At 68.2% G+C, this 56872-nt stretch carries 55 protein-coding genes (1 of these 55 running past the window's edge); 35 read left to right on the top strand and 20 right to left on the bottom strand.

The features are described 5' to 3' along the window. Positions 1 to 3 precede the first annotated feature (3 nt). From glgB to NJ1_RS31790, 3 genes are all read right to left on the bottom strand, one after another. Positions 4 to 2160 carry a 1,4-alpha-glucan branching protein GlgB gene (glgB, locus tag NJ1_RS31805; protein WP_084479067.1) on the bottom strand — a complete coding sequence of 719 codons (2157 nt, stop codon included), beginning with the start codon at positions 2158 to 2160 and terminating at the stop codon, positions 4 to 6. Between the two features lie 187 nt (positions 2161 to 2347). After that, a complete protein-coding gene (locus NJ1_RS31795; protein WP_067701845.1) occupies positions 2348 to 4348 on the bottom strand; it encodes an alpha-1,4-glucan--maltose-1-phosphate maltosyltransferase in 2001 nt (666 codons plus the stop codon). A 42-nt stretch (positions 4349 to 4390) separates the two neighbouring features. After that, positions 4391 to 5041, bottom strand: a complete 651-nt coding sequence (locus NJ1_RS31790) for a PaaI family thioesterase (protein ID WP_067701842.1) — start codon at positions 5039 to 5041, stop codon at positions 4391 to 4393. Positions 5042 to 5097: 56 nt separating this feature from the next. Here NJ1_RS31790 and NJ1_RS31785 point away from each other — a divergent pair, with 56 nt between their 5' ends. Together NJ1_RS31785 and glgP are read left to right on the top strand one after the other, a co-directional pair. Beyond that, positions 5098 to 5283: a hypothetical protein gene (locus NJ1_RS31785; protein WP_067701839.1), complete on the top strand. Its 186-nt coding sequence runs from the start codon at positions 5098 to 5100 to the stop codon at positions 5281 to 5283. Positions 5284 to 5503: 220 nt separating this feature from the next. Then, positions 5504 to 8071 (top strand): alpha-glucan family phosphorylase, encoded by a 2568-nt coding sequence (gene glgP, locus NJ1_RS31780; RefSeq protein ID WP_067701836.1) that lies wholly within the window; start codon positions 5504 to 5506, stop codon positions 8069 to 8071. A gap of 5 nt (positions 8072 to 8076) precedes the next feature. Here the strand turns inward: glgP and NJ1_RS31775 are convergent, their stop codons facing one another. Both NJ1_RS31775 and NJ1_RS31770 read right to left on the bottom strand, forming a co-directional pair. Then, positions 8077 to 8394, bottom strand: a complete 318-nt coding sequence (locus tag NJ1_RS31775; RefSeq protein WP_067701831.1) for a hypothetical protein — start codon at positions 8392 to 8394, stop codon at positions 8077 to 8079. A 53-nt stretch (positions 8395 to 8447) separates the two neighbouring features. Further along, complete coding sequence (locus NJ1_RS31770; RefSeq protein WP_067701828.1) at positions 8448 to 10502, bottom strand: AMP-binding protein; 2055 nt, start codon at positions 10500 to 10502, stop codon at positions 8448 to 8450. 270 nt (positions 10503 to 10772) lie between these two features. Here NJ1_RS31770 and NJ1_RS31765 point away from each other — a divergent pair, with 270 nt between their 5' ends. Further along, positions 10773 to 12134 carry an NCS2 family permease gene (locus NJ1_RS31765; RefSeq protein ID WP_067701825.1) on the top strand — a complete coding sequence of 454 codons (1362 nt, stop codon included), beginning with the start codon at positions 10773 to 10775 and terminating at the stop codon, positions 12132 to 12134. 229 nt (positions 12135 to 12363) lie between these two features. Here NJ1_RS31765 and NJ1_RS31760 read toward each other — a convergent pair whose 3' ends face one another. The 3 genes from NJ1_RS31760 to NJ1_RS31750 form a co-directional block, all read right to left on the bottom strand. Then, complete coding sequence (locus tag NJ1_RS31760; RefSeq protein ID WP_067701822.1) at positions 12364 to 14427, bottom strand: ATP-dependent DNA helicase; 2064 nt, start codon at positions 14425 to 14427, stop codon at positions 12364 to 12366. A gap of 186 nt (positions 14428 to 14613) precedes the next feature. After that, positions 14614 to 15183, bottom strand: a complete 570-nt coding sequence (locus tag NJ1_RS31755) for an isochorismatase family protein (protein ID WP_067701819.1) — start codon at positions 15181 to 15183, stop codon at positions 14614 to 14616. 130 nt (positions 15184 to 15313) lie between these two features. After that, positions 15314 to 16624 (bottom strand): nicotinate phosphoribosyltransferase, encoded by a 1311-nt coding sequence (locus NJ1_RS31750; RefSeq protein WP_067701817.1) that lies wholly within the window; start codon positions 16622 to 16624, stop codon positions 15314 to 15316. Between the two features lie 188 nt (positions 16625 to 16812). Between NJ1_RS31750 and clpS the strand changes: the two genes are divergently transcribed. The 10 genes from clpS (at position 16813) to rdgB (ending at position 24170) form a co-directional block, all read left to right on the top strand. Continuing rightward, on the top strand, positions 16813 to 17121 hold the full coding sequence (clpS, locus tag NJ1_RS31745) for an ATP-dependent Clp protease adapter ClpS (protein WP_245717672.1): 309 nt from the start codon (positions 16813 to 16815) through the stop codon (positions 17119 to 17121). Between the two features lie 22 nt (positions 17122 to 17143). After that, positions 17144 to 17713: an oxidative stress transcriptional regulator AosR gene (gene aosR / locus NJ1_RS31740; RefSeq protein WP_067701811.1), complete on the top strand. Its 570-nt coding sequence runs from the start codon at positions 17144 to 17146 to the stop codon at positions 17711 to 17713. 66 nt (positions 17714 to 17779) lie between these two features. After that, positions 17780 to 18841, top strand: a complete 1062-nt coding sequence (locus tag NJ1_RS31735) for a P1 family peptidase (RefSeq protein WP_067701807.1) — start codon at positions 17780 to 17782, stop codon at positions 18839 to 18841. Positions 18842 to 18944: 103 nt separating this feature from the next. After that, positions 18945 to 19355 carry a M67 family metallopeptidase gene (locus tag NJ1_RS31730; protein WP_067701804.1) on the top strand — a complete coding sequence of 137 codons (411 nt, stop codon included), beginning with the start codon at positions 18945 to 18947 and terminating at the stop codon, positions 19353 to 19355. Between the two features lie 21 nt (positions 19356 to 19376). Further along, entirely contained in the window at positions 19377 to 19673 is a 297-nt protein-coding gene (locus NJ1_RS31725; RefSeq protein WP_067701800.1) for a MoaD/ThiS family protein, read from the top strand. A gap of 4 nt (positions 19674 to 19677) precedes the next feature. Beyond that, complete coding sequence (locus NJ1_RS31720; protein ID WP_067701796.1) at positions 19678 to 20640, top strand: PLP-dependent cysteine synthase family protein; 963 nt, start codon at positions 19678 to 19680, stop codon at positions 20638 to 20640. Positions 20641 to 20818: 178 nt separating this feature from the next. Continuing rightward, on the top strand, positions 20819 to 21523 hold the full coding sequence (locus NJ1_RS31715; protein WP_084479066.1) for a rhomboid family intramembrane serine protease: 705 nt from the start codon (positions 20819 to 20821) through the stop codon (positions 21521 to 21523). Positions 21524 to 21597: 74 nt separating this feature from the next. Continuing rightward, positions 21598 to 22362, top strand: coding sequence for a cyclic nucleotide-degrading phosphodiesterase (locus tag NJ1_RS31710; RefSeq protein WP_067701916.1), 765 nt, complete (start codon positions 21598 to 21600; stop codon positions 22360 to 22362). A gap of 432 nt (positions 22363 to 22794) precedes the next feature. After that, positions 22795 to 23565 carry a ribonuclease PH gene (gene rph / locus NJ1_RS31705; protein WP_067701913.1) on the top strand — a complete coding sequence of 257 codons (771 nt, stop codon included), beginning with the start codon at positions 22795 to 22797 and terminating at the stop codon, positions 23563 to 23565. Then, on the top strand, positions 23562 to 24170 hold the full coding sequence (gene rdgB, locus NJ1_RS31700) for an RdgB/HAM1 family non-canonical purine NTP pyrophosphatase (protein ID WP_067701793.1): 609 nt from the start codon (positions 23562 to 23564) through the stop codon (positions 24168 to 24170). The genes rph and rdgB overlap by 4 nt, the downstream gene beginning before the upstream one ends. 69 nt (positions 24171 to 24239) lie before the next feature. On the opposite strand, the gene NJ1_RS31695 is transcribed toward rdgB, so the two are convergent. The 4 genes from NJ1_RS31695 to NJ1_RS31680 all read right to left on the bottom strand — a co-directional run bounded on the left by NJ1_RS31695 (position 24240) and on the right by NJ1_RS31680 (position 27424). Continuing rightward, entirely contained in the window at positions 24240 to 24557 is a 318-nt protein-coding gene (locus tag NJ1_RS31695) for a DUF3817 domain-containing protein (protein WP_245717675.1), read from the bottom strand. Positions 24558 to 24714: 157 nt separating this feature from the next. Next, positions 24715 to 25167: a transcriptional regulator gene (locus NJ1_RS31690; RefSeq protein WP_067701791.1), complete on the bottom strand. Its 453-nt coding sequence runs from the start codon at positions 25165 to 25167 to the stop codon at positions 24715 to 24717. Positions 25168 to 25461: 294 nt separating this feature from the next. Beyond that, the gene (locus NJ1_RS31685) at positions 25462 to 26337 is read right to left on the bottom strand and encodes an oxidoreductase (RefSeq protein ID WP_067701789.1); all 876 of its coding nucleotides are present in this window, start codon (positions 26335 to 26337) and stop codon (positions 25462 to 25464) included. A gap of 115 nt (positions 26338 to 26452) precedes the next feature. Further along, positions 26453 to 27424, bottom strand: a complete 972-nt coding sequence (locus NJ1_RS31680) for a sigma-70 family RNA polymerase sigma factor (protein WP_067701787.1) — start codon at positions 27422 to 27424, stop codon at positions 26453 to 26455. 91 nt (positions 27425 to 27515) lie between these two features. Here NJ1_RS31680 and NJ1_RS31675 point away from each other — a divergent pair, with 91 nt between their 5' ends. Continuing rightward, positions 27516 to 28181, top strand: a complete 666-nt coding sequence (locus NJ1_RS31675; RefSeq protein ID WP_067701906.1) for a TetR/AcrR family transcriptional regulator — start codon at positions 27516 to 27518, stop codon at positions 28179 to 28181. A 96-nt stretch (positions 28182 to 28277) separates the two neighbouring features. After that, positions 28278 to 30317, top strand: coding sequence for an MDR family MFS transporter (locus tag NJ1_RS31670; protein ID WP_067701784.1), 2040 nt, complete (start codon positions 28278 to 28280; stop codon positions 30315 to 30317). A gap of 85 nt (positions 30318 to 30402) precedes the next feature. On the opposite strand, the gene NJ1_RS31665 is transcribed toward NJ1_RS31670, so the two are convergent. The 3 genes from NJ1_RS31665 to NJ1_RS31655 form a co-directional block, all read right to left on the bottom strand. Beyond that, positions 30403 to 31620, bottom strand: a complete 1218-nt coding sequence (locus NJ1_RS31665) for an FAD-dependent monooxygenase (protein WP_067701782.1) — start codon at positions 31618 to 31620, stop codon at positions 30403 to 30405. Between the two features lie 199 nt (positions 31621 to 31819). Beyond that, positions 31820 to 32482: a PadR family transcriptional regulator gene (locus tag NJ1_RS31660; protein WP_067701779.1), complete on the bottom strand. Its 663-nt coding sequence runs from the start codon at positions 32480 to 32482 to the stop codon at positions 31820 to 31822. A 126-nt stretch (positions 32483 to 32608) separates the two neighbouring features. Further along, complete coding sequence (locus NJ1_RS31655) at positions 32609 to 33406, bottom strand: helix-turn-helix domain-containing protein (protein ID WP_067701776.1); 798 nt, start codon at positions 33404 to 33406, stop codon at positions 32609 to 32611. A gap of 182 nt (positions 33407 to 33588) precedes the next feature. Here NJ1_RS31655 and NJ1_RS31650 point away from each other — a divergent pair, with 182 nt between their 5' ends. The 4 genes from NJ1_RS31650 to NJ1_RS31635 all read left to right on the top strand — a co-directional run bounded on the left by NJ1_RS31650 (position 33589) and on the right by NJ1_RS31635 (position 36385). Next, the gene (locus NJ1_RS31650; RefSeq protein ID WP_067701773.1) at positions 33589 to 34605 is read left to right on the top strand and encodes a zinc-dependent alcohol dehydrogenase family protein; all 1017 of its coding nucleotides are present in this window, start codon (positions 33589 to 33591) and stop codon (positions 34603 to 34605) included. 10 nt (positions 34606 to 34615) lie between these two features. Beyond that, positions 34616 to 35224 (top strand): NAD-dependent epimerase/dehydratase family protein, encoded by a 609-nt coding sequence (locus NJ1_RS31645; RefSeq protein WP_067701770.1) that lies wholly within the window; start codon positions 34616 to 34618, stop codon positions 35222 to 35224. Between the two features lie 216 nt (positions 35225 to 35440). Continuing rightward, complete coding sequence (locus tag NJ1_RS40070) at positions 35441 to 35956, top strand: hypothetical protein (RefSeq protein WP_157574398.1); 516 nt, start codon at positions 35441 to 35443, stop codon at positions 35954 to 35956. 33 nt (positions 35957 to 35989) lie between these two features. Next, positions 35990 to 36385 (top strand): hypothetical protein, encoded by a 396-nt coding sequence (locus tag NJ1_RS31635; RefSeq protein WP_067701764.1) that lies wholly within the window; start codon positions 35990 to 35992, stop codon positions 36383 to 36385. On the opposite strand, the gene NJ1_RS31630 is transcribed toward NJ1_RS31635, so the two are convergent. Both NJ1_RS31630 and NJ1_RS31625 read right to left on the bottom strand, forming a co-directional pair. Continuing rightward, positions 36382 to 37125, bottom strand: a complete 744-nt coding sequence (locus tag NJ1_RS31630) for a VIT1/CCC1 transporter family protein (RefSeq protein ID WP_067701761.1) — start codon at positions 37123 to 37125, stop codon at positions 36382 to 36384. The two genes, NJ1_RS31635 and NJ1_RS31630, sit on opposite strands and share 4 nt — an antisense overlap. Before the next feature lie 99 nt (positions 37126 to 37224). Further along, positions 37225 to 37668 carry an SgcJ/EcaC family oxidoreductase gene (locus tag NJ1_RS31625; protein WP_067701758.1) on the bottom strand — a complete coding sequence of 148 codons (444 nt, stop codon included), beginning with the start codon at positions 37666 to 37668 and terminating at the stop codon, positions 37225 to 37227. Between the two features lie 256 nt (positions 37669 to 37924). Here NJ1_RS31625 and NJ1_RS31620 point away from each other — a divergent pair, with 256 nt between their 5' ends. The 12 genes from NJ1_RS31620 to NJ1_RS31565 all read left to right on the top strand — a co-directional run bounded on the left by NJ1_RS31620 (position 37925) and on the right by NJ1_RS31565 (position 49509). Further along, positions 37925 to 38368 carry a MarR family winged helix-turn-helix transcriptional regulator gene (locus NJ1_RS31620; RefSeq protein WP_067701756.1) on the top strand — a complete coding sequence of 148 codons (444 nt, stop codon included), beginning with the start codon at positions 37925 to 37927 and terminating at the stop codon, positions 38366 to 38368. Positions 38369 to 38452: 84 nt separating this feature from the next. Further along, a complete protein-coding gene (locus NJ1_RS31615; RefSeq protein WP_067701754.1) occupies positions 38453 to 39556 on the top strand; it encodes a calcium:cation antiporter in 1104 nt (367 codons plus the stop codon). Between the two features lie 380 nt (positions 39557 to 39936). After that, positions 39937 to 40875 (top strand): ABC transporter permease, encoded by a 939-nt coding sequence (locus NJ1_RS31610; protein ID WP_084479064.1) that lies wholly within the window; start codon positions 39937 to 39939, stop codon positions 40873 to 40875. After that, positions 40875 to 41738, top strand: a complete 864-nt coding sequence (locus NJ1_RS31605; protein ID WP_067701751.1) for an ABC transporter permease — start codon at positions 40875 to 40877, stop codon at positions 41736 to 41738. The genes NJ1_RS31610 and NJ1_RS31605 overlap by 1 nt, the downstream gene beginning before the upstream one ends. Positions 41739 to 41741: 3 nt before the next feature. Continuing rightward, positions 41742 to 42770 (top strand): MlaD family protein, encoded by a 1029-nt coding sequence (locus tag NJ1_RS31600; RefSeq protein WP_067701748.1) that lies wholly within the window; start codon positions 41742 to 41744, stop codon positions 42768 to 42770. Next, positions 42767 to 43765: an MlaD family protein gene (locus tag NJ1_RS31595; RefSeq protein ID WP_067701745.1), complete on the top strand. Its 999-nt coding sequence runs from the start codon at positions 42767 to 42769 to the stop codon at positions 43763 to 43765. The genes NJ1_RS31600 and NJ1_RS31595 overlap by 4 nt, the downstream gene beginning before the upstream one ends. Beyond that, a complete protein-coding gene (locus tag NJ1_RS31590; protein WP_245717671.1) occupies positions 43753 to 44775 on the top strand; it encodes an MlaD family protein in 1023 nt (340 codons plus the stop codon). The genes NJ1_RS31595 and NJ1_RS31590 overlap by 13 nt, the downstream gene beginning before the upstream one ends. Then, the gene (locus tag NJ1_RS31585) at positions 44775 to 45857 is read left to right on the top strand and encodes an MlaD family protein (RefSeq protein ID WP_067701734.1); all 1083 of its coding nucleotides are present in this window, start codon (positions 44775 to 44777) and stop codon (positions 45855 to 45857) included. Before NJ1_RS31590 ends, NJ1_RS31585 begins: the two co-directional genes overlap by 1 nt. Then, entirely contained in the window at positions 45854 to 46978 is a 1125-nt protein-coding gene (locus tag NJ1_RS31580; protein ID WP_084479063.1) for an MlaD family protein, read from the top strand. The genes NJ1_RS31585 and NJ1_RS31580 overlap by 4 nt, the downstream gene beginning before the upstream one ends. After that, the gene (locus tag NJ1_RS31575) at positions 46975 to 47931 is read left to right on the top strand and encodes an MlaD family protein (protein ID WP_067701730.1); all 957 of its coding nucleotides are present in this window, start codon (positions 46975 to 46977) and stop codon (positions 47929 to 47931) included. Before NJ1_RS31580 ends, NJ1_RS31575 begins: the two co-directional genes overlap by 4 nt. Positions 47932 to 47958: 27 nt before the next feature. Further along, complete coding sequence (locus NJ1_RS31570; RefSeq protein ID WP_067701727.1) at positions 47959 to 48630, top strand: hypothetical protein; 672 nt, start codon at positions 47959 to 47961, stop codon at positions 48628 to 48630. 81 nt (positions 48631 to 48711) lie between these two features. Next, positions 48712 to 49509 carry a nuclear transport factor 2 family protein gene (locus NJ1_RS31565; RefSeq protein ID WP_067701724.1) on the top strand — a complete coding sequence of 266 codons (798 nt, stop codon included), beginning with the start codon at positions 48712 to 48714 and terminating at the stop codon, positions 49507 to 49509. Positions 49510 to 49593: 84 nt separating this feature from the next. Here the strand turns inward: NJ1_RS31565 and NJ1_RS40900 are convergent, their stop codons facing one another. Both NJ1_RS40900 and NJ1_RS31555 read right to left on the bottom strand, forming a co-directional pair. Beyond that, a complete protein-coding gene (locus NJ1_RS40900) occupies positions 49594 to 49722 on the bottom strand; it encodes a hypothetical protein (RefSeq protein WP_281202232.1) in 129 nt (42 codons plus the stop codon). 213 nt (positions 49723 to 49935) lie between these two features. Further along, on the bottom strand, positions 49936 to 50952 hold the full coding sequence (locus tag NJ1_RS31555) for an AraC family transcriptional regulator (protein WP_067701720.1): 1017 nt from the start codon (positions 50950 to 50952) through the stop codon (positions 49936 to 49938). Positions 50953 to 51042: 90 nt separating this feature from the next. On the opposite strand from NJ1_RS31555, the gene NJ1_RS31550 reads away from it, so the two are divergent. From NJ1_RS31550 to NJ1_RS31535, 4 genes are all read left to right on the top strand, one after another. Further along, positions 51043 to 52563, top strand: a complete 1521-nt coding sequence (locus tag NJ1_RS31550) for a flavin-containing monooxygenase (protein ID WP_067701710.1) — start codon at positions 51043 to 51045, stop codon at positions 52561 to 52563. Between the two features lie 25 nt (positions 52564 to 52588). Then, positions 52589 to 53281: a hypothetical protein gene (locus NJ1_RS31545; protein WP_067701707.1), complete on the top strand. Its 693-nt coding sequence runs from the start codon at positions 52589 to 52591 to the stop codon at positions 53279 to 53281. Between the two features lie 131 nt (positions 53282 to 53412). Further along, a complete protein-coding gene (locus NJ1_RS39465; protein WP_157574394.1) occupies positions 53413 to 53973 on the top strand; it encodes an Rv3235 family protein in 561 nt (186 codons plus the stop codon). 135 nt (positions 53974 to 54108) lie between these two features. Further along, the gene (locus tag NJ1_RS31535) at positions 54109 to 54453 is read left to right on the top strand and encodes a histone-like nucleoid-structuring protein Lsr2 (RefSeq protein ID WP_067701702.1); all 345 of its coding nucleotides are present in this window, start codon (positions 54109 to 54111) and stop codon (positions 54451 to 54453) included. Positions 54454 to 54536: 83 nt separating this feature from the next. Here the strand turns inward: NJ1_RS31535 and NJ1_RS31530 are convergent, their stop codons facing one another. Beyond that, positions 54537 to 56872 carry the 3' portion of an ATP-binding protein gene (locus NJ1_RS31530; RefSeq protein WP_067701700.1) on the bottom strand. The gene runs 1285 nt beyond the window's last position, so the window shows 2336 of its 3621 coding nt (coding positions 1286-3621); its start codon lies beyond the right edge, outside the window; its stop codon occupies positions 54537 to 54539.

Raw genomic sequence — 56872 nt, 5'->3', positions numbered from 1 at the left:
TCCTCAGGCGCGCGGTGCGAGCCACACCGCGCTGTGCGGCGCGAGGGTGAGTGTGCCCGACACCGCGCGGCCGTGCCAGGACTCGGCATCCACGACGACCTCCGGCGCCCGCGCGATGCCGCTGCCGGCATAGGCCGCGGCGTCGGTGTCCAGCAGCACTTCCCATGCCGCGCAGTCCACTTCGGGCAGGCCGATGCGATAGTCGTCGAGCCGGCGTCCGGAGAAGTTGTGGACGCAGGCCACGACCGACCCGTCGCCGCCGTAGCGCAGGAACGAGAGCACGTTGTTGTCGTTGTCGTCGGCGTCGATCCAGGAGTAGCCGCCGGGGGAGGTGTCCTGGCTCCACAGGGCCGGATGAGCGGTGTACAGGCGGTTGAGCGCGGCGACCAGCGATTGGATCCCGCGATGCAGCGGATTCTCCAGCTCGTGCCAGTCCAGGCCGCGGTCGTGGTCCCATTCGCGGAACTGGCCGAATTCCTGTCCCATGAACAGCAATTGCTTGCCCGGATGCGCCCACATGTACGCGAGCAGCGCGCGCACCCCGGCAGCCTTGGCGAAATCGTCGCCGGGCATGCGGGTCCAGAGCGTGCCCTTGCCGTGCACCACCTCGTCGTGACTGATCGGCAGCACATAGTTCTCGCTCCACGCGTAGGTGAGCGAGAAGGTGATCTCGTTGTGGTGCCAGGAGCGGTGCACCGGATCGTGGCCGAGATAGCCCAGGGTGTCGTGCATCCAGCCCATGTTCCACTTCATGCCGAAGCCGAGGCCGCCGACATCGGTGGAGCGGGTGACGCCCGGCCAGGTGGTGGACTCCTCGGCGATGGTGAGCACGCCGGGGTGATGCTTGTGCACCGTCGCGTTCATCTCCTGCAGGAATGCCACGGCCTCGAGATTCTCGCGGCCGCCGTGGATGTTCGGCTCCCAGTCCGGGCGCGAGTAGTCCAGATAGAGCATGGAGGCGACCGCGTCCACGCGCAGGCCGTCGATGTGGAATTCCTCGATCCAGAACAGTGCGTTCGCGACCAGGAAGTTGCGGACCTCGTACCGGCCGAAGTCGAAAACGTAGGTGCCCCAGTCGAGTTGCTCGCCGCGGCGCGGGTCCGGATGCTCGTAGAGGGGGGTGCCGTCGAATCGGGCCAGGGCCCACTCGTCGCGCGGGAAGTGCGCGGGCACCCAATCCAGGATGACGCCGATGCCCGCCTGGTGCAGGCGGTCCACGAAGGCGCGGAAATCATCGGGGGAACCGAAGCGGGCGGTCGGCGCGTAGTACGAGGTGACCTGATACCCCCACGAGCCGCCGAACGGATGTTCCGCCACCGGGAGCAGCTCCACATGGGTGAAACCCTGGGCGGCAACGTATTCGGCCAGTTCGGTGGCGAGCTCCCGGTAGCCGAGCCCGGGTCGCCACGAACCCAGGTGCACCTCGTAGACACTCGTCGGGGAGCGCGCCGGATCGCGGGACGCGCGCCCGCGCAGCCACTGCTCGTCACCCCAGCGGTATCGGCTCTCGGTCACGATGGACGCTGTGGCGGGCGGGGTTTCGGTCGCGAACGCCATCGGGTCGGCGTGGTCGACGGTGCGTCCGTCCGCGCCGTGCACCCGGTACTTGTACTTGGCCCCCGGGCCGATGCCCGGCAGGAACACCTCCCACACCCCGGATCCGCCGAGTCGCCGCATGGGCGCGGAATTGCCGCTCCACCCGTCGAAGTCGCCGATGACCGAGACGCCGCGCGCGTTCGGGGCCCAGACCGCGAACGAGGTGCCGGTGACCTCGCCGTCCAGGGACGGGTAGCGGCGGCGGCGCGCGCCCAGCACGTCCCAGAGCCGTTCGTGCCGCCCCTCGCCGAGCAGATGCAGGTCGAGTTCGCCGAGGGTGGGCAGGAAGCGGTAGCCGTCCGCGTCGACCACCGTGCGACCGCCCGGGTACGCGGTGACGATCCGGTAGTCCCAGAGGTCCTCGAACGGCACTGTGCCCTCGAAGATCCCGTGCGCCACATGTTCGAGCGGATGATCGGTCTCGCCGATCCGGGCGTGCACGGTGTCCGCGTGCGGGCGCAGGGCCCGGATCACGGTGCCGTCCGGATGTGAATGCGACCCCAGCACCGTGTGCGGATCGGGGTGGGTGCCCGCCGCCAGCAGCAGCAGGTCGCGCGGGTTCACGCGAAGCCTCTGCCGCCGAATCGCGCTGCGCCGGAATCGGTTCGCCGTGAGCCGGTTCGCCGTGAGCCGGTCCGCCCGGAGCCGAATCGCCCGGAGCCGAATCGCCCGGTGGCGCGGGATTCATGCTCGGCCTCGCGCCGTTGGCTGCCCGGCCCCGGATGTCCTGCGCCGCAGCCGGGCTCGCCGGTCACAGGGACCTGCGGTGTGCGAGTTCGGTGCGCGCGGCGGCCGGAACCGGTGGCAGTACCAGGATGTGGGCCACCGCCCGCGCGGGGTCGAGGCGAACGTAATTGGCCTGGCCCCAGTGGTATTCCTCGCCGCTGATCTCGTCGAACACCACCGGCCGGTCGTGCCATTCGCGGCCGATGGCCGGCAGATCCAGGGACACCATGGCGTGCTCGGTGCCGAACGGATTCAGGTTCACCACGACCAGGACCGCATCCCCGGTGGTGGGATCGAACTTCGAGAACGCCAGCACGGAGTCGTTGTCCGTGTGGTGGAAGTGGATGCAGCGCAACTGCTGCAGCGCCGGATGCGCGCGCCGGATCTCGTTGAGCCGGGTCAGCCACGGCTCCAGGGATTCACCCCGCGCGGCGGCCGCGGCGAACTCGCGCGGGCGCAGTTCGTACTTCTCGGAGTCGAGGTACTCCTCGCTGCCCGGCTGCACCGCCTGATGCTCGTAGAGTTCGAAACCGGAGTACACCCCCCAGGTCGGTCCGAGGGTCGCGGCCAGCACGGCCCGGATGGCGAACATGCCGGGGCCGCCGTGCTGCAGGCTCTCGTGCAGGATGTCGGGCGTATTGACGAACAGGTTGGGCCGCGCCTCGTCGGCCTTGGCCGCCAATTCCAGTCCGAACTCGGTGATCTCGTGCTTGTGGGTGCGCCAGGTGAAGTACGTGTAGGACTGGCTGAATCCGCGTCGCGCCAGTCCGTACAGGCGCGCCGGGCGGGTGAAGGATTCGGACAGGAAGATCACGTCCGGGTGCTCGCGGCGTACCTGCGCGATCAGCCACTCCCAGAAGTCGGCCGGTTTGGTGTGCGGATTGTCGACGCGGAAGATGCTGACGCCCAACCCGATCCAGTGCCGCACCACCCGCAGCACCTCGGCGTACAGCCCGTCCGGATCGTTGTCGAAATTGACCGGGTAGATGTCCTGGTACTTCTTGGGCGGATTCTCGGCGAAGGCGATGGTTCCGTCGGGCAGCGTGGTGAACCATTCCGGATGCGCGCTCACCCACGGGTGATCCGGGGCGCACTGCAGCGCCAGATCCAAGGCCACCTCCAGCCCGGATTCGGCAGCCGCCGTGACGAACTCGGTGAAATCGGCCTCGGTGCCGAGATCGGGATGAATGGCGTCGTGGCCGCCCTCGGCCGCGCCGATGGCCCACGGCGAACCCACATCCGAGGGCTCGGCGGTGAGGGAGTTGTTGCGGCCCTTGCGGTTCACCCGGCCGATCGGATGCACGGGCGGCAGATAGACCACGTCGAAGCCCATGGCGGCGATGCGCGGCAGGTCCGCCGCGGCCGTCGCGAAAGTGCCGTGCACGGGATCGCCGTTCGCGTCCCGGCCGCCGGTCGAGCGCGGGAAGAATTCGTACCAGGCGCCGAACAGCGCCCGCTGCCGCTCCACCAGCACGGTGAATTGCGGTCCCTGCGTGACCAATTCGCGCAGCGGGGTCTCGCGCAGGATCTCGCTCACCGCCGCGCCGAAGGCCGGGCCGACCCGGGCGGGCAGCTGAGCGTCGCTGCGCAGCGCCTGCGCGGCGGAATGCAGTGTCTCCCACTGCTTCTTGGGCACCGCCTGCGCGGCGCGCTCGAGCAGCCGCGCCCCGATCTCCAGATCGTTGGCCAGGTCGACGGCGCTCTGCCCGACCGCGAGCTTGACCTCCACCGCGGAGCGCCAGGTGGCGATGGGATCGCCCCAGCCTTCGACGCGATAGGTCCAGGCGCCCGGCTCGCCGGGTGTGAACACGGCGTTGAACACATCCGGCTGATACTCCGGGGTCATGCGAATGCGCTGGGTGCGCGAGGATCCGGGCGCGCGCACCGCGAGCGTCGCCGCCACCCCCTCGTGCCCTTCGCGCCACACCACCGCACGGACGGGAAACACCTCCCCGACCACGGCCTTGAACGGCCGTCCGCCGGCAATCGCGGGGGCGGTGTCATCGATGGCGATGCGGCCGGTCACGGATTCGAACTTACCGGGTGCACTCGCTCTCGCGTGTAAGCGCTACTGCTGGCCCGGCTTCAGGAGCAGGAACAGCCCGTGCGCCTCGGCGCAGAGTCGCTCACCGTCGTGCAGGGTGGCGCGCACGAAGACCTTGCGGCCCTCCTGGCGTTCCACCCAGCCGTGCAGCTGCAATTCGGTGTTCAGCGGCGTGATCGCGCGGTAGTCGCAGTGCAGGAACGCGGTGCGGGTGACGGCCCGGGTGTAGACGGCGGCGGTCATGCCCAGCAGGTCGTCGAAGCCCAGCGCGATGTGCCCGCCGTGTGCCGCGCCGTTTCCGCCGAGATGAAAGGTCCGGAAGGTGATGCGCGCCCGCACACCCTCCCGGTCGGCCTGATCCACCAGGAACGGCGGCAGCGTGATGTTGCCGCGCGAGGGCAGATCGGTCCGATGCCAGGTCGGCGCGGACCACTCGTCCACCACCGCCTCACCCAGCTTGTCGTTCAACCCTTTGAGCGTGTTGATGGCGTCGAGCGCCTGCTCGTCCGACGGATTGGCCAGCCGCACCCGATCCATCAGCGTGCGCATCTGCTCGATCAGCTCCCCGTAGTGAGGCCCCCCGACCGAGGTGTCGCGCGCGAGTTCCTCGATCGGCCGGAACCCGCCCTCATGGTGTTCCTCGGAAGGCAGTGCCTCGACCTGCTGCTCGCTCATAAGAACACGTTATCGGTTGCGGGCGGTGTGCTGCGTTCGGGGCCGCAATCGGGGCCGTGATCTTGCTCGCCGCGCCGCGGCACGATCCGGACTTCGCCCGAGTGTGGCTCGCCCGTGGCGTGTCGTTCGGCCGTTCACTGGACTCGGTCATGCGCGTGCGCACCCACGTGGGCGTGGTCAGCGTGCCGACGCGGTGGCGGCCACCGCTGTCGAACGCACCTGTCAGCGTCGGAACTCGGTGAAGCGGGTCGTTGTGCGGGCGTGCAAGGGCTTGCTGTGCCCCGGAATTGGGGCGTTCGTACGATTTCGGCTGGGGTTTCGCGCCGTGGTATTCGGTGGGCGTTCAGTGAGCGGTCCAGGTGTGGGGTGGGCTTGGGGTGCCGGTGTAACCGCAGGTCAAGTGGTCACTTGCTGGGTTGTGCGGGGGCGGTGGGTGGGGGCGTGCCGTGTAAGGTTCAGCGGGTGAAGGCACTGCGTCGATTCACCGTCCGCGCTCATCTCCCGGAGCGGTTGTCCGCGCTCACCGAGTTGGCGACCAACCTGCGCTGGTCCTGGCACATGCCCACCCAGGACGTGTTCGCCGAGTTGGATCCCGAGCTGTGGGTGCGGGTCGAGCGGGATCCGGTGCGGATGCTGGGCGAGGTGCCGGCCGAGCGGCTGGACGAACTGGCCGAGGACGCGGCGTACACCCGGCGGGTGGACGCGGCGGCCGCCGATCTGAGCGATTATCTGGCCCGTCCGCGCTGGTATCAGAACCAGGCGAGCGGGCCGCGTGGAATCGCGTACTTCTCCATGGAATTCGGCGTCACCGAGGTGCTGCCCAATTATTCGGGCGGGCTGGGCATCCTGGCCGGTGACCATCTCAAGGCCGCCTCGGATCTGGGCCTGCCGCTGATCGGCGTCGGATTGCTGTACCGCTCAGGGTATTTCCGGCAGTCCCTGACCGCCGACGGCTGGCAGGCCGAACGCTATCCGGCGCTGGATCCGCAGGGTCTGCCGCTGCGCCTGCTGACCGACGGCGGCGCCCCGGTGCTCATCCACGTGGCCATGCCCGAGGGCCGGGTGCTGCGGGCCCGGGTGTGGATCGCCCAGGTGGGTCGAATCCCCCTGCTGCTCTTGGATTCCGATATCGCCGACAACGATCCGGAGCTGCGCGCGGTCACCGACCGGCTGTACGGCGGCGATCAGGACCACCGGATCAAACAGGAGATCCTGGCGGGCATCGGCGGCGTGCGGGCGGTACGCGCCTACACCCGCGCGAACGATCTGCCGGACCCGGATGTGTTCCATATGAACGAGGGTCACGCCGGCTTCCTCGGTATCGAGCGCATTCGCGAATTCATGGTCACCGGAATGGATTTCGAGGCGGCGCTGACCGCCGTGCGCGCGGGCACCGTGTTCACCACGCACACACCCGTGCCCGCCGGTATCGATCGATTCGCGGGTGCGCTGGTGCGGCGCTACTTCGGCGGCGCGCACGGGGAACGCGAATCGGTGGTGCTGCCCGGAGTTTCGGTGGATCGCATTCTGGCCATGGGCCGCGAGGCGGATCCGTCGGTGTTCAACATGGCGCACCTGGGACTTCGGCTCGCCCAGCGCTGCAACGGCGTATCGAAATTGCACGGCGAGGTCAGCCGCTCGATGTTCCTGCCGCTGTGGCCGGGTTTCGACGCCGCCGAGGTGCCGATCGGTTCGGTCACCAATGGCGTGCACGCACCCACCTGGGCCGCTCGCGAGTGGATCGACAAGGCCCGCGAACTCATCGGCGACGAGCTGGTGGAGGAGGCGCGCGGCTGGGAGCGGCTCTGCGATGTGGAACTGCGCGAACTGTGGTCCACCCGAAACATCCTGCGCGACATCCTGGTTCAGGAGGTGCGCCGTCGGCTGCGCGCCTCGTGGCTGGAGCGCGGCGCCGCCCCGGCCGAGCTCGGCTGGATCGACGAGGTCTTCGATCCCCGCGTGCTGACGGTCGGTTTCGCCCGCCGCGTGCCCACCTACAAGCGTCTGACCCTGATGCTCCGCGATCCGGAACGCCTGCGCGCCATGCTGCTGGACCCCGATCACCCGGTGCAGCTGGTGGTCGCCGGTAAATCGCATCCGGCGGACGAGGGCGGCAAGGCGCTCATCCAGCAGGTGGTGCGGTTCGCCGACGATCCGGCGGTGCGTCATCGCATCGTCTTCCTGCCCGATTACGACATGTCCATGGCTCGCTACCTGTACTGGGGTTGCGATGTCTGGCTGAACAATCCGCTGCGCCCGCTCGAGGCGTGCGGCACCTCGGGCATGAAATCGGCGCTCAACGGCGGCCTCAATCTCTCCATCCGCGACGGCTGGTGGGACGAGATGTACGACGGGGAGAACGGCTGGGCGATCCCGACCGCCGACGGTGTGCGCGACGAGGACCGCCGCGACGATCTCGAGGCGTCGGCGCTCTACGAACTCCTCGAACGCGCTGTGCTGCCGCGCTTCTACGACCGCGATCACGACGACCTCCCGGTCCGCTGGATGGAGATGGTCCGCCACACCCTGCGGACCCTCGGCCCGAAAGTCCTTGCCTCCCGGCAGGTGCGGGACTACGCGGTGGACTACTACGCCCCCGCCGCGGCCGCCTACGCCGCGGTGTCGCGTGCGGATTTCAAGGGCGCGCGCGACCTGGCCGACTACCGCCGCCGCCTCGAATCCGCCTGGCCCACGGTCAAAGTCCTGCAGGTGGACAGTTCCGGACTCCCCGACACCCCCGTCATCGGCGCACCCCTGTCCCTGCGCGCCCGCATCGACCTCGCCACCCTGGCGCCGTCGGACGTCACCGTCCAGGCCGTCCTGGGCCGAGTCTCACCCACCGACGACCTGACCGACGTGCACACCATTCCGATGACCCACACCGGAACCGACTCCGGCACAGATATTTTCACCGTCGACACCCCCGTCCCGGTCTCCGGCGCCGTCGGCTACACCATCCGTGTCCTGCCCACCCACCCCCTGCTCGCCTCCGAAACCGAACTCGGCCTCATCACCACCCCCAGCCCCTGAACCCGCTACGGCAGGTCCGGCCACGCGATACCCGCGACGCGTGGCTGGGTCCGGACCATCTCGCTCGGCGGGACGGACCCGAGCGGAGCGCTGCCCTGCTCCACCAGTTTCGGGATGTCCCGAGCCGGGAGATGTGATCGCACGCCGCACCTCTCGCATTCCAGGTACCGCTCGGTGTTGATCGGGAAGAGCGGAACGAACAGCAGCGTGAACTTCGTGACGAACTTCCGAAGTCCGTGCGGGCATGTGTATTTGCACGCGCCGCAGAACGCGGTCAGCGTCGTGAGCGTGAACAGACGGCGCTGAAATCCGAAGATGAGCACAGGAAATCCCCCGGGAAGAGCTACAGATCAGAGGCGAGCGTACGCTCGCGCGCTCACACGCCCGGGATCAGTGTGCGCTTGAGGATCTTGCCGGTTGCGTTGCGGGGCAGGGCATCCAGGAAGGTGACGTCGCGGGGGACCGAGAAGCGGCTGACGCGGTGGCGGATGTAGTTGCGGATCATCTCCGAGTCCAGGCCGGAGTCGGGGCGTTTGACCACGAAAGCGGCCAGGCGCTGGCCGAATTCGTGATCGGGAACACCGACCACGGCGACCTCGCTGATCTGCGGGAGATGTGAGAGGGCCTCCTCCACGGCGCGGGGGAAGACGTTCTCGCCACCGGAGATGATCATCTCGTCGTCGCGGCCGGCGACGAAGAGCTTGCCGCTCGCGTCGAGGTAGCCGATATCGCCGGTGTCCAGCATGCCGTCCGCCTCGTCGGGCGGGGTGGCGTCGGTGTATCCGTCGAAGAGCATGTGATTGCCGACGAAGATCCGGCCCGTCGCGCCGACGGGCAGCGGCCGCCGATCGGGGCCCAGGATAGCGATTCTGGTGCCGAGCGGCGGGCGGCCCGCGGTGGTGGGGGAGATGCGCAGATCGGCGGGGTCCGCGATGCTGGCCCAGGACACCTCGGTGGAGCCGTACACGTTGTAGAGGATGTCGCCGAAGGTGTCCAGGAAGCGCAGCACCACCGCTCCGGCGATCGGCGCACCGCAACTGGCGACCACCTTCAGGCTGGACAGGTCATAGCGCGCCCGCACATGGATGGGCAGATCCAGGATGCGGTTCACCATGACCGGCACCACGATCAGCGCGGTCACCTTGTGCTCGGCGATCCGCCGCAGACAGTCCTCGGCGTCGAAGCGGTCCCCGAGCACCACGGTCGCGCGAATGGCGGTCGAGATCTGCAGTGCCGCAAGGCCCCAGGTGTGAAACAGCGGCGAGGGAATGAACATGGTCTCGTGCACCCCGAACGGGATGCGCGAGAGCAACGCGGCCACGGTCCCGAAACCCTTGGGGTGCGGGCGCCGCGCGCCCTTGGGCGTTCCGCTGGTGCCCGAGGTGAGCACGACCAGCCGTCCCGGCTTGGGAGCCTTGCGCGGCAGGGACTGCCGCATGGCGATCAGATCCTCGAGCGTGGTGCGCCCGGGCTGCTGCGAGGAGAGCTCGTCGGTGGTGAACCGCGGGATCTCCGCGGGCAGATACCGCACCAGATGCTCGAATTCACTGTCCACGAACACCGCCGAGAGCGAGTGGCGATAGACCAGCTCCTCGATCTGCCGCGCGGGCAGGCCGGTATTGAGCAGGATCGCGTCCGTGCCGGCCTTGCCCGCGCCGACCATGCACTCGACCATGCCGGTGTTGTTGCGGCACAGCAGCCCCACCGCGCCGCCACCGAAGCCGAGCGCGGCCAGCGCGCCCGCGAGTGCGCCGCTGCGCGCGTGCAACTGCTCGAAGGTGCTGGCGTACCGGTCGTCCACGACCGCCTGCCGATGCGGGGAGTGCGCGGCCGCCGCCGCGTAGCCCCCGGCCAGGCTGAATCCCCATTTGGCCAGGCTGCTCAGCTGTTTGAGGCCCACATCCGGCCGGAAGGTGCGCACCACGCCGGAGGCGACCATCTGCTTGGCCACGCCCGCCTGCAGTTTCACCGGCGAATCCTCACCGTTGACGATCACCGAGGTGGGTGCGCCCTGGATCAATTCGGCCACCCGCCCGAGTGCCGCCTGGGTCCAGGCGATCACCGCGGCGTTGGGCAGGTCGCTCATCATCGGATGCACCAGCCCGGGCTTGAAATAGGTGACCAGCACCCGGGTGCGCTCACCGTCCTCGCGCAGCCGAACCGCCGCGAAACTGCCCGTCCCCGCGCAGTGCACCTCGAAGCTCTCGTGTTCGCGGGCGATTCGCAGCTGCACGGACAGGGTGCGGATCTCGACGCCGTCGCCGCCGATTCGCACGCGCAGCGAGGGATGCTGTTCGACCGTATCGAGTTGTTCGCACGCCCCGATTCCGGGAAAGAGCCGCGGGTAGGTCTGTGGCTCGACGAGCACATCCCAGATCGCTTCGCGGGCGATCGGGAATTCCGCGCTCGCGTCGATGACGTCCGTAACCACGTGTCGCAACTTCTCGATGGCCGGTTCCCCGATATCCCCCGGCGGATTACGTATTTGTAACGTCCCAGACAGTTTCGGTCAAGACCCTTAAATTACCGGCGGGTAATAATGTTAATTGCTCATTGATTGCGCAGGTGGCATCGGCAAACCAAGCGCAAGGCCGGTGCGATTGCTCACGATTCGCCGGGTCGGATTCGGATCCGACGAACGGGACAAGATACCGTTCCCAGGCAGCCGTCTACCCTCCCGCCGACTGGAGACATCACACTCATGAGCTTCGACGTCCTCACGCGCACCAAGGGGCGCGTCGACTCGTACTTCGGCATCAGCGAACACGGTTCGACCGTGCGCCGCGAACTCATGGCCGGAACTATCACCTTCCTGGCCATGTCCTACGTGCTGGCGGTGAACCCCTCGATCCTCGGCGATCACGGCGCGCTCGGGGACAAGGGCATGCCGATGCAGGCGGTCTTCACCGCCACCGCCGTCGCGGCCGTCTTCGGCACGCTGGTCATGGGCATCTGGGCGAAGTATCCGGTCGCGCTGGCTCCCGGCATGGGGCTCAACGCCTTCTTCGCCTACACGGTCGTGCTCAATATGGGCATCCCGTGGCAGCAGGCACTCTCGGGCACGCTGCTGTCCGGCATCATCTTCTTCGTCCTGGCCATCACCAAGGTGCGCGAGAAGATCATCGACGCGATCCCCATGCAGATGAAGCTGGCGGTCGGCGCCGGCATCGGCATGTTCGTGGCCTTCCTCGGCCTCAAGAACGCGGGCGTCGTGGTCGCGAGCGACGCGACCTTCGTGCACCTGGGCGACTTCCACAAGGGCACCACGCTGCTGGCGCTGTTCGGCCTGCTGGTGACGGTCATCTTCCTGGTGCTCGGCTGGCACGGCGCGGTGCTGTACGGCATCCTGTCCACCACCGTGCTGGGCATCGTGACCGGTCTCGTGGAACTGCCGAGTTCGGTGGCGGCGCTGCCGCACGGACTGGATCAGACCTTCGGCCAGGCCATCGTTCATCTGCCGGACGCGTTCACCGGGCAGATGATCATCGTGGTGCTGACCATGCTGTTCGTCGACTTCTTCGATGCCTCGGGCACTCTGATCGGCGTCGCCAATCAGGCCGGGCTGCTGACGAAGGACGGCAAGCTCGATCGCGCCGGGCAGGCCCTGGCCGCCGATTCGGTGGGCACCGCCGCGGGCGCGATCATCGGCACCTCGACCACGACCGCGTATGTCGAATCCACCGCCGGTGTCACCGCGGGCGGGCGCACCGGTCTGACCGCGGTGTCCACCGCCGGGTGGTTCCTGGTCGCCATGTTCTTCTTCCCGCTGTTCTCGGTGGTGGCGGGCGTTCCGGCGGTCACCGCTCCGGCGCTCATCGTGGTCGGCGTGCTGATGTCCCGGGCGCTGGGCGAGATCGACTGGACCCGTTTGGAATACGCGGTTCCGGCCTTCATCACCGTGATCATGATGCCGCTGACCTATTCGATCGCGAACGGAATCGCCATGGGCCTGCTGTTCTATCCCGTGGTCATGGTCGCCAAACGCCGTGCGCGCGAGGTGCATCCGGTCATGTGGGTGCTGATGGCGGTGTTCCTGTCGTATTTCTGGTTCCTGGCCGAGTAGCTTTCCCCGGCGGCCGCCATCGCGCTCGGCGTCATGATCGGCGCGATCGACTCCGGCTGGAGCGGTGGACCGGCCGGGTTCGAGGTAGAGAAGTTTCGGGTCCCCGCGCCGCGTGCAGGGCTTGGCGCGGGGACACTGATACGTCCGATAGGGGAATTGGGGTTTCCATCGGGGTATCGACAGCCAATTTACTTTTGTTCGGAAGTAAGAACCACTCGTGTGACTGTTTTCACACGGGTGTTTTCGTATCCGAAGGATTAGTCGTCAAGCGCGCCAAAGCCTTTGTCACCACCTGTGGATCGGACGTCTCCCAATAGGGCGGCAACGACGCGCGCAGATATCCGCCGTAGCGAGCGGTCGCGAGACGGGAATCTAAAATAGCTATTACGCCGCGATCATCGACACTGCGCAACAAACGACCCGTTCCCTGCGCCAGCAGCAATGCCGCGTGATTGGCGGCCACCGAGAGAAATCCGTTGCCGCCCCGCGATTCCACCGCGCGCTGCCGTGCCACCAGCAGCGGATCATCGGGCCGCGGGAACGGAATCCGGTCCAGGATAACGAGACTCAGCGACGGGCCCGGAACGTCCACGCCCTGCCACAGCGAAAGTGTGCCGAACAGTGAGGTTTCCGGGTCCTGCGCGAACTTGCGCACCAGCGCGCCGGTGGCGTCGTCGCCCTGGCACAGCACCGGGGTGTCCAGGCGCTCGCGCATGATCTCGGTGGCGGCCTTGGCCGCTCGCATGGAGGAGAAAAGTCCGAGCGTGCGACCACCGGCGGCCCGCACCAGACGTTCGATCTCGTCGAGGTACGCGGTGGGCAGTCCGTCGCGGCCCGGCGCGGGAAGATGCTTGGCCACGTACAGGATTCCGGATTTCGCGTGGTCGAACGGCGACCCCACGTCGACCGAATTCCAGCGCAGCGATTTCTCGTCCGACGGAGCCTCCGCGCCGTTGGCCAGCGCCGGATCCACCTTGCTCGCCGACTGCGGCGGCAGGCCCCAGGTGACGGCCAGATTGTCGAACGAGCCGCCGATCTGCAGGGTCGCGGACGCCAGCACGATGGTGGCCGTGCCGAACAGGCGGGTGCGCAGCAGCCCGCCCACCGACAGCGGAGCCATGTGCAGGGTGCGGCGCGCGATCCCGCGCACCTCGTCCTGCGCCAGCCACACCACATCGCGGTGCGCGGCGGGATCGGGCTCCTCGTAGGTGGTGAGCACGCGGACCGCGGCGTCGTGCACGTCCTCGATGGCGGCCAGCGCCTGATTGCGCGCGGCCGCGCCCTCCGGATCCGCCGCCGCGGCTCCGGCGCCCTGCGGAGCCAGGGCGGTGCGGCAGTTCCAGGCGGCGTCGCGGATCAGGGCGAGCACCGAGGAGGCGCCGTCGGGCATGGTGTCCCAGCGGCCGGGCCGCAATTCGTCCAGCAGTCCGTGCCAGGCCTCGGCCGCGTTCTCCAGCCGATCCACCTCGCGCTCGTCGATGAGTTTGGTGCAGCGCTTGGCGGCCGCGCTGATGGCCGCGGTGGACAGTTCGGCGGTGGCCACGCCGGTCACCCGGTCCACCAGCTCGTGGGCCTCGTCGATCACTACGACGTCGTGCTCGGGCAGCACCTGGATGCCGCTGATGGCGTCGATGGCCAGCAACGCGTGATTGGTGACCACCACATCGGCCTGACCGGATTCCGCGCGCGCCTTCTCCGCGAAGCAGTCCTGCCCGAACGCGCAGCGCGATTTGCCCACGCACTCACGGGAACTCACGCTCACCTGCCGCCAGGCGCGATCGGTGACGCCGGGGGTGACCTCGTCCCGGTCGCCGGTCTCGGTCTCGGAGACCCACTCGTTGAGCCGCTGCACCTCGCGCCCGAGCCGGGAGATTGCGAACGCATCGAAGAGTTCAGCCTCGGCGGGCTCCTCCGGAATCGCGCTGTTGATCTTGTTCAGGCACAGATAGTTGTTGCGCCCCTTGAGGATCGCGAACTGCGGCACCCGCCCCAGCGGCTCCTTCAGCGCTTCTGCCAGTCGCGGCAGATCGCGATCCACCAGCTGGCGCTGCAGCGCGATGGTCGCGGTGGACACCACCACGGTCCGCCCGGTGCGCACCGAATGGCGCAGACTCGGCACCAGATAGGCCAGCGACTTGCCCGTGCCGGTCCCGGCCTGCACCGCCAGATGCTCCCCGGTGTCGATGGCGTGCGCGACGGCCGCGGCCATCGTCTGCTGGCCCTTCCGCTCCTTGCCTCCGAGCGCCGTCACCGCGGTGGCCAACAGGTTCGGTACTGGAGGGAGTTCAGGCACGACGGCCAGACTAGTGCGCCCCGCCGACAACCCTCACACAATCCTCCCCGCGCCCGCCCAGCTGGCGGAATTCGGCCGCGTGAGGGACGCACCCGCCGACCGGCTCGGCAGCTCGCTTCCTCGGCTGCGGCGGCCTTGCGGCGGGAAACACACGTCCCCTCGGGCGACGGTCGAGCGGTAGTCGCTCTAGCGCTCGAGACCGCCGGCCAGATCCACGCCCGCGGTGCGCAGCGTGTCCAGGGCGACGCCGACGGTGGCGGGGGAGACCGCGGCGGTGAGCCCGAGCAGGACCCGGGTGTCGAAGCCCTCGGCGCGGGCGTCCAGGGCGGTGGCGCGCACACAGTGATCGGTGGCGATCCCGCAGACGTCGACGGCCTCGATGTTCCGCGCGCGCAACCAGTCCGCGAGGGTGGTGCTGCCGTCGGAGGCGGTGCCCTCGAAGCCGGAGTAGGCGGCGGTGTACGCGCCCTTGGAGAACACCTCCTCGATGGGCTCGGTGTTCAGACCCGGATGGAAGTCCGCGCCCGGCGTGCCGACCCGGCAGTGCGGCGGCCAGCTGTCCACGAAGTCCGGATGTTCGGAGAAGTGCGCGCCCGGGTCGATGTGGAAGTCGCGGGTCGCCACGACCGCCGTATAGTCCGAGACGCCGAGGTACTCGCTGATCCGACCGGCCACCGCCGCGCCTCCGGCCACGGCCAGCGACCCGCCCTCACAGAAATCGTTCTGCACATCGACGACGATCAGGGCTCGACTCATGCGTGGCCTCCCGGTGCCTGCGGATGAACCCCGATGGTTCGGTCCCCGTAGTGCATTGTGCCGTCCGCCGCCGGATCGGACCACGTGGACACCTGCCCACCGGCGATCGCCGCCGCCCGATCGGGGCCGATCAGCTCAGGAAGGTCGTCGGGATCGCGGGTTCTCCGGCGGAGAGCTTCAGCCCCTCCCACGGCAGGCTGATCAGACCGCGCGCCACCAGTTCCCGGCTCTCCTGCAGGGTCGGGCGGTCCGGGAGGATCTCGCCCTTGCGGACCAGGGGCACCTGCAGTTCGCGCACTTCGTGGCCGTTGGACGCGGGGCTCGGTCCGGATTCGGGGTGCACGACCTCCTCGACGAGGGTTCCGGTGCGGCGGACCAGGCGCACCGCCTTCTTGGTGCCACCGCGAGATTCCTTGTGCGAGCTGCGTTTCGCGACGGGTACGCCCTCGACCTCGACCAGCTTGTAGACCATTCCCGCTGTGGGAGCACCGGATCCGGTGACCAGCGAGGTGCCGACCCCGTACACGTCGACCGGTTCCGCGCGCAGGGAGGCGATGGCGTACTCGTCCAGATCGCCGGACACCACGATGCGGGTGCGGGTCGCGCCCAGTGCGTCCAGCTGATCGCGCACCTGCCGCGCCAGCACCCCGAGATCGCCGGAATCGATACGCACACCACCCAATTCGGGTCCGGCCACCTCGATGGCCGTGGCCACGCCGCGCGTGATGTCGAAGGTGTCCACCAGCAGCGTGGTGCTCACCCCGAGCGCGTCCACCTGACTGCGGAAGGCCTCGGCCTCGTGCTCGCCGTCCGCGCCGCTGTGCAGCAGGGTGAACGCGTGCGCGCTGGTGCCCGCGCTCGGCACGCCGAAGCTGCGCGCGGCCTCCAGATTCGAGGTGGCGTCGAGCCCGGCGATGTACGCGGCCCGCGCGGCGGCGGGCGCGGCCAGCTCGTGCGTTCGCCGCGAACCCATTTCGATCATGCGCCGGCCGCCGGCGGCGCTCACCATGCGGGCGGCGGCCGCGGCGATCGCGCTGTCGTGGTTGTAGATCGACAGCGCGAGCGTCTCGAGCAGCACGCATTCGGCGAAGGTGCCGCGCACGGTGAGGATCGGGGAGCCCGGGAAATACAGCTCGCCCTCGCGGTATCCGTCGATGTCTCCACTGAACCGGTAGTCCCGCAACCACTCCAGCGTGCGGGCGTCCAGGAACTTGGCGACCACCGCGAGCTCCGGCTCACCGAAACGGAACCCGGCCAGCGCGTCCAGCAGTCGCCCGGTGCCCGCGACGACGCCGTAGCGCCGGCCGTGCGGCAATCGCCGGGCGAATACCTCGAACGTGCAGCGCCGATGCGCGGACTCGTCGGCCAGCGCGGCCGCGAGCATGGTCAGCTCGTACTGGTCCGTCAGCAACGCGGTGCTGGTAACCCCGTCAGCGATCATCACGATCCCCACTGTAGGCGGACACGCCCGCAGGCGCGGACACGCCGGACAGGGAATCACACCGCGAACCCGCCCGGGGCGAAGCGAAGGGCTGATCGGACGCGTCTGTTGTTTCTTCGGGGTCTGGTCGTACCCTGGACGTTATGGGTCTGTGTAAGGAAGACGCTGTCCGGGTTGCCACTCGTCCGATGGCGGCGGGGACGATGTCGGCGCCACAGGCGACCCCCGAGGCCATCGAGCACACCGAGATCCTGGAGGCCGAGGACCGGCCCTGGGTAACGGTCGTATGGGACGACCCGGTCAACCTCATGCACTACGTCACCTACATCTTCCAGAAGCTCTTCGGCTACAGCAAAGCCAAGGCAACCGAGCTGATGCTCGAGGTGCACAACGACGGCCGGGCCGCGGTGTCCTCCGGTTCGCGCGACAAGATGGAAAATGACGTGCAACGCCTGCACGCGGCCGGCCTGTGGGCGACCATGCAACGTGACAGTTGATCCGGGCGGCTACGGTGAACCCGTGCGGAAGTGGAGCAGGAAGAACTCCCTGGGCGGGCTGAAACTGCGTTCGGAAATGGACGCTCACGAGGCGGAGGTTTTGCGTTCGCTGGTCGGAGCGGTCACCGGACTGCTGACCGACCGCGCGCAATCGGCCCCCGAGGACGATCTCGCCGCCCTCACCGGGCTACAGCTGGGCAACTCCGTCCCGCCCGATGACCCCCGACTGCGCCGACTGCTGCCGGACTTCCATCGCACCGAGCCCGGCTCGCCCGACGCGGAACGCGCCGATCTGAACAGCGCGCTGCGCAGCCTGCACGAGCCGGAGATCATCGAAACCAAGGTCTCGGCGGGGCTGGTCATCCTGGAGACGCTGCCCGCGACCGGCGGCAAGATCACCCTCACCCCCGAACAGGCCGACGCCTGGCTCACCGCCATCAACGACGTCCGTCTCGCCTTGGGCACCGCGTTGGACATCGACGCCGACACACCCGAACAGCTCGACCCCGACGATCCGCGCGCCCCCAGCCTGGACGTCTACCACTGGCTCACCTGGATGCAGGACTCCCTGCTCCAAGCCCTCACCCCCTGAGGCCGTCCCCGCGCGGGGGACCGGGGCGCGGCGACGATCCGAGACGTCGATCGAGAGGCAGCACCTGTGAACACTGTTGCGGGACCACGCAATTCGATCACTGACGTGACGGGCGTGCTGGTCGGGCATCATCACGAGCTGGACGAGAACGCCACCCTCGGAACGGGAGCCGCCACCGGCTGCACCGTGGTGCGGGTGCCGGGCGGTGCGACCGCCTCGGTGGATGTGCGCGGCGGCGGCCCCGGAACCCGCGAAACCGATCTGCTGGACCCGAGGAACACCGTGCGGCAGGTGAACGCGGTGTTGCTGACCGGTGGCAGCGCCTACGGCCTGGCCGCCGCGGACGGCGTGATGCGCTGGCTCGAGGAACATCGCGAGGGCATCCCGATGGATCCCGCGGATCCGTCGCGGGTCGTGCCGATCGTTCCGGGCGCGGTGATCTTCGATCTCCCGGTGGGGGCATGGGACATTCGTCCCGGCGCCGACGCGGGCTTCCTGGCCGCGGACTCGGCGGGCGAGGACTTCGCGCGCGGCACGGCCGGCGCCGGAACGGGCGCTCGCGCCGGATCCATCAAAGGCGGAATCGGTTCGGCCAGTGTGCGATTCACCGACGGCCCGGCAGCGGGCGTCACGGTCGGCGCGCTCATCGTCGCCAATCCGGTCGGATCGGTCTTCGATCCGCGCACCGGCCTGCCGTGGGGCGCGGGCACCGACGGTCCCGAGCACTTCGGCCTGCGTCCGCCCTCGGCCGACCAGCTGGCCGCCGCCAACGCCCTGCCGGTCAAGGGCACGGTCCTGAACACCACCATCGGCGTGGTCGCCACCGACGCGGCCCTGGACCCCTCGGCCTGCCGCCGCCTGGCCACCACCGCCCACGACGGCCTGGCCCGCGCGATCCGCCCGGCGCATTCGCCGCTGGACGGCGACACCCTGTTCGCCCTGGCCACCGGAGCGGTCACCAGAACCCCGGATTTCCCACTGCCCCCGGCCTTTCCGGCCGACCTGCTCATGCTGGACGAGTTGTGCACCGCCGCCGCGGTATGCGTCGAGCGCGCGATCGTGGACGCCATCCTCTCGGCCACCGCGGTCGCGGGCATCCCGTCATACGGTGATCTCTTCGGGGTGTGAAAAGCCACTCCGGGGAATAGGCGAATATTCTCACCTTGTTGACGACAGCGTTTCCGGCCGAGCGCGCCGGACCGCGTCGGGCGGTGCACGGAAGGATGCGATTGTGCTGGTGATCAGGGCAGACCTCGTCGAGGCGATGATCGCGCACGCGCGCGCGGACCATCCGGACGAGGCTTGCGGGGTGCTGGCCGGGCCCGAGGGTTCCGATCGCCCCGAACGGTTCGTCCCGATGGTCAACGCCGAACGCTCGCCCACCTTCTACCGCTTCGACTCCGGCGAACAGCTGAAGGTCTGGCGGGCCATGGACGCGGCCGACGAGGAGCCGGTCGTCGTCTACCACTCGCACACCGCGACCGAGGCGTACCCGAGCCGCACCGATATCTCCTACGCCTCCGAACCCAACGCGCACTACGTGCTGATCTCCACCCGCGATCCCGACGAGCACGAACTGCGCAGCTACCGCATCATCGACGGCGAGGTCACCGAGGAACCCGTCGAGATCATCACCGCCTGAACATCTTTCGAAGGAGTCCCCATGCCGGTCACCGTATCTATCCCGACCATCATGCGTCCGATCACCAAGGACGAGAAACGCGTACAGGCCAGCGGCGCGACGCTGGCCGCGGTCATCGACGACCTCGAGGCGCAGTACCCCGGTCTGAAGGAGCGACTGCTCAAGGACGGCAAGCTCAATCGGTACGTCAACATCTATGTCGACGACGAGGACGTGCGCTTCTCCGGTGGCCTGGACGCCGAGGTCACCGACGGCGGCAGCATCACCATCCTCCCGGCCGTGGCCGGTGGTTCGGTGCACGCCGAGCACTCGCGCTGACCCGGTGGCCCGCTACGAGTCGCTGATCGCGACACTCGGCAACACGCCGCTGGTCGGACTGCGCACGCTGTCCCCGCAGTGGGACGGCGATTCGCACGTGCGCCTGTGGGCGAAACTCGAGGACCGCAACCCGACCGGCTCCATCAAGGACCGTCCCGCGCTGCGCATGATCGAGCAGGCCGAGGCCGACGGCCGGCTCACCCCCGGCTGCACCATCCTCGAGCCCACCAGCGGCAATACCGGCATCTCGCTGGCCATGGCCGCGAAACTCAAGGGCTACGAACTGGTCTGCGTGATGCCCGAGAACACCTCGGTCGAGCGCCGCCAGCTGCTCACCATGTTCGGTGCGCGGATCATCGATTCCCCGGCCGCGGGCGGCTCCAATCAGGCTGTCGCGCTGGCCAAGCAGATAGCCGCCGAGCACCCCGACTGGGTGATGCTCTATCAATACGGCAACCCCGCCAACGCGCTCGCGCACTACGAGAGCACCGGTCCGGAGATCCTGGCGGATCTGCCCGAGATCACCCACTTCGTGGCGGGCCTGGGCACCACCGGCACCCTGATGGGCACCGGCCGCTTCCTGCGCGAGAAGGTGCCCGGTATCGAGATCGTCGCGGCCGAACCGCGCTACGGCGAACTGGTCTACGGCCTGCGCAATATCGACGAGGGCTTCATTCCCGAGCTCTACGACGAGTCGGTGCTCACCTCCCGGTTCTCGGTCGGCCCCTACGACGCCGTGCGCCGCACGCGCGAATTGGTGCTGGAGGAGGGCATTTTCGCGGGCATCTCCACCGGCGCGATCCTGCACGCCGCGCTCGGCGTGGCCAAGAAGGTCCAGAAGGCGGGCCGTTCGGCCGATATCGCCTTCGTGGTGGCCGACGGCGGCTGGAAATACCTCTCCACCGGCGCGTACGACGGCACGCTGGAGGATGCGGAAGAGCGTCTGGACGGCCAACTCTGGGCTTGATGCGCGCGGGTGCACCGGTGCGTGATCCGGTCACCCCATTCGTCGCACGCGTGCTGTGCAAGTGCGATGGGCGCGAGGATCGCGGTCGGTTCGGGCGGGGGTGCGAAGTCCGCGCGCGGCGACCCTCGAGCCGGGCCCGCCGGTACGCTCGGGATCAAGGACCGAGGAGGTGCCTGCCATGAGCGCCGGTAGTAGCGGAGTGGGGTCGTCGTTCGATCCGGATCGGATCGCGCGACTACGCGGGCAGCTGGCGAACCCCGGCGTCGCCTCGAAAGGCGCCGGCGCGGTGAAGCTGCTGTGGCAGCGGGCCGTTGTGATCATTCTCGGGTTTACCGTCCTGTTGTACGGGGTAGAAGGGGTCGATTCGGTCTCCGGTCACCACCTCGATCACGCGGGCGGCGTGATTCCGCGCAAGGCCTACGGGCTGGACGGAATCGTCTTCGCGCCTGTGCTGCACGCCAATTGGGAACACCTGATCGGCAACACGCTCCCGGTGCTGGTGCTCGGTTTGCTCACCCTGCTGACCGGAATCGGCCGAGGTCTGGCGGCCACGGCCATCGTGTGGGTGGTCGGCGGAGTGGGGGTGTGGCTGCTCGGTCCACCCAATTCCGTGCACATCGGGGCCTCGGTGCTGGTGTTCGGCTGGCTCACCTATCTGATCTCGCGCGGCTGGTTCGCGCGCAACGTGGCTCAGATCGCCATCGGCCTGGTCGTGGGCCTGCTGTACGGCTCGATTCTGTGGGGAGTGCTGCCGGGACAGCCCGGAATCTCTTGGCAAGGACATCTTTTCGGGGCGGTGGGTGGGCTGATTGCCGGGTGGGTACTCTCTGGGGATGAACGTCGTCATCGTCGCGGGGCTGACGCCGGCCGACTCGTGTCGTAGGGGTGACGCTGGACGCGGTCGGCTATTTGGGGGATCCCTCCTTGAGTGAGACAGCAGCGTGGCAGCATGGGGGAATGCGCCTCACCGTTATCGGGTGCTCGGGCAGCGTGTCCGGCCCTGATTCCCCAGCGTCGGGGTACCTGCTCACCGGCCCGGATATGACCCCCACCGTCATCGATTTCGGTCCCGGAGTACTGGGTGCGCTGCAGCGCTATCTGGATCCCGGTGAGGTGGACATCTTCCTGACTCACCTGCACGCCGACCATTGCCTGGACCTGCCCGGCCTGCTGGTCTGGCGTCGCTATCACCCCAATCCGCCGACGGGCAAGGCCATCGTGCACGGCCCCACCGACACCTCGCTGCGGATCGGCAACGCCTCCGCGGAGATCGGCGGCCAGACCGACGACTGGTCCGACGTGATCGACATGCGCGTCTGGGAAGCGGGCACGCCGATTCCCTTCGGCACCGGCCACACCGTCGAAGCGCGCCGCATGTTCCATCCGCCGGAGTCCTACGGCCTGCGGATCAACACCGCCGCCGGACGCACCTTCGTCTACACCGGTGACACCGCGGTGTGCGACGAGGTCTTCGAGCTGGCCCGCGGTGCCGATGTGCTGCTGTCCGAAGCCTCCTGGACCCACGATCCCGCCAATCGCCCACCCGGCATCCATCTCTCCGGACACGAAGCCGGACTGATCGCCGCCGAAGCCGGCGTAGGCGAACTACTGCTCACCCACATCCCCCCGTGGACCTCGCGCGAAGACGTCATAGCCGAGGCCAAAGCCGTCTTCAAGGGCCCGGTCCACGCCGTATCCCCAGGCGAAACCTTCGACATCTGACCCCTTCCCCCTCCCCACCCAGAACAACCGATCCCATCCAGACCGGGACACCCCTGTCCCCGTCCCTGTCCCTGTCCCCGATCGGGACAACCGTCCCCGTCCCCGCCTCGATCGGGACAACCGTCCCCGTCCCCGTCTCCGAACGGGACAACTGATCTCGTTCCGATCGGGGCAAATCACTGGATACGTCCAAAATGGATTCGGTACCTGACCGCCACCACGGGTGCACGACAGCCGACGACTCCCAGCTACCCGCTGAGACTCCGAAAAGGCGTGACCGAACGGGACAACTGATCTCGTTCCGTTCGGGGTAACTCACCGGGTACGTCCAAAATGGATTCGGTACCTGACCGCCACTAGGGTGCATGACGGCCGACGGCTCCCAGTCGCCCGCTGAGGCTCCGGAGAGGCGGGACCGTATAGCCTGTGGCCGTGTCTAAACGAGCCGATGGCAGAGCGGATGACGAACTCCGCGAGGTACGGATCACCCGGGGGTTCACCTCGCATCCGGCGGGTTCGGTGCTGGTGGAGTTCGGTGGGACCCGGGTGATGTGCACCGCGAGTGTGACCGAGGGCGTGCCGCCGTGGCGTCGCGATTCCGGATTGGGCTGGCTGACAGCCGAATACGCGATGCTGCCCGCCGCGACGCACACCCGCTCGGGCCGAGAGTCGGTGAAGGGCAGGGTCGGTGGCCGCACCCAGGAGATCTCGCGCCTGATCGGCCGCTCGCTGCGCGCCTGCATCGACCTGGCCGCGATCGGCGAGAACACCATCGCCCTGGACTGCGACGTGCTGCAGGCCGACGGCGGCACCCGCACCGCGGCGATCACCGGCGCGTACGTCGCGCTCTCGGACGCGGTCACCTATCTGGCCGCCGCGGGCCGCCTGGCCGATCCGCAGCCGATCTCCTGCGCCATCGCCGCGGTGAGCGTCGGCGTGGTGGACGGCCGCGTGCGCCTGGACCTTCCGTACGAGGAGGATTCGCGCGCCGAGGTCGACATGAACGTGGTCGCCACCGATACCGGCACGCTGGTCGAGATCCAGGGCACCGGTGAGGGCGCGACCTTCCCGCGCTCCACCCTGGACAAGCTGCTCGACTCCGCCCTCGCGGGCTGCGAGCAGCTCTTCGTAGTGCAGAAACAAGCCCTCGCCCTGCCGTATCCGGGTGTGCTCCCGGAGCCGTCGGAAACGAAGAAGAAATGACCGCTCGACTTCTGGTGGCCAGCCGTAATGCCAAGAAGCTCAACGAGCTTCGCCGCATTCTGGACGAAGCCGGTATCGCCGGCGTCGAGATCGTGGGCCTCAACGACGTCCCACCCTACGAGGAGGCTCCCGAAACCGGGGCCACCTTCGAGGAGAACGCGCTCGCCAAGGCCCGAGACGGCTTCGCTGCCACCGGAATCCCTTGTGTCGCAGACGATTCCGGTATCGCCGTGGATGCGCTCAACGGTATGCCCGGTGTGCTGTCGGCGCGCTGGTCCGGTACGCACGGCAACGACGAGGCCAACAACGCCCTGCTGCTGGCCCAGCTCGGCGACGTCCCGGACGAGCGGCGCGGCGCGAGCTTCGTCTCCACCTGTGCCCTGGTCGCCGACGGTGTCGAGACCGTGGTGCGCGGGGAATGGCCCGGTGTCATCTCCCGGAATCCGGTGGGCGACGGCGGTTTCGGCTACGACCCGCTGTTCGTTCCGGAGGGCGGAACCGTGTCCGCCGCCCAGCTCACCCCGGCCGAGAAGGATGCGGCATCGCATCGGGGTCGCGCCCTGCGGCAGCTGCTGCCCGCCCTGGCGGCGCTCGCGAAGGACTGAAACCCTGACCTACGACCGCGCCCCCGCCGGGATCTCCGGCGGGGGCGCGGTCGAATTCTCGTGGCGTTCTCAGAGGTCGAAGGCGGCCTTCACATCTCGGGTCCGCCAGTGCTCGAACACGAAGGACAGGAACGGAATCGTGCCCGCGAGGCAGGTGAGCAGGGTGGTCACCGGCTTCCAGCGCGCCTTGATGCCGAGGTCGATGGTGAAGACCAGGTACAGCATGTAGAACAGCCCGTGCACCTGGCCGATGTAGAAGAGCCAGTGCGGCGCGGTGCTGCTGTCCTCGAGCAGCAGGTACTTGTAGACCATCTCGCCGGTGAGTACCAGCAGCCAGAGGCCGGTGATCCAGGCCAGGATCCGGTAGCGCGAGAGCGCGCCGCGGATCTTCTCGGGTGCGGCGGCGCCGAGCGGACGGGGTGCGAGGGTGGTCTCACTCGTCGCCGCGCCGTCCTGGCCCAGGGCGGCAGGGGAATCGGCGGAGTTGTCGCGCGTGGTCAACCGGCGTCCTCTCGGTGTCGAAATGTCGGTGTCGGGGTTTCGGTCAGCTCTGGTCGGTGTGCAGACCGGCGGTGCGAACCCGCTCGGCCATATCGGACGCGTGCAGTTCGGCCAGGTATCGGTTGTATTCGGCGGTCTCCGGATCGGCTTGCGGGGCCGTCTTCGGGCGCTCCGGCAGCAGGCCCGCGGGTATCTCGCGCGCGGCGACGGGTTTGGGCCGGGTGGCGCGGACGATATCGGCGCCTCCGCTCACCGGCGCGGACGCGCTCTCCTGCTCGGCCGCGTCGCGCTCTAGCCGGACGAAGCGAACATAGGCCCACACCACGAACCCGGCGAACAGTGGCCACTGCAGGGCATAGCCGAGGTTCTGGTACGTGCCGCCGCCCGATTCGAAGCGACCCCACTGCCAGTAGCCGAGGCCCAGGCAGGCCGCGAATGCCACGACCACGAAAAGGATCAGGGCCGGGCGGCGTTGGGGAGCGGACACGACCTCCACGGTACCCGCCTACTACGAGCTGCGTAGTAGGGGATGGGCAACTGGATGGGCGCGCAGGCCACCGGGTCAGGGCACGGGCCACCGGAGGGTCCGGGGACGGCCCGTCGAGTTCAGGCATGTCGTCCCGGTCCTCGCCGCGACAGCTGCGACGCGGAAGCGCCAGGGCGTGCCGGGTGGGAGAACCCTGGGGCTCGACAGATGACTCGTGCCCGCTCCGGGTGTGGAGCGGGCACGAGGCGTCAGCGGGACCTGTTCACCGCCCGGATCGAGCATGGTGGCGGGTCGAGCCGGATGTCAGAACTTGTAGGTCACTCCGGTGAGCCGCTCGGACTCGTCCCACAGTCGCCGCCACATGTCCTTGTTCTGCGAGAGCTTCGAGGACGGCGACGGTTCGACCGGACCCTGGGATCCGCGCAGCCGGGTCGGGCCCCAGTAGACGGTCGGGTCGGCATCGGGGTCGGTGGCCGCGAAGAGCGAGGAGTGCGCGGCCTGCGCGGGGGAGTGGCCGATCAGCCGGATGAACGGCTTGGAGATCTTGTCCAGCGGAGTCTCGGTGCGCGCGAACAGATCCGTGGCCGAGACACCGGGGTGCACACCGTACGAGCGCTTGGCCGAACCGGCCTCGGTGAGCCGTCGCTGCAGCTCGCGCGCGAACATGAGATTGGACAGCTTGGACTGCGCATAGGCGAGATTGCGCTGATAGCGCCGGTTTTCGTAATTGAGGTCGTCGACCCACAGCTTGGGGGTCTGCTTGTGCGCGATCGAGGCGAGCGTGACCACCCGGTCCTTGATCTTGTCCAGCAGCAGCCCGGTCAGCGCGTAGTGACCCAGATGGTTGACGCCCCACTGGGTTTCGAAGCCGTCCGCGGTACGCGAGAACGGGATGTTCATCAGTCCGGCATTGTTGAGCAGCACATCGAATTCGCCGGTGCTCTCGGCGAACGCGCGGACCGACTCGAGGCTGGCCAGATCGAGCGCGGCGACGCACACATCACCCTCGATGCCGTCGGCGACCTCCTGTGCCTTGGCGGCGTTGCGGCAGGCCATGATCACCGTGGCGCCCTTGCTCGCCAGGACCTTGGTGGTCTGCTCGCCGATTCCGCCGTTGGCTCCGGTGATCACGAAGGTGCGCCCGGACTGATCCGAGATTTCGCTTGGCTTCCATGCCATGTCTGTTGACCTCACAGGTTCGGCGTTCGTGGTGCTTCGTCGCACTCGCTGCCCTGACCTTACTTCAGAGTAAGTTCCGGCGATAGGTGCGCTGTCTCAGCATGTTCTCGCAGGGCTACCCCAGCATGCCCTCGAGTACCCGCGCGCGGGACGGCTGTCGCAATTTCTGCATGGCCTTGGCCTCGATCTGGCGGATTCGCTCCCGGGACACGCCGAACAGCCGCCCGACCTCCTCGAGCGTGCGCGGGTCCGCGCCGTCCAATCCGTAGCGCAGCGCGATCACCTGTGCCTCGCGTTCGGGCAGAGTGCCCAGCGCCAGCACGATCTGTCCGCGCAGTGCCGATTCGGTGACCGTCACCGACGGATCCGGCGCGCTGTCGGCGATGAGCGCGCCCAGTTCGGCATCCTCGCCGACCGGCGTGTGCAGCGAAATCGGTTCGCGCCCATGCCGCATGACGTCGCGCACCTGCGCGACCGGAAGCTCCAACTCGGCGGCCACCTCCTCGGTGGTGACGTCGCGACCCAGGCGCTGGGTCATCGCCCGCTCGGTGCGCACGACCCGGTTCAGCACCTCCACCACGTGCACCGGAATGCGGATGGTGCGGGCCTGATCGGCCAGTGCCCGGCCGATGGACTGCCGGATCCACCAGGTGGCGTAGGTGGAGAACTTCAATCCGCGCCGATGCTCGAATTTCTCCGTCGCGCGGATCAGGCCGAGGGTGCCCTCCTGGATCAGGTCCAGCAGGGACATGCCGGTGGGGGTCGGGTAGTGCTTGGCGATGGACACCACCAGGCGCAGATTCGCCCGCACCATATGGTCTTTGGCCCGGCGTCCGTCGGCGACGGCGCGCTGCAGCGCGCGGCGCTCTGTGTCGTCGAGTTCCGTTGCGTCGAGTTCTGTTGCGTCGAGTTCGTGTGGGGCATCGGGGTTCTCGTCGAGTCGCTGCTGTGCCAGCCGACCCGCCTCCATGCGCTCGCCGATGGCGTACTCGTCGGCTCCTGTGAGCAGTGCGGTGCGCCCGATCTGACGCAGGTAGTCCTTGATCGGATCTTCGCTGATGGTGGTGATGGTGGTGGTGACGGGCATGGTGCGCCCTTCGGCGACGCAGATAAATTTAGATCAGACCTAAAAATATGTCAACAATGAAATTGGGACGAAATTAGATATGCTCATTCCCATGAGCGCACAGACCGCTGACACCAGCATCCGCCCCCAGGGGCTGCGCGAGCGGAAAAAACAGCAGACCAGGCAGAACATCTCGAACACGGCTACACTGCTGTTCCTCGAGCGCGGCTTCGACAATGTGACCATCGCCGAGATCGCCGTCGCGGCCGATGTCGCCAAGATGACGGTCACCAACTACTTTCCTCGCAAAGAGGACCTCGTGCTGGATCTGCACGACGAGTTCACCGGCGGTCTGGCCCGGATCGTGCGCGAGCGCCGGGCGGGTGAATCCGCGCTGGCCGCCCTGCGTGACGCCTATCTCGCCGCTGCCGCGAACCAGGACGCGGTCGTGGGCTTCTCTGGACCCGAGTTCGCTCGCCTGCTCACCGACAGTCCCGCCCTGGTGGGGCGGTTGCGTGAATTCCACGAGGAGCGTGAGCGTTTGCTGGCCGCGCAACTCGCCGCCGAAACCGACTCGGCCGCAGGCGACTTCGCTCCGCGCGTCGCCGCGGCGCTGCTGGGTGGCGTACACCGCGCACTGTTCGAGGAGACGGTCCGCCGCACCGTCGAGGGTGAATCCAACCAGTCCATCTCCGAGGTGTTGACCGGCTATATCAACGAATCCTTCGAGACCCTCGAACCGTCGCTCGGCGACTACGCGGTGCGTGCGGCTCGGTGAGCTGAAGGTCGCCGGGGCGTGCGGCGCCGCCTCGGTCGGCGCGGGGTCGCCGTGTCGTTGCTGGATGTTCGCTGTTGAGCGCCCAATACTGGGCCGATGACCGGTGCCGGCGCAGTAGCCCCCGCCCCCTCCGCGCCCCAGGCGCTGAGCAAGGCGCGGATCAACGTCATCTTCCTCACCGTGGTGCTGGGGATGCTGATGGCGGCGCTGGACTCGACCATCGTGGCGACCGCGCTGCCGACCATCGTCGCGGATCTGGGCGGAGCCGGGCACATGGCCTGGGTCGTCACCTCGTACCTGGTCGCCGAGGCCATCGCGACCGCGCTCGCGGGCAAATTCGGTGATCTGTTCGGCCGCAAACTCATCTTCCAACTCAGCGGCTTCATCTTCATCTGCGGCTCGATGGTCGCCGGACTCGCCAACGGTATGACGCTGCTGATCGCCGCGCGCGCGGTGCAGGGACTCGGCGCGGGCGGCCTGATGGTCACCGCCATGGCCCTGATCGCCGACGTCATCCCCCTGCGCGAACGCGGCAAGTATCAGGGCGGGCTCGGCGCGGTCTTCGGTGTGACCACCGTGATCGGCCCGACCCTCGGCGGCCTGTTCACCGATCACCTGAGCTGGCGCTGGTGCTTCTACGTGAACGTGCCGATCGCGGTCATCATGATCCTGGTCGCGGCGCGCACCATCCCGGTGGTCCGCAACGCGGTCAAGCCGATCGTCGACTACCTCGGCATCGCGCTCATCGCCATCGGCGTCACCTGCCTGATTCTCGGATTGGAATGGGGCGGACAGGAATACGCGTGGGGCTCGGCGGTGATCCTGGGCCTTTTCGCGGCCGCGCTGGTGGCGTTCGCCGGGTTCGTGGCGGTGGAATTCCGTGCCGAGGACCCGATGCTGCCCATGCACCTGTTCCGCAGCAATGTCTTCACCGTCTGCTCGATCCTGAGCTTCATCGTAGGTTTCGCCATGCTCGGCGCGATGACCTATCTGCCCGCCTTCCTGCAGTACGTGATGGGAGTCTCGGCCACCGCCTCGGGAATCCGGACGCTGCCACTGGTGGTCGGCCTGTTCGCCACCTCGATCACCTCGGGCGTGGTGGTCGGGCGGACCGGGCGCTACAAACTGTTCCCCATCGCGGGCACCGCGATCATGGCGCTGGGGCTGTATCTGATGTCGACCATGAACGCCTCCACCAGCGTGTGGGCGCAGTCGCTGTACATGCTCGTGCTCGGCCTCGGCATCGGCCTGGCCATGCAGGTGCTGACCATCGCGGTGCAGAACAGCGTGCCGTATTCGGATCTGGGCACCGCCACCTCCGGAGTGACCTTCTTCCGGACCATCGGCAGCGCGTTCGGCACCACGGTCTTCGGCACGCTGTACACCAATCAGATCGGGCCGAATCTCGGTGCGGCACTGGTGCAGACGAAGGTGCCGCCGGATACGGCGCAGAATCCGGAACTGCTGCGCCGGCTTCCCGCCGAGCAGGCCGGGCCGATCATCGATGCCTATGCCACCTCCATCGACTACGTGTTCCGCTGGGTGGTTCCGGTCGCGGTGCTGGGCTTCGTGATCGCGTGGTTCCTCAAGGAGGTGCCGCTGCGCGACAGCGCCCGCGCGGACGCGTCGAACGTCGGTGACGGCTTCGCGGTGCCGGACTCCTCCGATCGTGCCGTGCAGCTGGAACGTTCGGTCGCCAAGATTCTGCGCAAGCTGCGCGACAATGCCGTCCCGGACTCGGGAATCCTTGCGGCGGCGGGGAGTTCGCTCTCTCGCGACGAAGCCTGGGCGCTGGGCCAGGTCCGCTTCTTCCACCGTCTGCGCGGGTCGGTCACCGCCGCCGACATCGCCCGAACCCACTTCGTGCCGCCGGAAGTGGTCGATCCGGTGTTCGCCAAGGCCGAGCGCGATGGACTGGTGCTGCGCGACGGCGACCGGCTCACCCTCACCGGCAAGGGCACCCGGGAGATCGACCGGGTGCGCACGGCGTGGCGCGGGTGGCTCGAAAACCAGCTCGACGACTGGGATCTCGACGCCCCACAGGACCGCGCCCTGCTCGACCAGGCCCTGGACAATATCGCCACCAAACTCCTGGACGAAGCCGATCGCCCGGACGCGCTGGCCTCCCGCGCGTAGGTCTGCCCGGGGTTCTCGCCCCCTGCGAAATCCGCAGGGAGCGAGAACGTTTCAGGCGAGCATCAGCGAGCTCGGGCGACCGCGTTCAGACATTGACCCCGGCAGGCCGGACCTCGGCGTCGAAGTCGATCCGGAAGCGCTGTTCGTGCCCGAACATCTTCTCCGGCTTCATCGCCTTGAACATGAGCGGCATCATCAGCCCCATGGCCTTGCGGGCGATCGGACCCGCGGCCTTGGTGTTGTTCATCCGTGCCACCCGGGCCGCGACCGCCTCCACCCGGGGGCGGCGCAGCGCCTCGTAGGCGGCGAACGCCGTTGCCGGGTCCGGGATGTCGCGCAGGCACCGGGCCAGTTCGATCGCGCTCTCGATGGCCATGGACGCGCCCTGCCCGGAAGTATTGCTGGGTGCGTGGACGGCATCACCGGTGAGCACCATCCGCCCGCGATACCAGTGCGGCACCGGCGGCATGATGTGCAGCGCGCCCACCACCTGCAATTCCTCCGCGGTGGTGTTGTTCGCCAGTTCGCGGCCTGGTTCGTCGTCGGCGAAGGTATCCCGCAGGGTGCGCAGCCACTCCTGTGCGGGTACCGCGCGCGCTTCGGTCAGCGACAGGTATTGCTCGCTGGGCAGATTCGCGCCCCAGGCGATGCGTCCGTCCGGCATGGACCAGTACAGGTAGTACGCCGCCTTGCCGAAGGCGAAGACCATCGTCCCGGGTGGCAGATCCAGCGAGCACTCGGTGTACGCGCCGAATCCGAGCAGCCGCAGGAAGGTCGGTCCGGGTGCGGCCGGGTCCACCAGCGAGCGCACCGTGGAGCGAATGCCGTCCGCACCGATCAGCACGTCCGCGGTGGCGGTACTGCCGTCCGCGAAGACCGCCGTGACGCTGTCGGAGTTCTCCTCGACACTGACCAGGCGCTTGTTGTATTCGAAGGTCACCCCGGCGGCGACGGCGGCGTCGTGCAGAACCTGGTGCAGGTCGGGCCGGTCGACCAGCCGCAGCGGTTCGACATCGACGAGTCCCGGCAGGTCGAAGCTCTTCTTGCCGACCGACATGCGCTGGTGCGACAGCGGTGTTGCCATCGCGCGCACGGCATCGGCCGCGCCGACGATCTCGAGCGCCGCCATTCCGTTCGGCGCGAGCGCGAGATTGGAGCCGATTCCGTAGGCCGGACCCGGATATGCCTCGTAGACACGGGCTTCGATGCCCGCGCGATGGAGCGCGGCGGCAGTGACGGGGCCCGAGATGCCACCGCCGATGACGATCGCGGTGCGGATGGGTGCCGAGTTCTTCGTCGACATGATGTGTCTCCCTGAATGTTCGAGATGCGAATGAACCCGAACCGGCGCGCGTGGGGAGAACCCAGTTATCCTGTAGTTGCCAAACTCGGTGCCGAGTTCGCCTGCACGGGCGCGGTTCGAGAAGGTGTGTCCGGGCTTCGGCGGTGGTGTTGCAGCACCCCCGCCGGGGCCCGGTTCTGTTCGTGTATCCCCGCTCTGTTCAGTCCCGCGGGGATCGCGGTTCGGTCAGCCCCCCTTCGACCTCGGCGACCACGTCCGCGAGGGACACGCCGTCGCGATGCCAGTTCCGCCAGCCGTCGATATCGGGGAAGCTCCCGTCGGCCAGTGAATCGCGCAGTGCCCGAGCCCAGGTGCGCTCGGCTTCCAGCATGGCCAGCTCGTAGTCGTCCTCGACCATGAACAGGCGCGGCAATGTGCCTGTCAGAGCGGCGATTTGAGCGCGAAATTCGGTGATGTCGTTGTCCAGCGCCACGATTCGCTGTCCGAGGAGTTCGATGACGTCATCGGGCGGCAGCACGGACAGAACGGAGAGTCCGGCACGGAAGGGGCGCTGCTCGGGTTCGGGGCTGGAGATGAGCTCCCGCGTCCAGTCCGAGAGTTCCTCGCGCCCGGCGTCGGTGATCCGGTAGATGGTGCGTTCGGGGCGCGCGCCGTCGCGTTCGCTGCCGACGATCTCCAGGAATCCGTGTTTCGTGAGGTTGTCCACCACGGTGTACAGCGAACCCAGTTTGATGCCCATATCGCGTTCCTTGCCCCAGGACCGCATACGTCCAGCGATCTCGTAGCGATGCATGGGCTGGGTGATGATCGCGGACAGTACGGCCAGGGCCATCAGATTGCCGACCTTGCGTTTGCGGGCCATCGCGCACCTCCTTACTCGTCTACGAATATACGTCTACGAGTATTCGGCCACAAGAGCGCGAATCGGCCACATGCGAAGGGCCCCGCTCCGACCGGAACGAGGCCCTTCACCGCCGCGATCGTGCGCTCACCCGGCGGTGAAGCGCTCGCGCAGATAGTCGGCGGTGACCTGGTCAGCGGGCAGGAACGCCTCCAGATGCAGCTCGGCGAGCGTGATGTCGGTGGCCGTGGCGAACGAGGTGAGCGTGGTGATCAGCCGTAGTTCGCCCTTCGGGCAGCTAAGGCGCAGCGGCACCGCGAAACCCAGATGATGCGGCCCGGGATCGGCCTGCGGCAGGTAGCTCTCGAACTCGGTGATGAGCTCGTTCAGATCCGGATCGGGGCTGCGATTGGCGCGATTGCGCAGGCTGTCGGTGATGTGGCGGCCCCACTCCGGCAGATTCAGCACCCGGCGCGCCAGCCCGTCGGGATGCAGCGCCAGGCGCAGCACGTTGACCGGCGCCTCGAGCAGTTCGGGCGCGGAGCCCTCGGTGAGCATCTCGAACGCGGTATTGGCCGCCACCAGCACGCCGTACGGCCGGGTCACCACCGCCGGATAGGGCAGATGACCGGTGAGGATCGTATCGAGCGCGTGGCGTACCGGGCCGAGTTCCGGTGCGTCCAAAGCGGATTCGGGAAATGCCGGAGCATAGCCGGCGGCCAGCAGCAGGCTGTTGCGCTCGCGCAGCGAGAGCCCGAGCGATTCGGACAGCCGCACCACCATGGTCCGCCCCGGATGCGACCGCCCCTGCTCCAGGAAGCTCAGATACCGCTGACTCGTCTCGGCCGCGATGGCCAGATCCAGCTGACTGATTCGGCGCATGGCGCGCCACTGCCGCAACTGCTGCGCGAACGGATTCGCCGTCGCCACCATCGCCATCGTCATACCTCCACTGTGCGGCCGTCCCGCCCGCCCCGCGATTCCCCGCAGGGTATGACGTGCGTGAACTCGTGATCATTCCCCGCGGGGAATCGCGGAGCCGTCGCCCGCCGAACAGACTCGGTGCCGTACCCGGCCGACACCGGGGCCCGCCGAGGAATCGGTCGAAGACTTCTCAGGAGCAGATCATGAATACCCTTGCCTACCAACTGGAACCGCTGCGTGGACTGGCGGGACTGAGCGCCCGGGTGCGGGAGATCCCCGAGGCCGGGCCGAATCAGGTGCTGGTGCGCGTGCGTGCGGCCTCGGTGAACCGCCGGGACATCATGTTGATGGCGGGCACCTACCCCCTCACCGCGCGAACCGGGGTGGTGCCGCTGGTGGACGGGGTCGGCGAGGTCGTCGCGGTGGGGGAGGGGGTGACCCGTGCCGCGCCCGGTGATCGGGTCACCGGGACCTATTTCGTGGGTTGGGTCGACGGCCGTCAGACCCAGACGCTGGGATCGCAGCAATACGGTGCGACGCACGACGGCTGGCTCGCCGATTACGTCGTGCTCGAGGAGGAGTCGGTCGTGCGCGTCCCCGCCTATCTCACCGATGCGGAGGCGGCGAGCCTGACCTGCGCGGGGACCGTGGCCTGGGCGGGGGTCACCAAGCCGGCCGCCGTGGGCCCGGGTGACACGGTGCTGACCGTCGGCACCGGACCGGTCGGGCTCTTCGCGGTGCAGCACGCCAAAGCGCTGGGCGCACAGGTCATTTCGATCACGTCGCACGACAAGGGCGAGCGTCTGCGCGCACTGGGTGCGGACGAGGTGATCGACCGGACCCGCACCCCCGACTGGGAGCACGCGGTGCTGGACCGCACCGGCGGCGACGGCGTGCAGGTCGTGGTGGATGCGGTGGGGCCACTCACCCTGCCCAGATCCCTTGCCAGCGTGGCCTACAACGGCCAGGTCTCGCTGATCGGCGCGTTCCCCGCCCCTGCCGGCCGTCCCTCGGGTGATCCGCTCGGCGGCAAGTACGCCGCCCTGCGCCGCATCGCGGTCGGTAGCCGCGCCGATCTCGAAGCCATGCTCGTCACCATGACCGAACATCAGGTGCGCCCGGTGATCGACCGGGTCTTCCCGCTGCACGAATCCGTGGCGGCCCTGCGCTACTTCCAGGAGGGCGACCCGTTCGGCAAGGTCGTCATCGCCATCCCCTAATGTCGGAAAAATGCGTATCTTTCTGGCAGGTGCGACCGGTGTCCTCGGTACCGCTCTGGTCCCGCTGCTGATCGCGGCGGGACACGAGGTGGCGGGCATGACCCGCTCCCGGGGCAAAGCCACGCTCCTCGTGGACGCGGGCGCCGAACCGGTGGTCTGCGATGCCTTCGACGCGGTGGCCCTGACCGCCGCCGTCACGGCCTACGCGCCTGAGCTGGTGATGCACCAGCTCACCGACCTCCCGGACGACCCCGCCAAGATCGCCGAGGGCCGGATCGCCAATGCCCGGATCCGGCGCGAGGGCACCGCCAATCTGCTCGCCGCGGCCGCGGCCGCCGGTGCGACCCGCTTCGTCGCGCAGAGCGTGGCCTGGGCCATGACCGGAGAGGGCGAAGCGGCCAAGCAATTCCTGGAGCAGTCGGTGCTGTCCACGGGTGGAGTGGTGTTGCGCTACGGCCAGTTTCACGGTCCGGGCACCTACTACCAGGATGCTCTGCCCGAGCCCCCGCGCATCGAGATCGCCGAGGCGGCTGCCCGGACCGCTCGCGCGCTGGAGCTCACCACCGGAATCTACGAGCTCACCGATGCCGGCGCGCAGGACTTTCTCGTGGTCTCCTGATCGTCCGGTACTCGCTCGATCCGAAGGCCGTCACGACGGCCGGGGTATCGGTGACCTGCGCCAAGCAATCAACTGGCAATTGTCATCAAAAGATACTCACCTGGAATATTTCCCTTCCGTGAAGTTCATTCAGGTTCGCAGCAAATCTGTGTACCGTCCTGAAGGACGAGCTTTTCGGATCGGCGGCACCCAGCTTCGGATCGAAGGAGTTCCCCGGTGGCACCCCTTGCAGTGCGGGAGCAACCCGCTGCGGCCCAGGACGACGACACGCCAGGTCTAGTGACGCCCGGCGGCATGTCACCCCGGGTGCTCGTGGTCCTGCTGGTGCTGTCCTTCGGGGTGGTGTTCGGCCTGATCGGCTCCGACCTGCGTGACGGATTCGGCGGCTCCTCGACCGGCAGCGCCGACACCAGTCAGACGCCCGGGTCGAGCACCCGCAAGCAGACCAGCACCGCCGGATCCCCGCTGCCCCCGCCACCGCCTCCTGCTCCGGCCCCCGAGCCCGCCGCCCCCGTGGTCGAGGCCCCGCAGGCCCCACCGCAAGCCCCTCCGCAGGCCCCCGTGCAGCAGCAATATCAGCCGCCACCCGCCGCACCGCCCGAACCCGCCCCCGAAGCGCCTCCGCCTCCGCCGGAACCGGTCGCCCCGCCGCCGCCGGCCATCCCGGACATTCTCGCTCCCATCCTGCCGTTCCTGCTGCCACCACCACCCCCGCCGCCGCCCGCGCCGTAGCGTGCCGCTCCCGGAAATCGAAGGAGGACAGCCATGCTCGGCAGTGTCGAAGAGAATCGGACCGCCCCCGAGGGCGATATCGATCCGCGTGCGGTCGCCGCCGTGGCTGTCGTCTCGGGGCTCATGGCGATGGCGATCGCCATCGGCATAGCCCTGACCGGTTCCGCCGATCCGGACCCCGTCGTCTCCGATTCGGTTGGCACCAGCGGGGTCTCGCGCCCCGCGCCGTCCGTGGTGGTGGGCCCGCCCGCCGTCACACTGCCGCCCGCCGCACCGGCGGTCGTGATTCCGCCGGCGGTCGTGATTCCGCTGCCGCCCGCCGAACCACATCCGGTGGACGCGCCCGTCCTGGTGGACGGCCCGGTCGCGCCGCACGTCTATCCGCGGGCACCCCGGCCGCTGCCCGCACCGGCCCCGCCCGCGCGCTAGATCCCGGAAACCCCTGCGAGCTGGCCGATTCCGTAGGTGACGGCCATGGCCAGCGCGCCACCGACGACCACGCGCAGCACCGCGCGCCGTGGATTGCTGCCGCCGAGCCGTGAGCTCACGCTGCCGGTCACGGCCAGCGCCACCAGCACCGCGACGAATGTCACCGGGATGCGCCACGACACCGGCGGCAGCAGAATCGCGAGCAGTGGCAGCAGCGCGCCGAGCGTGAACGACACCGCCGACGACAGCGCCGCATGCCACGGATTGGTGAGATCCCCTGGGTCCAAACGCAATTCGGCCTCGGCGTGCGCGGCGAACGCATCGTGCGCGGTCAACTCCAGCGCCACCGTCCGCGCGGTTTCCTCGGAAAGCCCCTTGTCCCGGTAGATCTGGGTGAGCTCGGCGAGCTCGAACTCCGGTTCCTCGGCCAGTTCCCGCCGTTCCTTGGCCAGCAGCGCCTGCTCGGAATCGCGCTGCGTGCTCACCGACACATACTCACCGACCGCCATCGAGATCGCCCCGGCGGTCAGCCCCGCGACACCGGCCGTGAGAATCGCCGAGGTCTCGGTGCTCGCCGCCGCCACACCGACCACCAGCCCGGCTGTCGACACGATCCCGTCATTGGCCCCGAGCACCCCCGCCCGCAACCAATTCAGCCTGGAAGCCAAGCTCGTGTCGTGTGGCTCGTGCGGGTGCGGTAGGTCGCTGTCGGAGGCATCGGTTCCGGTCGATTCGGCCATCCACGCAGCGTATTGCACGCTGTGCCCGTACTGCCGGAACCCGTGGCGACGCGGGGATCACGGCGGTGCCGGGGGGAGTCGACGCGAATATTCGCCGTCTCAGTGCACGGCGGGGCGGGTGGCGGGCTGGAACTTGAAGGAGATGGCCTCCATGATCGGCTTGTGCCGGGTCTTCTGCACCGCCGCGATCAGCCACTGCCCGGATTCGCGAATCACCGTGTAGGTGGCCAGTTTTCCGAGCTTCTTCGCCTCGCCCCTGGCGGATTCGCCACGCGTCACCACGATCGCGGTGTCGGCCCCGTAGCGCCGGATCTCCAGGATCTCCACGGTCAGGCTGGTGCCCTTCAGGAAGCTGTCGAACAGCGCCTGGTGGGCCGCGCCGATCTCGTCGCCGCCGTGGTAGACGGTGCCGGCATAGGTGACGTCGGTGGCGTCGGCGGTGAAGCAGGCGCCGTAGGCCGCGCCGTCGCCCCGTCCCCAGGCCTGCCGACTGCGCTCGATCAGGCTGCGGATGGCGGTGGTGTCGGAATCGTTGGCGTACATGATGTTTCCCCTTCGAGGGTGGGTGGTTCCACTGGTTTCGGACCTGTCGATTTCGCCCGGTGAGATTCCCCGGGCGCGAAGTGTGGGCGGTCGGAGGCGTCGGCGATGCCCGCGCTCGCGCCGGTCACCGGTGCGGGTCCCGGCCGCGTGGTGGGGATCGGGAATACGCCTTCCGTGTTATTCTTCTGCTTGAAAGATGTTTCTTCTTGTAAGAAGTTTCTTCGTTGAAGAAGAGATTAAGCGAAGGGAGTGATTCGTGTCAACACCTGCCGGGCCGGAGGGTCACGACGTGTTCCGCCGATACCTGAGCGCGGTGGTTCTGCACGCGCAGGCCGGGGCCAAGGCGGTCGGGCTGGGTGCGACGGATCTGTACGCGCTGAACATCCTCGAACTCGGCGGCGCGATGACGCCGGGGGAGCTGGGCACGCGCGCCGGTCTCACCACCGGTCCGACCACTCGCCTCATCGACCGTCTGGAAGCCGCCGGTTATGTGCGCCGCGCCGCGGATCCGGGCGATCGCCGCAAGGTTATCGTCGAGCCCATCGCACAACCGGCGGACCTGGGCCGGGTGCTGGCCCCGGTGCGGCAGTCGATCGGGGAGATCATCGGCGGATACACGCCCGAACAGCGCGAAGTGCTCTTCGACTACTTCGCCCGCGCGGCCGAGGCGTTCCAGCAGGCTGCCGAGCAGATCGACTGATTCCGCTCATGCCCGCCACCCCGGCGGGGAGGCATGGCTCTCGTTTTGCGGTGAATGCGAACAATTTGCTGGAACGATGGGAGTATGGTCCGCTTCTGCACGCGCTATTGGTCCGTGATCGTCCCCCTGTTGGCCGCTGTGCTGCTGGCGTTGTCCTGGGGTCATGAACTCGGGCCGGTAATGGTCACGCTGGTGACCGCGGCGCTGGTCGGAGCGGTGTTGTCGGCCGTGCACCACGCCGAGACCGTGGCGCACCGGGTCGGTGAACCGTTCGGCTCGCTCATTCTGGCGGTGGCCGTGACCATCATCGAGGTCGGCTTGATCGTGACGCTCATGCTCTCCAGCGGCGAGAAGGCGGCCTCCCTGGCCCGCGACACCGTGTTCGCGGCGGTCATGATCACGTGCAACGGCATTTTCGGGCTGTCGCTGCTGGTGGGTGCTGCTCGGCGACGGATCGCGGTCTTCAATTCCGAGGGCACCGGCGCGGCGCTGGCCACGGTCGCCACCCTCGCCACGCTGACCCTGGTGCTGCCGACCTTCACCACCAGCGAGCCGGGCCCGGTGTTCAGCGCCTCGCAGTTGATCTTCGCGGCGGTCGCCTCGCTCGTGCTCTACGTCGTGTTCGTCATGGTGCAGACCGTGCGGCATCCGGGTGACTTCCTCCCGGTGGAGGGCTCGGCCGAGGGTGATATCGAGATCGATGCCGTCGCCGATCACGAGGAACCGCCGACCGGGCGGCAGGCGCTGCTGAGTCTGGGTCTGCTGTTGGTCGCGCTGGTCGGCGTGGTCGGTCTCGCGAAGCTCGATACCCCGTCCATCGAATCCGGCATCGCCGCGGCGGGACTGCCGCAGTCCGCGGTCGGTGTGGTGATCGCGTTGCTGGTGCTGCTGCCCGAGACCATCGCGGCCGTGCGCGCCGCGCGCCGCGATCGAGTGCAGATCAGCCTGAATCTGGCGCTGGGCTCGGCCATGGCCAGCATCGGCCTGACCATTCCGGCGATCGCGGTGGCCTCGATCTGGATCGAGGGTCCGCTCATGCTCGGGCTCGGGGCCACTCAGATGGTGTTGCTCGCGCTGACCGTGGTGGTCGGTGTGCTCACGGTGGTGCCGGGCCGCGCGACGCTGCTTCAGGGCTGCGTGCACCTGGTGTTGTTCGCGGGCTTCGTGTTCCTGGCCGTCAGTCCCTGACGCGGTGCGAGCGTCCGAACGGACCTCTCAGGTTGGGTAGCTGCTAGTTCACTCATTTTTGGTTTGGGTATGGCTCTCCCCCTCGAAAGGGGCTCGCCAAGCGTTCGCCGACTGGGTGTCCCAGGTCATATCCATAGCCGATCCACTCTGATAACACGTTCTAGAATGCCCGTTTACATGCGGTGATAGCCCGCTGAACGGGTTCTTCGTCATTGGTACTGATAAGTAACTCAGGGGCCTGGATCACACGTCCAACCGATTTGTTGTAACTCTCGGTAACCATTAGCTTTGAGGGCAGGCAGTGTTGCCGATCACGGAGAAGAAAATTTGAAGCTCGTCACCCGGCGTCGATTCCGACGCCTCGAACAAGCAGTCGCGGCATGACGCGGGCGCTCCCCGAGAGCACTGTGGGCAACGGCACTGTGGGCAACGGCTCGGCCGGCGATCCGAACGACCCCGCCGCGCGACCTGAGAACGTGCGCCGCAAGCCGGTACGCCGCAAGAATTCCGCGGTGCGCATCGTGCGTGACAACTTCTCCACCACCGCGGTGTCCTCGCTGCGCACCTTCGGCCGGGCGGCCGGAATCGCGCAGGCGGCCGTGATCGGAACCTTCACCGGCATCGCGCGCGGCACCTTCCAGTGGAAGGAAGCCATCCTGCAGGCCTGGCGGCTGATCACGGTCACGGCGATTCCCGCCGTCCTGATGGCCATTCCGTTCGGCGTCATCGTCTCGGTGCAGGTCGGCAACCTCATTCACACCCTCGGCGCGGATTCGCTGCTCGGCGCGACCGGCGGCCTGGGCGTCATCAAGCAGGGCGCACCGCTGGCCACCGGCTTCCTGCTCGGCGGCGCGGGTGCGGCGGCGCTGGCCGCCGATCTGGGCGCACGCACCATCCGCGAGGAGATCGACGCGCTGCACACCATGGGCATCAGCCCGATCGACCGCCTGGTGATTCCGCGCCTGGTGGCCATGGTCGTGGTGGCCCCGCTGCTGAACGTGCTGATCATCTTCGTCGGCGTGCTCGCCGGATACATGGTCGCCATCGGCGGCCAGAACGTGACGCCCGGCAGCTACTGGGCCACCTTCGGCTCCTTCACCACCACCGCCGATGTCTGGGTGTCGCTGCTCAAGGCCGTGATCTTCGGCTTCATCGTCGTGATCATCGCCTGTCAGCGCGGCCTCGAGGCCAAGGGCGGCCCGCGTGGCGTCGCCGATGCCGTCAACGCCGCGGTGGTCCTGTCGGTGGTGTCCATCGTGACCGTGAACCTGGTCGCCACCCAGATCACCGCCATGTTCCTCCCGACAAGGCTGGCGTGATGTCCGCGACCTACGTGCCCAAGGGGCTGGGCTGGTTCGCGCGCTTCTACCGCAAGCGCGGTCTGCTCTTCCGCCGGGTCGAGGGGCTGGGCTTCGTGCTGTCCTTCGTATGGCAGGTGCTCTCGTCGATTCCGTTGACGCTCCAGCGCTACCGCGACGAGACCATGCGCGCCATCACGAACATGACCTGGGGTCGCGGCTCGATCATCGTGGGTGGCGGCACCGTCCCGATGATGATCGTGCTGGGCATGGTCATGGGCGCGTCGGTCGCGGTCGAGTCCTTCGCGACCCTGGACATGCTGGGAATGGGCCCGGTCACCGGTCTGGTGTCGGCCTACGCGACCACCCGTGAGCTCGCGCCGATCGTGGCGGCCATCGGGTTCGCCGCGCAGGCGGGCTGCCGCATGACCGCGGAGATCGGCTCGATGCGCATCAGCGAGGAGATCGACGCGATCGAATCGCTGGGTCTGCGCTCGGTGCCGTTCGTGGTGACCACCCGCGTGCTGGCCGGCGCGGTCGCCATCGTCCCGACCTTCCTGATCGCGCTGATCCTGTCCTACGCGTCGTGCCGCGGGCTGATCACGCTGGTGCACGGCTCCGCCGCGGGTGTGTACGACCACTATTTCTTCCAGTTCGTCTCCGGGTTCGACGTGATCGCCGCGGTGGTGAAGGTGGCGATCTTCGCGGTCGTGGTGATCCTGATCCATTGCTACTACGGCTTTTTCGCCACCGGCGGTCCGGAGGGCGTCGGCATCGCCTCCGGAAAGGCGGTGCGCGCCAGTTCGGTCGCGATCATCGCGCTGGACATGGTGCTGTCCCTCGGACTGTGGGGCTTCAACTCGGCGATTACGTTCACGGGGTAGGGGATGCCGAATTACGCAATGCCGGGCGTGGCTGTCGATCGCCGCCGCTCGATGGTCGTCGGCGCGGTCGCGCTCGGACTGGTGGTGGTCCTCGGGCTGGGCACGCTGCTGTACCGCTCGCAGAAATCCGAGGAGGGCATAGCCGTCTCCCTGCGCACCGAGCAGATCGGCGACGGCGTGCTGGTCGGCACCGATGTGCGGATCAACGGCGTGCTGATCGGCAAGGTCACCGAGATCTCGCCCGACCTCAGGGGTACGCAGCGAATCGACTTGCGACTGGACGATTCCCGGCTCTTCGGTCTGGACGACAGCCTGCTGGTGGATTACGCCCCCGCGAACCTTTTCGGCATCAGCGAGATCGATCTGCGCAAGGGGCCGGGCGGCGCTCCGCTGCGCAGCGGGACCACGATCGACCTCACCGGCGGCAACGCCACCGCGGTGTACGACGCCACCATGGGTTCGATCCTGCGCAGCATGTCGCAGGTCGGCGGTTCGGTGCTGACACCGCAGATGGCCTCGGTCATCGCGCAGGCCGCGGCCGACACCAAGGCGCTCACCCCGCTGGTGCAGGCCCTGATCACCGCGCAGACCACCATCGCGAACAACCAGAAGATGCCGCTGTCGCAGCTGTTCGGCGAACTCGGCCCGGCCTTCGACGGCGGCGGCCGATTCGCGGGCGCCACAGTGCAGGTGGTCGATCTGCTGCGCAGTATTCAACGCCTGCAACAGAATCGGGACTCCTACGATCAGGGTCTGGCCATCGTCACCGGCCAACTGCTGCCCGCGCTGTCGAACACGCTGGGCCAGGCCGGAACTCAGTTGTCCGGCGCCACCGACATGCTGGTGCCGGTGCTGACCGCGCTCACCCAGATGGTGCCGAATCCGCAGCAGTCCGGTATCGACCTGCGCGCGCTGCTCGAGCGACTGCGGGCGGCCATGCCGGACAACGGCCAGGGCCCGGTGCTGAACGTCGAGGTGGAACTGCGCGGCGTGCCCGGTATCGCGGTGCCGCTGCTGGGAGGTGCGCGATGAGCGTGAAGGGTGCCGCATGGCGGCTGGCGCTGTTCGCGGGCGTGATCGTGGTGGTGCTCATGTTGGTGCTGACCGCGATTCAGCGACCCGTGTCGGGCTCGACGCAGAACCACGACGCGCTGTTCGCCGATGCCAACGGCCTCAAGGTCGGCGATGACGTGCGCATGTACGGCGTGCAGGTCGGCAAGGTGAAGAGCATCGAACTGGAGGGCACGTCGGCGCGCGTGGGCGTGTCGGTCAAGACCGATGCCCCGGTGTACGACAACAGCAAGCTCGCCATCCGCTATCAGAATCTCACCGGGCAGCGGTACATCGATCTGCAGCAGCAGCCGCAGCCGGGTAACCGGATCGCGGCGGGCGCGCGGATCGACCTCGAGCACACGGTCCCGTCCTTCGACGTGACGAGCCTTTTCAACGGCCTGAAGCCGGTGCTGGCCACCATTTCTCCCGAGGCGATCAATCAGTTCAGCGCCAGCATGGTCGCCCTGATCGAGGGTGACGGCAGCGGTGTCGGACCGGCCATGGACGCCATCGGCAAGCTCGCCGCCCATGTGGACAACCGCCAGCAGGTGATCTGGACGCTGATCCGCAATATGTCGGATCTGTCGGACCGTCTGGCCGGTCGCGTGCACTACCTGGTGCCGCTGCTCGCCCAGCTGTCCGACATCTTCGAAGCCCTGCAGCAGAACATCGGCGGCCTGGCGCAGTTCGCGCTGACCGCGCCGTCGGTGCTGCGGCCGATCGACAATCTGCTGCGCACCCTGGGTATTTCCAGCGGTAGCGATGTGGACGCCCTGATCCGCCGGATCTTCCCCGACGCCAAGGAGGCGGTGGACGTGTTCACCCGTCTGCCCGCGGTGCTGGGTGCGGCCGACGCGTCGCTGCCGGCGAGCCCGAGTGGCTGGAAGCCGGTGTGCAGCAAGGGAAACGCCGATGTGCCATCCGTGGTGAAGGTGCTGATTTCGGGACAGCAGGTGGCGATATGCAACGGATGAGACTGCCTCGCCGGTTGTTCGGCGACGATCGGGTCGTCGACGAGGCCACCACCAAGCGGCGTGAGCTGCGACTCGGTGTGATCGGCGCGGTGCTGGTCGTGCTGGGCCTACTGGCCGCCGGTGCGCTGTACGTGATTCCGTTCGGCAAGCACACCTACACCGCCGAGCTGTCCGAGGCGCAGTCGGTGAAGGCCGGCGATGACGTGCGTGTCGCCGGTATCTCGGTCGGTGAGGTGAAATCGCTCGAGCTGATGCCGGACCGGGTGATCATGCGCTTCACCGTGAATTCCGATGTGTTCGTGGGGGACAAGAGCTCCCTGGACATCCGCATGCTCACCATCGTCGGCGGTCACTACGTGGCGCTGTTCCCGGCCGGTGACCGGGCGCTGGGTTCGCTCCCGATCCCCGTGGATCGAGTTCGCCTGCCCTACAGCCTGGTCGAGACGTTCCAGGACGCTGCCGCCCCGCTGGCGAAGATCGACGGCAAGTCCCTGAACCAGAACCTCGCCGCCCTGGGGGATTCGCTCGACGGCGCGCCGGACAGCCTGCGCACCACGCTGCGGACGGTGAGCAATTACGTGGACGCCCTGGATCGTCAACGCTCCCAGGTCTCCGATGCGGTCGCGGTGGCCGATGAGTACGTGACCATGTACGACGGCGCGAAGCGCGATCTGGGCCGTCTGATGGACAATGCGAATCTGCTGGTCACGGTGCTCGCGGACAAGCACACCGAGATGGCCGAGGCGCTGCGGCTGCTCAGCGACGTGGTCGGCCGTCTGGCCGGCGCGGCACCCGCGTGGGACGAATCGCTGAAGCCCAAGCTGAACGACGCCATCACCCAGCTCGAACAGCTGGGCGCGCGTTTTCAGCCGACTCTCGATGCCGCACAGGGACTTCAGAAGAAATTGTCCGACCTGGTGATCCCCGAGGACGGGGTGACGGTGGACCAGTCCGGCCAGACCGTGACGTTGCCGCAGGTGTGCATTCCGATGCCCGGGAAGGACTGCTGATGTTCAAGCGCATGCTCGGATCCCAGGCCTTCATGTCCATCGCCGGTGCGGTGCTGGTCGCGGTGCTCGCGGTGGTCGGCTACTTCCTCTACTTCGATCCGATGAAGAAGACGCAGGCGTACTGCGCGGTCATGCCCGATGCCGTCGGCCTGTACGTGGGCAACAAGGTGACCATGCGCGGAATCGCGGTGGGCACTGTCGATTCCATCGAATCCGACGGTCCCAAGGTGAAGGTCCAGTTCTCGGTGGACGCGAAAATTCCGGTGTACGCGGACGCCGCCGCCACCACGGTCGCCGATTCCATTGTGGCGGACCGGAATCTGGCGGTGCTGTTCAGCGGCAAGAACGCCGCGCACTGGGAGCCCTCCCGGTGCATCAGCAAGACCCTGACGCCCAAGAGCATCACCGAGACGCTGACCGCGCTCGCGGATCTGTCCGCGCAACTGCAGCAGGCCTCGGCTCCGGACGCGCTCGAGCGCGGGCTGTCCGGCCTGGACGCCGCCACCGCCGGCGCCGGACCGCAGATCAACGCGATCGTGAAGAAGCTGGGTTCGGCTCTGGCGCAACCGGATGCGGACATCGGACATCTGGTGGGCATCTTCGACGCCTTCGCCTCGGTCGGTGAGAAGGTCGAGCAGCACTGGGGCGATCTGCGTTCCATGCTGCTGCGCCTGGCCCCCGCGCTGAACGACGCGAGCACCGAATTGATCGGTCCCGGTGCGGAATTGATCGATCGCCTCGGTGAGGCGCTGCCCATGCTCAACGATCTGGTGACCATCGTCGGTGATCCGATCATGCGCGCGCTGGACGACACCCTCCCGCTGGTGCGCCTGCTGCGCGCCAATGTCGGCTCGCTCTCGGAGATCATGCTCAAGCTCCCGGCGGTCACGAACGCCGCGCAGTCGCTCATGGGTTCGGGCATGACCTACGGTTCCCCGCGCGCGGCCCTGCCCGCGCCGCAGGCCGAGCAGGTATGCGCGGCCGTGAACGCCCTGCAGCCCGGTGGCTGCGCGACCGCCGCGGACGGTCTGGTGAACGTGCCGCTGGTACCGCTCGTCCTCGGAATGGCAGGAACGCGATGAGATTCGGACGCTGGGAATTCCGGCTCGACACCGATGCGGCGGGCCCGTCGACATCCCGCTCCGCGCGACCGTCGACCGTCCGGCGCGCCGGCGCCGCCGTGCTGGCCGCGGGTCTGCTCGCGGGTATCGGCGGCTGTGCCTTCGACCCGTCCTCGGTCCCGGTCCCCGGCACCACGGTCTCGGGTCCGACCTATCGCGTGCACATCGAGTTCGGCAATGTCCTGAACCTGCCCGCCCGCGCCAAGGTGATCGCGAACGGCGCCCAGGTGGGCACGGTTCTCGGTGTGCGCGTGGTGGATTCGGCGCATTCGAACGGCCGCGGCGGATTCGTCGTGGTGGACGCGGAGATCTCCACCAGGGTGCAGCTGCCCACCACGACCGTGGCCGAGCTGCGCCAGAACACCGTCCTGGGCGATATCCACCTGGCGCTGACCACCCCGCCCGACGGCTTCTCCTCGCTGCTGAAGGACGGCGGCACCATCCCCCAGGAGCGCACCCGCCCGCCGGTTCAGCTCGAGGACACCATGGCCGCGCTGGCCGCCTTCACCCAGGGCGGCGCGGTGAATCAGTTGCAGGACATCATCGAGCGCTTCAACGCGGTGCTGCCCCAGGACCCGAACGAGACCAAGCGCATCGCGCAGAACGCGGCGGGCAACGCGATCGATCTGGCCGCGAACCTGGACTCGGTGGACAGCCTGCTCAACGGACTCGGTGTGAACGCACAGGTGCTGCACGATCGCGTCGACTACCTGGATCACGAACTGAGTCAGGAGTCGGTGGACACCCTGGTCGGGGTCACCAACTCGATTCGCGGTGTGGCACAGATCTTCACGGTGCTGGGTCAGCTCGGCACCTCGCTGGCGTGGTTGGGCCCGGTGGCGAGTTCCGGTGATGCCGCCGTGCAGGCGTTCGCGCCGCTGGCCGTGTCGGGCAGGCCGCTGGATCTCTCGGTGCCCTCGAACCTGACGCTGCTGGTCTCGCTGTTGCGGGACAAGCTGATTCCGTTCGTCGAACAGGGCCCGAAGGTGAATATCACCGGCGTGCACACGGATTCAGTGTCTCGGGACGATCAGGTCACCAATATTCTGGCCGGCCTGCGCATGATCGGAGCGGTGCGATGAAATGGGGTCCCCTGGCGTCGCTGGGCGGCATCGCCGCCGTCACGGTGGTGAGCGCGACCTACCTGACCTTCGGCGTGGTGCGCGCGGATCCGTTCGCGGAGTACACCAGCGGTTCGATGGTGCTGGCGAATTCCGGTGGCCTGAGCGTGGGTTCGCCGATTCTGCTGACCGGCATGCGGGTCGGCAAGGTCACCTCGGTGCAGGGCGATGCTCGCGGTATCGAGGTGGCATTCCGGATCGACGCCGACCGCAAGCTTCCGACCGACAGCGTGATCAGCATCGAGCAGCTCTCCGCGCTGGGTGAGCCGTATGTGGAGTTCCGGCCCAAGACCGGCGGTGGCCCGTACCTGCGCGACGGGCAGCGCCTGGACACCGCCACGGTGACCTCGCCGCTCTCGATTCCCGCGGTGTCGCGCCTGGTCAACAAGGTCATGAACCAGCTCGATCCGAAGGTGGCGGCCTCGCTGGCTGACACCCTCGGCACCGCCTTCCACGACACGGATTCGGCCATGCCGCGGTTGACCCGCGCCGGTGATCTGCTGGCCGCCGCCATCATGAGCCGGGAACCCAAGATCGCACAGCTACTCAACAGCTTCCAGGTCGCGGCCTCGAACATGGACGGGATGGGCGCCGCGACAGCGACGGCCGCACCGGCGTTCCTGCAGTTCGAGCAGTCCCTCGAAGCGCTGGTCGATGCGGTCGGTAGACTGGTGGACCGTGCCCCCGGCCCACAGGTCTACGTGGACGGCAACGGCCTGGCACCCTTCCTGGCGAAGCTGACCGACTGGTTGCAGCAGGCCGGACCCGAATTGAAGACTCTCGCCCCCGCATTGGCGCCCCTCGCGGATGCCGCGCGCACGGCCGGACCCCAGATCAATATCAGCAGCCTGATCTCGCAGGCGCTCGCGAACACCGGTGACGGTGCCGTGCGCGTGCAGGTCGACGTCAAGTAATACCCCCCGGAGAAGAAGGAGAAGCGGATGTCTCAGGACACCGAGCCGAAGCGGGCAGTCGACGCGGAGGCCACCGCTGTCTCCGCCACGGCGACCCCGAAGGTCGACATCGAGAAGACCGGCACCGAGACGACCGACACCGAGAAGACGGCCCCGCGGGCCGAGGCCCCGGCCGCGAAGACCGTCTCGCTGAAGCTGTCCACACTCGGTCTCATGGCCGCCGCGGCGGTGCTGCTGATCGCGGTGGTCACGACCACCTCCCTGTGGCTCTCGGCCCGCGGCGACGTGCGCGACTCCGAGGCGGCGGTCGCCGACGACAAGCACGCCGAGCAGGTCGCCACCGACTACGCGATGGGCGCGGCCAACCTGAACTACGCGGACTTCAACGCCTGGACCGCGCGGCTCAAGGCCAACACGACCCCGACCCTGGCCGGCAAGTTCGACGCCACGTCGTCCAAGTTGCAGGAGATCCTGGTCCCGCTGAAGTGGACCTCGAGCCCGACGCTGCTGAGTTCGCAGGTGATCACCCGCGACAACGGCGTCTACAAGGTCAATGTCTATCTGAACGTCAACTCCACCAATGCGCAGAATCCCGACGGCGTGCTGACCACCATCTACTACACGGTGAACGTCGATCCGAAGAACGACTGGAAGGTCACCGACGTCGGCGGCATCGACCTGCCGCTGCCCAAGCAGTAGTCCACGCTCCCGGTTCCCTCTTCCGAGGGGACCGGGTGCCCGGTATCATCGCGCGCGCTCGCTTCATCACCTGGAGGACATGTGCCCGCGAATCCCACTGCCGCCGAACTGCTGGCGACCGTCGAAGCCTCTCCGCGCGCGGTGGGGGCGCACGACCGCACCGCCTGGGTCGATCTGTTCGCCGGGAACGGCAGCGTCGAAGACCCGGTCGGCTCGCGTCCGCACGTGGGCCGGGCCGCGATCGAGCGGTTCTACGACACCTTCATCGGGCCCAACGGGATCGCCTTCGACGTGGCCAACGACGTGGTGTGCGGCACAACCGTCTTCCGTGATCTGACCATCGCCACCACCATGTCGACCGGTGTCACCCTGCACGTGCCCATGCATCTGCGCTACGACCTGGCCGAGGTGGAAGGCACACTGAAAATTGTTGCGCTGCGGGCGCATTGGGAGCTGGCGGGCATGATCGGTCAACTGCTGGGCTCGGGCGTTGGGGGCCTGGTGGCCGGCGCGAAGCTCGGACCGCAGCTGATCGGCAATCAAGGTATCGGCGGCGCACTGGGTTTCATGCAGGGCCTGCGCGGTGTCGGCGCGGCCGGTCGCCGTGCGGCGGGCAGTCTGCTGGACGCGGTGGGTCGCGGCGAGGTTCCGGCCATGCGCAGCGCGCTCGCCCCGGTGCCGCGCCTGGGGTGGGGGACCGACGGCGTGATGTCGCTGGAGGACTTCACCACTCGCGCCAAGGGTCTGCGCTGGAGCAAGCCGATCGCGGGTGGGCGCACCGTGACGGCCACCGTCGACACCCGCGACGGCCGCGGTGTCGCGCAGCTGGACTTCACCGATCGCGGCACCCGCGTGGAATCGGTCCGCATCTTCGTGTAGCCGGGCTGAATCCTCGTGTAGCCGGGCTGAATCGAGCGCGCGGCCGAATCAGCTTCCGCCGCGCGGTTTTCCGGCTCTGTGGAGTCAGTCTCTCTTGCCGAAGAGCTCGGCCACGGCATCACCTTTGCTGAAGGTGGTGCCCCCGGCGGATCCGACTACCTTGCCGCCCACGCTGATCAGCCACTGCCCGCACACGCATCGCGAATACTGCACGGCGCGATGGGAGGACACCGGAGTCGGAGAGGGCCAAGCGCAGGAAGGGCATTCGGCGATCATCGACCCATAGTGCGTGCGCGCCGGGTCACTTCGTCGGATCGACACGCGTCGTCACGCAAACTCTATGCGGCGTTTGACTCTTACGTCCCTGCTCGCGCCGTCACGCCGTCCGCTCGAGCTGTGACACCCGCGACCACTGCCGCCGCGCCCTCAGCTCGCACCCGTCCGCCCCTTGCGGACGGCGCTGGGCGTCGCCCCCCACCACCGCTGTGCGCACCGGGTGAAGGTCGACTGCTCGGACAACCCGATCAGCGAGGCCACCTGACTCATCGGCATGTCGGTGGTGGTGAGGTAGCGCCGCGCCTCGGTCCGGCGCACCTCGTCCAGCACGGCCGCGAACGTGGTCCCCTCGGCGGCCAGTCGTCGCTGCAGGGTCCGCGGATGGACGGTGAGCAGCCGTGCGACGGCGCCGATTTCGGGCGCCGCGGTCCCGAGCAACTTCTGCAGCGTGGTGCGCACGCGCGGCGCGATCGCCCCCGCCTCGCTGCCGGACTGCTCGGCCAGAAATGCCATCGCGAGCCGGTGCAGGTTCTCGTCCCCGCCGGACAGCGATCGATTGGCCAGGCTGCTCGGCACCCGCAGCAGCGCGACAGGCCGCTCGATGCGCACGGGCGCGCCGAAGAATTCCTCGTACACCTGAATCGGCGCGGCGGGCCGATAGGGCAGTTCCACCGAGCGCAGTCCGTATCGCTCCTCGGCGAGTCGCTGAATCGCCCTGTGCACGAACGCCAGTCCGACATCGGTGCCCTGCACGGGCGTCGGCAGTCCGGGCGCGCTGACGCCGTACCGCAGCGCGACCACGCCGCGATCACCGTAGGGGTCGGGCCCCATCGTGAGACTCAGCGAGCGCGCGTGCACGAACAGGTATCGCGAGGTGCACTCGAGCACCCCGGCGAGGGTGGGCGAGTTCCGGATCGCGAGCGCGAGCGGCCCGAGCATGTCCAGTTCTTGCCGCCGGGCCATGCGCAGTCCGAGATCGGGGCAGTCGAGCCGATGCGCGGCCAGTTCCAGCGCCGCGCCCACGGCCTGGTCCGGCACCAGCAGATCGTCCGTGTCGAGCGCGGCGACCGGCAGCCCGCAGGCGGTGACCAGTTCTTCGGCGTCGCCGCCGAGCTCGGACACCGTGGCGCGGAAGCCGCGCAGTCCCGCGGACCTGATCACCGACACGGCGGCCTCCGCACCATCATGTCGTACAGAATCAAATACTTGTCGTGCAGAGTCAAGAAAGGACCTTCCACCCGGAACAGACTGGAGACCATGAACGCCGCGACCTCGACCCAGTCCGAGCCCGTAGATGCCCCCGCCGAGCATCTCGACGTGGTGATCGTCGGCGCCGGACTCTCCGGCATCGGCGCGGCCTACCGTCTTCAGGCCGAACACCCGGGTCGCAGCTACGCGGTCCTCGAGTCGCGCGCCGCGCTGGGCGGCACCTGGGACCTGTTCAAGTACCCCGGCATCCGCTCGGACAGCGACATGTTCACCCTCGGCTATCCCTTCAAGCCGTGGCGCGACGCCAAATCCATCGCCGACGGCCCGTCGATCCTGCGGTACATCACCGAGACCGCCGCGGAGAACGGCATCGACCGGCACATCCGCTACAACACCAAGGTCATCGGCGCGGCCTGGAACAGCGGCGCCTCGCGCTGGACCCTGACCCTCGCGCAGACCACCCCCGAGGGCGTCGAAACCCGCACGCTCACTTGCGGATTCCTCTACTCGTGCTCCGGCTACTACAACTACGAGCAGGGCCACTCCCCGCAATTCCCGGGTATCGAGAACTTCTCCGGGACCGTCGTGCACCCGCAGTTCTGGCCGGAGCAGCTGGACTACGCCGGGAAGAAGGTCGTGGTCATCGGCAGCGGCGCGACCGCCGTCACCCTGGTGCCCGCCATGGCCGAGCGGGCCGAGTTGGTCACCATGCTGCAGCGCAGCCCCACCTGGATCTCCGCGGTCCCCGGCCGGGACAAGATCGCCGACTCGATTCGCGAGAAGCTGCCGCCGAAACTGGCGCACCGCGTCATCCGCACCAAGAACATCCTCTTCAATATCGGCTTCTACCAGTACTGCCGCCGTCGCCCGGAGTCCGCGCGCAAGATGCTCACCGGCCTCACCACGCGAATCCTCAAGGACGAGAGCCTGGTTGCCGAGCACTTCACCCCGTCCTACAACCCGTGGGATCAGCGCCTGTGCGCGGTGCCGGACGCCGACTTCTTCAAGGCCATGCGCAAGGGCAAGGCCGAGGTCGTCACCGATCACATCGAAAGCTTCGTGCCCGAAGGGATTCGGCTGAAGTCCGGCCGGGTCCTCGAGGCCGACGTGGTGGTCACCGCCACCGGTCTGCAACTGCTGGCCTTCGGCGGTATCGAGCTCACCGTGGACGGCACCCCGGTGAACCTCGCCGACGAGTTCGTCTGGCAGGGCACCATGCTCACCGGCGTCCCGAACTTCGCGGTCTGCATCGGCTACACCAACGCCTCCTGGACCCTGCGCGCCGACCTCTCCTCCCGACTGGTGTGCAAGGTGCTGGGATTCATGGATCGCCAGGGTTTCTCGGCGGTCGTGCCGCGACCGGAGCGGACGCTGAACGAACGGCCGCTGCTGGATCTGGCGTCCGGCTACGTGCAGCGCTCGATCGCCGCCTTCCCGCGCCAGGGCGACCGGCACCCGTGGCAGGTGCGCCAGAACTACCTGCTGGACGCGGCCACCACCATGCGCACCGACTTGAGCAAAACCCTGCGCCCGGTGCCGATGAGCAAGACCCTGCAGCAGGTCTCCTGACACCGGGCTCGATACCATCGGGCCCATGAGTCTGTCGCGCACGACGGTGGCGGCCGCGGCCGCCGCGGTTCTGGGATCGATCTGCTGGCAGTTCCCCGCCACCGCGCTCGCGGACACGGCGTCCGTCGCCGCGGCGCAAGCGCCCGAGGCTGCCGCGCCGGCGCCCGTCGCGGCGCGCGATCTCTGGACGGTCCCGGCCGCACCCGCGGACTCCGCGTCGCTGATCGTGGCCTACAGCTTCGGCAATCGCATTCCGGCGGGCGTGGATCCGGCCCGCACCGTCGGCGAGCCCGGACCGGTGAACGCCGCCCTGGCCTCGACGGTGATGGCCGTGCGCGGGGACCGCGACCTCCCGGTGTACGCGCAGACCGAGATCGCCGAGGTGCTGAAGTCCCGCTACGGCCTGACCGATGTGATCACCATCGATCCCCGGCGCGATCCCGACGGCACCCTGGTCTACCTGTCCACGGACGGGGTGGCCGCCGAGATCGCCGCACTGCGCGGCAGCGCCGTGGCGACCGACCGCGCCGCCGTGGTGGCTTTCGGCGATCATCTGTGGCGCGCCACCGCGACCACCGCCGAGCACGGCTTCGACGCCTTTGCGCCCCAGGGCATCCCGATGCCGAACCAGTACGATCCGGAGTCCGGTCAGCTCTGGACGCGCAGCCCGCTGCTGTACCTGCCCACCGATTTCGCCGGCCGCCTCGCCCTGCTCTGAGCCAGATCCACCGACACACCGGTCCTGCCCGTGCGAGGCATGAGGGTTCGTTCATCGCCGCGCCGGTGCGTGCGATGCTGACCCCACCCGCATCGCCGAGCGCGTGCGGTAGCCGAACCGAGGGGGTGGCCGTGGCATCGGAGGGTGAGTTCCTGCGCCTCGCGCCGGAGTCGGAACCACCCCTGGCGCCGTGCCGCCCGGGCCGGGCCGCCGCCACCCCGCCCCGATCGCGCGCGGCCGGCGGTCCGCTCGCCGAGCAGGTTCCGCCGAGCCGTAATACAGTGTCAGGACGCTCCGGAACCGTTGTCCTGCAACGGGTATTGCGAGCTTCGCACGCTGCGAAGGCCCGCACTCCGAGCGCCTGCGGCGAACCGGCGTCGGCCGCACGCCAATTCGCGGGCATGGTCGTCCGGGTGGCGCTGGAGGTACTCGACGGGCGCCGTCCCGCGGCGCAATTGCGCCTTTCCGCGGATCCCGCGGTGATCGCCGCCCTGGGTACGCTGGTCGCGGCGGGCGCTCCCGGCCGCGCGCACGGCGTCGCGACGCTCACCAGGCTCGATGTGATGATGTCGGCGCCCGGCATCGGGGAAGTGTGCGCGGGATACGACCGGGGAACGCGACATTTCGCACTTGCCGCCCGTATTGTGCGCGGTCGTTCCGGGTGGCGCTTGACCGCATTCCGGGTCTGCTGAAGACCATCTGGTCTCTGCGGTAATAGCTAAATAGTCTGATCTCTCCCAATTTCATTCGTGCCTGGTTTGAAACCTAACTCCCACGGCATTAGCATTTCGGCGAATAGCGTCACCTCATACGCGGAAGGGCAGTTCATGGCTAAGAAAGTCACCGTAACTCTGGTTGACGACTACGACGGCGAATCCAAGGCCGACGAGACCGTCTTTTTCTCGATCGACGGGAACGAATACGAGATCGACCTGTCGGTCAAGAACGCCGGCAAGCTGCGGGAGTCCTTGGAGCCGTGGGCGGACAAGGCTCGCAAGGTGGGTCGCGCCACCAAGCGTAAGGCGACGACGGTCGGAGGCCGGACCCGTCCGGCCGTCGACCGGGAGGAGAGCACCGCGATCCGTGAGTGGGCGCGCGCTCAGGGCCACCAGGTTTCCTCGCGCGGCCGTATCCCGGCCGAGATCGTCGAGGCGTACCAGCGGGCGAAGTAATTCCGGACGGCAATTTCCCGTCCGCGTGAATTCGAGAGCCGGTGATCTGTGATCACCGGCTTTCCGCATTCCGGACCGGTCGGCTAGGCGGCTCTGAGCAGCGCACTTCCGGTTTCCGGCAACTCCGACCGGATTCGTTCGAGCAACTGCCGGGCCCGATCGCGATGAACCGCCGCCGCGTCGAAGTCCCCGTTCGCTTCCGCCAGCGCGCCGAGTACCGCATCCACCGGACCGAACTCGGCCATCCCGGTTTCGACGCCGATCACGGTTCCGGAGTGCGGGGCGAGAAATTCGTACAGTGATCCGATCGCCGCGTCGTCGCCGAGCGCGATGGCGGTGCGAGCCCGCATGGCCGACATGAGGACGGGATACGGTCCGTCGGTCGGATCGGTCCGATCGAAGACCGCGCGGGCGCGCTCGTGTTCCCCCGCGTGCAGCAGGGCGAGCGCGTACGCCTGCGACATCGTGCTCGGCAGCGTCACGGCCGCGTCGGCCAGCCGATTCGCCAGCGCCGAGAGATCATCGCGTGCCCACCCGATCGCCACCTCGCAGAACAGTTGCGCCTCTTCGACATTGGAGGTCCCGGCGCGCGCGATCCGCTCACCGAAGCGCGCATACAGTCGCTCCGCCAGGTCGACGTCCCCGCGCAACAGTTCCATCGTCGCCGCGAAGCAGCTGACCAGATCCAGCAGCGGCTGCAGCTGGCCTTCGTCGGCGCATTCCACCGCGAACGCCGCGCGCCGCCCGGCCTCGCGCAGATCGGCCTGCGCCAGGGCCGTCCGATAGCCCAGATAGTGGGCCAGCGCCCCGTACTCGGCCAGGCTTTGTTTCATCGCGGCCTGTTCCAATTCCGCTGTGAGCGAGCGGAACTCGGGCCCGAAGTCGGATTCCAGGAAAGTCAGGGCATTGATCGCGGCGCACACCGATTCCGGGTCGTTCACCTCCCGGGCCAACTCCAGCGCCCAGCGCGCCATCCGCTGCCCGATCGCGTACTCGCTCAGACCCAGCTCGAACGTCGCGGTGACCAGCAGCCGGACCAGCATCTCGGGTGAGCCGTCGACCGGCCACACCGGGTTCTCCTCGTCCCAGGGCCATTCCGTCGCGGCCGCTGCCGCCGCCGCTTCGGGATCCGCCGCGTTCGCCGAGAGCGCCATCGAGTCGGCCGATACGACCGTGGCCCACGCGGAGTCGCTCAGAGCCGCCGGCCCCGCACCGGCCGCGACGATCAGCGGCCCGTACGGGGACATCATCCGATACGCCGGATCGGCTCCGGATCCGAACCTCCTCGACCCCGACCCTGACAGCGCCGCGGCGAACAGCGGCCGTGTCACCGCCTCGGTGACCCCGTAACGGGCGAGCGCGTGCGAAAGCGACTGCAGCATCCGGTGATCGGTGTCGCGCCACTCACGGGTCGGCCAGATGACCGGCGCGCGCCAGCAGGTCAGCGCGCGGTCGATGAGCGCGACGTCCGCGAGCCGGTCGGCGAGTTCGAGGGCGCGCCCGCGTGCGGCCCTGGCCTCGCGGTGCCTGTTGTCGTAGGCGAGCGCGGTGACCAGGGCGCACCGGTTGTCCAGCAACGCGATTCGATCGTCGCGATCCGCGTGCCCGGCATCGTGTCCGGCCATCTCGTGCAGTTCGACTGCGGCGCGCAGCAGCCTGACGGTCTCGCTGTGCATGCGCCGGTCCATGCGCAATCGCGCGGCCGCGCACACGTAGTCGATGGCGATCCGGGCGGTGTCGGCGCTCGCTCCCAGCATGGCGTGCCGGGCGAGCACGTCCGGATCGCGGGCCACCACCGGATACTCGTCGGCCAGCGATTCGAGTAGTTCCAAGGCGCCCCAGTGCATTCGACCGCGCCGCAGCGCCGGAACGCTCAGGTACACCGCGTCGCGGATCAGACTGTGCTCGAACGAGATGCTGCCGCTGCGTCCGGTGCCGACCAGCCCCGCGCTCTCGGCGGCGGCGACCAGATCGATGAGGGTGTCCTCGGCGATGCCCGAGCACAGCCCGAGAATGCCGAGCTCGATGCCCTCGCCCCAGATCGAGATGTGCCCCAGCACTTCCGCGACGCCCTCGGGCAGCTGTGCGATCCGGTCCTCGATGAGCTCCCGGATCGAATCGGGCACCTGATCGAGATTTCCCTGGGCGGCAGCCAATTTCGAGAGTTCCCGGACGAAAAGCGGGTTCCCCCCGGTGCGTTCGTGCAGCTGGGCCAGCAGCTCGTCGTCGATCGGCCGCAGTCCGGCCGCGAGCGCGGTCTGCCGGGTGCCCGCCAGATCCAGACCGCCGAGTTCCAGCCAGACCGCGGTGAGCTGGGCGAGCGCGGCGGCGGTGTTGTGCACGCCCGGCCCGGCCTCGGAACGCCGCGTGGTCACCAGCACGAGCACGGGTGCCTCCCGCAGCCAGTTGGTCACCTGGC

Source organism: Nocardia jejuensis NBRC 103114 (genome assembly GCF_001613145.1).
GTDB classification, from domain to species: Bacteria; Actinomycetota; Actinomycetes; order Mycobacteriales; family Mycobacteriaceae; genus Nocardia; species Nocardia jejuensis.
The sequence above is the reverse complement of the archived record's forward strand: the minus strand, read 5'-3'. Positions and strand labels throughout refer to the sequence as shown.

Bases quoted from the DNA above. Each gene is read 5' to 3' on its own strand.
- NJ1_RS31660 (WP_067701779.1), bottom strand. From the start codon at position 32,482: ATGGCCCGCAAACGCAAGGTCGGCAATCTGATGGCCCTGGCCGTACTG.
- NJ1_RS31755 (WP_067701819.1), bottom strand. From the start codon at position 15,183: ATGAGTCGAGCCCTGATCGTCGTCGATGTGCAGAACGATTTCTGTGAG.
- NJ1_RS31610 (WP_084479064.1), top strand. From the start codon at position 39,937: ATGACGCGGGCGCTCCCCGAGAGCACTGTGGGCAACGGCACTGTGGGC.
- NJ1_RS31595 (WP_067701745.1), top strand. From the start codon at position 42,767: ATGAGCGTGAAGGGTGCCGCATGGCGGCTGGCGCTGTTCGCGGGCGTG.
- NJ1_RS31725 (WP_067701800.1), top strand. From the start codon at position 19,377: ATGCCGGTCACCGTATCTATCCCGACCATCATGCGTCCGATCACCAAG.
- NJ1_RS31550 (WP_067701710.1), top strand. From the start codon at position 51,043: ATGAACGCCGCGACCTCGACCCAGTCCGAGCCCGTAGATGCCCCCGCC.
- NJ1_RS31680 (WP_067701787.1), bottom strand. From the start codon at position 27,424: ATGCCCGTCACCACCACCATCACCACCATCAGCGAAGATCCGATCAAG.
- NJ1_RS31600 (WP_067701748.1), top strand. From the start codon at position 41,742: ATGCCGAATTACGCAATGCCGGGCGTGGCTGTCGATCGCCGCCGCTCG.
- NJ1_RS31750 (WP_067701817.1), bottom strand. From the start codon at position 16,624: ATGATCGCTGACGGGGTTACCAGCACCGCGTTGCTGACGGACCAGTAC.
- clpS (WP_245717672.1), top strand. From the start codon at position 16,813: ATGGCGGCGGGGACGATGTCGGCGCCACAGGCGACCCCCGAGGCCATC.
- NJ1_RS31585 (WP_067701734.1), top strand. From the start codon at position 44,775: ATGTTCAAGCGCATGCTCGGATCCCAGGCCTTCATGTCCATCGCCGGT.
- NJ1_RS31655 (WP_067701776.1), bottom strand. From the start codon at position 33,406: ATGACGATGGCGATGGTGGCGACGGCGAATCCGTTCGCGCAGCAGTTG.
- rdgB (WP_067701793.1), top strand. From the start codon at position 23,562: ATGACCGCTCGACTTCTGGTGGCCAGCCGTAATGCCAAGAAGCTCAAC.
- NJ1_RS31715 (WP_084479066.1), top strand. From the start codon at position 20,819: ATGAGCGCCGGTAGTAGCGGAGTGGGGTCGTCGTTCGATCCGGATCGG.
- NJ1_RS31675 (WP_067701906.1), top strand. From the start codon at position 27,516: ATGAGCGCACAGACCGCTGACACCAGCATCCGCCCCCAGGGGCTGCGC.
- NJ1_RS31535 (WP_067701702.1), top strand. From the start codon at position 54,109: ATGGCTAAGAAAGTCACCGTAACTCTGGTTGACGACTACGACGGCGAA.
- NJ1_RS31635 (WP_067701764.1), top strand. From the start codon at position 35,990: ATGCTCGGCAGTGTCGAAGAGAATCGGACCGCCCCCGAGGGCGATATC.
- NJ1_RS31650 (WP_067701773.1), top strand. From the start codon at position 33,589: ATGAATACCCTTGCCTACCAACTGGAACCGCTGCGTGGACTGGCGGGA.
- NJ1_RS31605 (WP_067701751.1), top strand. From the start codon at position 40,875: ATGTCCGCGACCTACGTGCCCAAGGGGCTGGGCTGGTTCGCGCGCTTC.
- NJ1_RS31590 (WP_245717671.1), top strand. From the start codon at position 43,753: ATGCAACGGATGAGACTGCCTCGCCGGTTGTTCGGCGACGATCGGGTC.
- NJ1_RS31645 (WP_067701770.1), top strand. From the start codon at position 34,616: ATGCGTATCTTTCTGGCAGGTGCGACCGGTGTCCTCGGTACCGCTCTG.
- NJ1_RS31625 (WP_067701758.1), bottom strand. From the start codon at position 37,668: ATGTACGCCAACGATTCCGACACCACCGCCATCCGCAGCCTGATCGAG.
- NJ1_RS31685 (WP_067701789.1), bottom strand. From the start codon at position 26,337: ATGGCATGGAAGCCAAGCGAAATCTCGGATCAGTCCGGGCGCACCTTC.
- NJ1_RS31570 (WP_067701727.1), top strand. From the start codon at position 47,959: ATGTCTCAGGACACCGAGCCGAAGCGGGCAGTCGACGCGGAGGCCACC.
- NJ1_RS31670 (WP_067701784.1), top strand. From the start codon at position 28,278: ATGACCGGTGCCGGCGCAGTAGCCCCCGCCCCCTCCGCGCCCCAGGCG.
- NJ1_RS31545 (WP_067701707.1), top strand. From the start codon at position 52,589: ATGAGTCTGTCGCGCACGACGGTGGCGGCCGCGGCCGCCGCGGTTCTG.
- NJ1_RS31790 (WP_067701842.1), bottom strand. From the start codon at position 5,041: ATGAGCGAGCAGCAGGTCGAGGCACTGCCTTCCGAGGAACACCATGAG.
- NJ1_RS31615 (WP_067701754.1), top strand. From the start codon at position 38,453: ATGGTCCGCTTCTGCACGCGCTATTGGTCCGTGATCGTCCCCCTGTTG.
- NJ1_RS31665 (WP_067701782.1), bottom strand. From the start codon at position 31,620: ATGTCGACGAAGAACTCGGCACCCATCCGCACCGCGATCGTCATCGGC.
- NJ1_RS31575 (WP_067701730.1), top strand. From the start codon at position 46,975: ATGAAATGGGGTCCCCTGGCGTCGCTGGGCGGCATCGCCGCCGTCACG.
- NJ1_RS31580 (WP_084479063.1), top strand. From the start codon at position 45,854: ATGAGATTCGGACGCTGGGAATTCCGGCTCGACACCGATGCGGCGGGC.
- NJ1_RS31710 (WP_067701916.1), top strand. From the start codon at position 21,598: ATGCGCCTCACCGTTATCGGGTGCTCGGGCAGCGTGTCCGGCCCTGAT.
- NJ1_RS31630 (WP_067701761.1), bottom strand. From the start codon at position 37,125: ATGGCCGAATCGACCGGAACCGATGCCTCCGACAGCGACCTACCGCAC.
- NJ1_RS31765 (WP_067701825.1), top strand. From the start codon at position 10,773: ATGAGCTTCGACGTCCTCACGCGCACCAAGGGGCGCGTCGACTCGTAC.